Here is a 57,671-nt window from a genome sequence, read left to right on the forward strand (position 1 = left end):
GGAAGCGCCCTCTTTTGTAAATATTATATTAGTCGATAAAATCAACTGTTTCTTCACCAATCATTTTGCGAAGAGTATTTTTTAGCTTCACATATTGGATAAACAAGTCATGTTCTGCAATCTTATTTGGTTCGTGCATTGGGCTCTTGAAGTAGAATGACAACCAATCTTGAATTCCACTCATACCTGCACGCTTAGCCAAGTCTGTAAACAAGACAAGGTCGAGGCATAAAGGAGCAGCAAGGATTGAATCTTTACAAAGGAAGTCTACTTTCAATTGCATTTTATAACCCAACCAGCCGAATAAGTCGATATTATCCCAACCTTCTTTATCGTCGCCACGAGGCGGATAGTAGTTGATACGAACTTTATGATAAACGTTTCCATAAAGTTCCGGATACAATTCGGGTTGAAGGATATTGTCGATAACAGACAATTTAGATTCTTCTTTTGTTTTGAATGATCCCGGATCGTCAAGTACTTCTCCATCGCGGTTTCCAAGAATATTAGTAGAGAACCATCCGCTAAGACCCAACATACGAGTCTTCAACATCGGAGACAATACAGTCTTCAACATTGTCTGGCCAGTTTTGAAGTCTTTTCCACAAATAGGAGTCTGAGTTTTTTCAGCCAGTTCCCACATTGCAGGAATATCTACTGTCAGGTTAGGTGCACCATTGATGTAAGGTATTCCCATAGATACGCAAGCATAAGCATAAATATTAGAAGGTGCAAGATCTTTATGGTTTTCTTTCAATCCTTTTTCCAAAGCAGAAAGAGTTTTGTGTACTTCTCCAAGAGGAGTAAATACCTCTGTACTACCACACCAGATAACAACCACGCGGTCACAATTATTGTCTTTTTGGAATTTTTCGATATCTTGTTTCACTTGTTCCATCAAATCCCATTTTGTAGGAGCTGATTTCACCCATGTACCGTGAAGACGTTTTACAAAATCCTGATCGAAAACAGCTTTCATTGGTTTGATAGCTATCAGTTCATCTTTTACTTTATCAAGATCTTCGTTTGTTAAAACTGCGGCATGTTTTGCAGCTTCGTATGCATTATCTTCAAAGATATCCCATCCCCCAAATACTACATCTTGAAGATCGGCCAAAGGCACTGCATCTTTAATTTTAGGAAAGCGGTTTTCTTCTCTTTTTCCTAAACGCATTGTAGCCAATTGAGTTATTGACCCTACAGGAACACCCTGTCCTTTGCGTGTTAACAACGTTCCTGCCATAAATGTAGTAGCTACAGCACCAACACCGACAGTTAGAATACCAAGTTTTCCTTTGGCTTCTTTCACTTGTACTTTTTCCATTTTTTTAATTTAAATTTTTAAAATACACCGCAACCCGCGGCAATCCTTTAAACACACAGGCTCTACTTGGTAAGGATATTATCTCCTTATTTCCATAAAACCCTATAATAGTACAGATTCGTCGAGATGCTTGTTTCATTTTATTCTCCTAACCCAGGCTTTTCCGCCATACAAACGGCTTCCATTATTAAAACAGGCAATCGGCCAACTCTATATTATTACCAAAATCAATAAGTACAACAGCATGTCTTTCAGATCAGCTGAAAGGCAGTCTTCAACTCCATGAAGTCTGTTATAATAAGATCTGCTGTAGCATCTTCGTCATCGTCTCCCCAACCCGGACCTTTGAGCCAGATAGTCTGACATCCGTTTCTTTCGGCTGGAACAATATCTTTTGTATAAGAATCGCCGATAACGACTACAGAATCTCCGGGCAGTCCTAATTTTTCAACTCCCAACCCAAAAATAGCAGGATCAGGTTTGCGAACCCCTACAACAGCAGATTCTATAATATCATCAAAATATTCAAGTAAACCAAAATCGCTGAGCACAGCTTGTACATTTCCATAGAAATTAGAAACTAAAACCATAGGGAAACGGCTTTTCAATGCACCGAGTAAAGGTTTCTCTTTACTTATTAAATCTTGAACAAAGGTATAACATTGATTTGAAATAGCAAGGCTATAAGCGTCAGTTTTATCTCCTACAAGAAGTAATCCGTTATCTATAAGATAATTAATCTGAAGATCGACTTTCTTTTTCAAGAGAATATAAAAATTATCATGAGGCTCTATCACATAGTTTTTTGCCAAATAACGCTCTCCATATACATACGCTTCGCGAAACTGGTCTTTAGTCACTGGCACTTTGTGCTCTTGGTAGGAATCCCATAAAACTTCGGCCCAATGCTTTCCATTGCTATCTATTGTACCTCCATAATCAAAGATTATCCCCTTTACTCTATTCAGATCGAACATGATTATTTATATTTTCCTTCTTTAAGTTCTACAATAAAACTTTTACATATCTTTTCGTGCCTCATTACCATATAGACAAGTAAAATATTCAACACAGTCAATTCAAACACGAAATAAAGCCATGGCCAGCCAATTAGAATAGAAACAAAGAGAGCAATAGCCCTTGTATTGAAAGATAATATATTCGTATATTTCATCAAAGGAAGACTCTTCTCTCTAAAGTTACTACGAAAAGACTCAGGAGCAACTTCTCCATACTTTTCACGCAATACCTTCATCATTTTTTGTAGTTTGGGTGATCTGTTTTCCTGATCGGTTGTATAGTTACGATAGAAGAATACAACCAGTTTCGACCAGAAATTCTTACCCCACGAAAGCTGATTATATTTCTCGGTAAGTTCCACAGAATTATCGAGTTCACTCCCTGCCTTACCCTTTAGGAAAAGCAGATGTACATTACGATAATAATCGGCCATTTCGGCCTGTTTCGAGTGAAAGTAACCTGTTACACATGCAAGTACCCAAATCCATCCGCCCCATTCGGGGTAGAGACGCAAACATATAGCAACATATATGGAGCCAAACCAGAGATTTCCGGCAAAGCCATCCAACACCCGTCCCAAAGCGGAATATTGCTTAGTCATACGTGCTAGTTGACCATCGGCACTATCGTAAGAGTTAGCCCACACTAAAAGAAAAATACCCAAAAGAGATATCCATATATCATCAAAATAGAAACAGATACCTGCACCAACCCCCAAAAATATGCTAGCAATAGTAACAGCATTCGGCGTTACTCCCAGTTTTTGAAAGAGTAAAGCCCAACGATACCCTATAGGACGATAGAAGTGAATATCTATAAATTCTTCCGTATCGGTAGATTTCAGAGTAGACTCTAGTGAAGGTTGTTGCTTTTCCATCTATAGTACCAACTTAGGTTACTTACTTTTAATTATCTGTTTATGAATACATTCAGCTATTTTAGATGCAGCAGCATCTCTGCATGGAGCAAAACTAGGCCAATCATTGAAATCTATTATCTTGAAAGATCCGTCTTTAGCGACAACGCAATCTCCACCATATACCTTTACGTCCAATACCTCTCCGGCTTTATCACAGGCTTTTTTCAAGGCCTCAACATCGAAAGAGAATTCCTGTGCAGCACCATTTATTTCTTCCAATCCAAATTTACTATGGCTCAAATCGAAAGGATAGAACCAATAAAAAAAGTCAGTATCGGCAACTCCATAAAATTTAACTAAATCGCCGACCAAATGCTCATTTATTACAGCATTAGGAATATCACGCAAAGCAAATTCCTGCAAAATAGACTTTACCTCAGGAATATTGCGGGCATATGTAACATCTTCACGGTGTATAGCATGAGAATCTCCTCTTTTGATCCAAAATGCTTCTGCTCCCATATCTATAAGCCCCTGAGTGGGATCGTCTGTTACATTTACAATTACACTTGCCGGATAAGGAATATCATTTTCCAGCAATAGACGAGTCATGGCTTCACGTTTACAGTTTTCAACTCCTGTTCCAGGATTGATAATCATAGCCCCTGCTTTCTCAAATTGCTTCAAACGGTTGATCGTTGCTTTGTCTCGAGCCATATTGAAAATATAGTTTTCTTTTTCTTCGCTCAGAACAAATTCTGCTTCTGTAAATTCAACAACATCATACCCCATATTTCTGAGATGTTCTGCTGTAAGACTAAAAATCATTCCATCATTTCCTATATGATTTGGGGAATATTTAGTTTTTCTTTTAACTCCTGCTACTCTTATTTTCGACATTGTTCTATTTTAGTTCGGTCCATTTATTCTTATTAACTGTTCAGAAAGAGTTCGGCTTTATTGATGTCTCCGGCATGATCCACATCAACAATCTTTTCAAACGGATAAGCTTTCAGATTCAGTCCATCAGCAACTAATTGTCGCTGAAAGTTGCGCATACGTGACTGCCCCGCATCAAGACAAGCTTCTAAGGTATCTATTGCTTTAGGTGTCAACCCATATATACCACCCGATATATATTTACACCAATCAGACTTATCGAGAAAGCCTGTTATAGTCATATCTGCATCTACATCTACATAAAGAGGTTTCTCATCATCAATAAATTCTGTAACAGCCATCATACCATCACTTTTCTCGTCATTGATAAAACTCTTTATATAATGGGAAAACTCATCTTCTTTAAAAATTGTATCTACCGTTGTCAGACAAAATTTCCCTTCCCTTAGAAAGTTGCGCAACTCGAAAAAGCTATGCATCGAACTCGGAGTAGATTTTACAATCACGTTCAAAGGAATATCAAGCTTAATATCAGCAACATATTCTTGAACCTGTACCATCTCTTCATTCACTATCAAACTAATGGAAGAAGCATCATTTTTCAGAAATATATCTATCAACCGACGGATCATCTCCTTTCCGTTGAGCTTTACCAATGGTTTAGGTAAAGTTACCCCTTCCTGAGCTAATCTAGAACCCTCTCCTGCTGCAATTATAGCGTAATCCATTATTCCTCTTTCGTTAAATCAAGTACTTCATTATCTCCGCCTTTCTCATAATATAATTTCTTAAGCGGATTCACATATGCTTTATCGTATTCTTTCCTGTTTTCGAATGTATCTATTGCCATATAAATGGCCTGACGAAACGACTCCTCAGATGCCAGGTTTTGTCCCGCTATGCCATAAGCTGTACCATGAGCCGGTGATGTACGAACAATCGACAGACCTGCCGTAAAGTTCACTCCGTCTTCCATAGCCATAGTCTTGAATGGAGCAAGCCCCTGATCGTGATACATAGCCAATATGCCATCGAAGCGAGTGAATTCGCTTGAACCAAAAAAGCCATCGGCTGCATAAGGTCCAAAACAGAGTATCTTCTTATCTTGTAATTCTTTTATGGCAGGAGTAATTATATCATTTTCTTCCGTGCCCAACAAGCCATTCTCTCCTGCATGAGGATTTAATGATAAAACCGCAATACGGGGTTTCCCTATTCTGAAGTCACGTTTCAGGCTTCGTTCGAATCGGGTAGCTGCTTCTATAATTTTTTCTTTCGAGATAGCTGTAGGTACATCGGCTAAAGGAATATGTCCGGTAACCAAAGCAACCCGAAGCGAATTTTTAACAAGAATCATCAGACTTTTATCGCCATCTTGTCCAAAACGTTCTTCCAAATACTCAGTATGTCCGGGAAAATGAAAATCTTCACGCTGAATATTATGTTTGTTGATCGGCGCTGTTACAAGTACATCTATCACTCCGTTTTTAAGATCTGCCACTGCCTTTTCTAAAGACAAATATGCAGCCTCTCCCGCTACAGTAGTAGATTGCCCTAACTCAATCTTTATGTCGTCGTTGACACAGTTCACAACGTTTACTTTGTTTTCAACAGCATCTTTAGCATTACCTATCTGATTGAAAGATACAGGTTGTAGTTCCATTGCCTTACGATGAAATGCCGCTACTTTTACTGATCCGTACAATACGGGAATGCACATCTCCGCCATACGTATGTCAGCAAAGGTTTTCAGAATCACTTCATAGCCAATCCCGTTTATATCTCCTTGTGTTATTCCTACTTTTATCATAATCTGTGTAGATATATCATTCTTTTTTACTCTTCATAGTCGACAACATGCCACATGCTGCAAATATATCTTCACCACGTGAAGAGCGTATTGTACATGTCACACCCTTATTAGTCAGATAATCTCTGAATGTTTCCATCTTCTCTTTAGTTGATGTTTTTAAATCAACATTCGGGATAGCATGAAACCGTATCAGATTAACCCGACATTCGACACCTCTCAACATCTGGGCAAGTTCTTTTGCATGTATCAATGTATCGTTGAAGTTATCGAACATTATATATTCGAAAGACAATCGTCTTTGCTTTGTCCAGTCATATTCTTTCAGTAAGTCCATTACTCCTGCAATAGGAAAAGCTTTCTCTGCCGGCATTATAGACAACCGTTGTTCTTTTTGCGGACTATGTATACTTATAGCCAAATGCGCAGAACTTTCGTCCAAAAAGAGTTTCAACTTGGGAGTGACTCCGGTGGTAGAAACTGTTATACGCTTAGGGCTCCAAGCCATACCATAGTCGGCTGTCATAATATCGAGTGTCTTTTTCAGTTCTTTGTAGTTATCCAAAGGCTCACCCATTCCCATAAACACAACATTGGTCAACCCTTCTGCTTCGCGAACAGAATAAAGTTGATTCAATATTTCATTAGCAGTCAGATTTCCATTAAACCCCTGCTTCCCTGTCATGCAAAACAGACAGTTCATCTTACACCCTACCTGCGAAGATACGCAAAGCGTTGCTCTGTCATCTTCAGGGATCATCACAGATTCGATAAGTTTATCATTCTCTGTTCTGAATAAATATTTTACTGTGCCGTCTACAGATTGCTGATATTCTATCGGAGTATATCTGCCGACATCATACATCTCGGACAACAAAGCCCTGTTTGCCACAGAGATATTTGTCATACCATCTATCGACAAAACACGTTTTTTGTACACCCAGTCAGCTATTTGCTTGGCTGTAAATTTAGGCAGATTACTCTCCTGAACAACCTCTTGAAGTTCTTCCAAAGTCATTCCCAGTAAATGCCTTTTATTTTCCATTACTTTTCCTTCTTTATACTCTGAACACAAAACACAAACAAGTAGCAGCAATGCTACTACCTGTCTGTTTGCATTATATTATATGCGTTTTTTTATCGCTTCACTTTCTTTCTCAAATCCCGGTTTATCGAGAAGGGCAAACATATTTTTCTTATATGCCTCTACTCCCGGCTGGTCGAATGGATTAACACCTAAAATGTAACCACTAATTCCACAAGCTTTTTCGAAGAAGTATAGTAACTGCCCGATGCTGTATGCATCCAACTTAGGCATTTCTACTTTTATGTTAGGAACTCCCCCATCTACGTGAGCCATTTGAGTACCCAGTTCGGCCATTTTGTTTACAAAATCGACACGTTTACCAGCAAGAAAGTTCAAACCATCAAGATTTTCTTCATCTGTAGGTACATTCAATGTCTCATTTGGTTGAACGACAGAAATTACAGTTTCGAAAATAGAGCGTTCTCCTTCCTGTATCCATTGCCCCATAGAGTGAAGATCGGCAGTAAAGTCTACTGCAGCATTGAAGATACCTTTATGCTCTTTACCTTCGCTTTCGCCATAAAGCTGTTTCCACCATTCAGCGATATAGTGCAATTTCGGATTGAAATTTGCAAGTATCTCTATTTTTTTCCCTTTTTTGTAAAGTTCGTTACGAGTAACAGCGTATATCTCTGCTATATTCTTCTCGAAAGGTACACTAGGTGCTGTTTCTTTTTCCATAAAAGCTGCTCCAGCCACTAACTGACGGATATCTACACCCGCCAATGCGATAGGAAGCAAACCCACAGGAGTGAGTACGGAGTAGCGTCCGCCTACATTGTCTGGGATCACATATTTCTTAAATCCTTCTTTTGTAGCCAATGTAAACAAAGCTCCACGTGCAGCATCGGTAATGGCTACAATACGATTTTTCGCTTCAGTTTTTCCTACAGTACTTTCTAGTTCCGCTTTGAGAATACGGAAAGCCAAAGCAGGCTCGGTAGTAGTTCCCGATTTAGATATATTGATGATACCAAAAGATTTCCCCTTAAGGTATGCCAATAGTTCGACTAAATAGTCTTCGCCTATATTGTTTCCGGCGTATAGAATAACCGGATTTTTGCGATCTTTCTGCAACCAGTCGAAGGCATTCGATAAAGAATCAATAACTGCTCTCGAACCAAGATAGCTTCCTCCAATACCAACTAAAACAATCACTTCACATTTTGCTTTCAGTGCAGCAGCAGTATCTTCTATATCTTTCAATTCGGCATCGGTGATAGACGAAGGCAGGTTGAGCCAACCTAAGAAGTCGTTTCCTTTGCCCGATCCGTCATGCAATGCCTGATTACATTTTTTAGCTGTAGCAGCCTGATTGTCAATATCAGCCTGATTTATAAAGCCTAGCGTTTTACTGATGTTTAATTTGATAACCTTATCCATAATACCATTGTTTATTTTAATACTTGTTCTCTCAATATTTTCACCTCTTCTCTGGCAGAAGCATTCTCATACAGCACTCGATATACCATATCTGCAATCGGAATATTTACACTGTATTTTTCATTCATTTCGCTGATACACTTTGTTCCATAATAACCTTCGGCAACCATTTCCATTTCTATCTGGGCTGCTTTTACAGAATATCCTTTACCTATCATAGAACCAAAAGTCCGATTGCGGCTAAAACTTGAATAAGCTGTCACCAGCAAATCGCCAAGGTATGCAGAATCCTGAATATTGCGATTGGTAGGAGAAACAATATCTACAAACTTCTCCATCTCCGAAATGGCATTAGAGACTAATACTGCCTGAAAATTATCCCCATATTTCAAACCGTGACAGATACCCGATGCTATAGCATAAACATTCTTAAGCACAGCAGCCAGTTCAATACCTGCCACATCTTGCGAAATGGATGTTTTCACAAACCTATTATTGAATATACCCGACAAGGCCGAAGCTCTCTTAATATCTGCACATGCTATAGTGGGATAGGTAAGGCGCTCCAAAGCTATCTCCTCAGCATGGCAGGGACCTCCAACGATAGCAAGATTTTCGGGAGGAATATTATAATATTGCGTTAAATAATCCGTAACCAATAAATTTTCGGGAGGAATGATTCCTTTTATAGCCGAAACTATAAACTTATCTGTAAGAGTTGTATTCAACTTCTCTAAATGACTTTTAAGAAAAGGTGACGGCACTGCCAAAATCAGAGTATCGGAATCTTCAACAACCTGGGTAATATCCGAATAGAAAGATATTCTATCCAGATTAAATTCCACATTGGAAAGATAAGACGGATTATGTCCTGTTTTCTTAAAATCTTCTATTTGTTCCGGACGGCGCATGTACCAGTTGATATGCTTCTCATGATTCAGCATAATCTTAGCTAATGCAGTAGCCCATGTTCCACCGCCTAGTACCGCTATTTTACCGGGAAAACTCATATTTTACAACTTATAAATCGGAGAGTTAATTAATTTTACTCACCCAAAGTTCAACTTCCTCTACCGAAGGCAGAGATAGTTCCAATTTATATTTTTTATTCACTTCGCCGATATCTTGTCTTATCTTCTGAGAATTGACATCTTTCATGCTTTCTATTGTCACATAACCGGCTTTTTGTATCACAGGAACCAGATCCTCTGCGATTCCCAATTCAACATATTTTGCAACAGCATCTTTCTTGGTTACTTTTTCAGGACGCATCTGAGGGAAGAACATAACTTCCTGTATACTTTCCTGTCCTGTCATAAACATCACCAGACGATCCATTCCGATACCGATACCACTTGTAGGAGGCATACCATATTCGAGAGCACGCAAGAAGTCCTGGTCGATGAACATAGCTTCATCATCTCCCTTTTCAGACAGTTTCAGCTGGTCTTCGAAACGGGCACGCTGATCGATAGGGTCGTTCAACTCCGAATAGGCATTGGCCAACTCTTTTCCGTTCACCATCAGTTCGAAACGCTCGGTAAGTTCAGGATTGTTTCTATGCTTCTTTGTCAGTGGAGACATTTCCACAGGATAGTCTATTATAAATGTAGGTTGTATATAATTTCCTTCACATTTGTCGCCGAAGATAGCATCTATCAGTTTTCCTTTCCCCATAGTAGCATCTTCTTCCACTCCAAGCTGTTTACAAGCCTCACGCAACTGAGATTCATCCATACCACTGATATCAACACCAGTAAAATGCTTTATGGAATCTATCATTGTCACACGTGGATATGGTGCTTTGTAGTCAATAACATTTTCTCCCATCTTCACTTTAGTAGTTCCATGCACATCTGTACAGATTTTTTCAAGCATGCGCTCTGTAAAATCCATCATCCAGTTATAGTCCTTATAGGCTGCATAAAACTCCATTACTGTAAACTCGGGATTGTGGGTACGATCCATTCCTTCGTTGCGGAAGTTACGAGAAAACTCATATACTCCATCGAACCCACCGACAATCAGACGTTTCAGATAAAGTTCGTTTGCAATACGGAGATACAACGGGATATCCAAAGCATTGTGATGTGTAATAAAAGGACGAGCAGTAGCTCCTCCCGGAATACTTTGCAAAACAGGAGTATCAACTTCTATATATCCATGGCCGTTGAGAAAATCACGCATTGAATTGAACACTTTAGTTCGTTTCAGGAAAACGTCTTTCACTCCATCGTTCACGATTAGGTCTACATAGCGTTGACGGTAGCGCTGCTCAGGATCGGTAAAGCCATCATAAGTCACTCCATCCTTCACCTTTACCACAGGTAGAGGACGTAGAGATTTACCTAAAACAGTTAATTCCTCGGCATGAATAGATATTTCGCCCATTTGTGTACGAAATACAAACCCCTTGATACCAATAAAATCTCCGATATCAAGCAGTTTTTTGAAAACAACGTTATACAAATCTTTATTTTCGTCGGGACAAAGATCGTCACGGGATATATATACCTGAATGCGCCCTTCTGTATCTTGCAACTCTACAAAAGAAGCTTTCCCCATAATACGTCGTCCCATTATACGTCCTGCTACAGATACATAACGGCGCTCTTCATCATCCTTAAAGCTTTCCTTTATTTCTTTTGAGTATGCATTTACATCATATAATGCAGCCGGATACGGCTCTATTCCCAACTCTCTTAATTCCTCTAAACTTTGTCTGCGAATTATTTCCTGTTCGCTCAATTCCAATATATTCATTATCAATCTATCTTCAGATTTTATTTTTTACAAACTATAAACTCTTTTCATAAAAGAATAACCTCGCAAAGTTAAAAAATATAATTACAATCCAACATTCTATCCTAGTTTAATAAACAAAAGAGCCTAGATTCCTTCATAATTTAACAATTTGAATTTTAATATATTTTATCCCCTATTTTTATCTTTTTCAATAAAACGTTGTATATAAAATAAATCGACTAAGTATATAACACGAAACAGAAAGAAAAGGAGATAAAACTTTATAGATTTCTTTATAAACAAGATGGAATATTCGTTCTTACCCTATCTAAACATCATCACTATTTACTATTACAGATAAGGCTCAATAGTGTTCATAACACTTTTCTAATGAAAGTAAATTAATAAGAATTTTGTTATTTAAGAATATCATCATACTAAGCATAGAATTTGTACCTTTGCATCCTATTAAAGATGGGAGACTGATCTCCTTAACGATATAAGCTATAATCAGAATGTTGAAAACCGCAAACATTGACGAACTTGAGAACAAAAAAATAAACAAATTACTTTGGCAATATGCTCTGCCAGCCATCGTGGGAACGATGGTTAATGCTCTGTATAATATCATAGACCGTGTATATATAGGACACGGCCCCGATCTGGGAGACCATGCTATAGGTGGGCTTGGCATAGTTTTGCCCGTAATGAATCTTACCGCTGCTGTAGGTATGCTCGTTGGGGCAGGTTCTGCCAGCCGAATTTCCATTTGTTTAGGAAAAGGAGATAAAGAAACTGCTGAAAAAATCATTGGAAATTCTTTCCTTATGACTCTCCTATTTACGGGCACATTGGTTACATTACTCTTTATATTCCTCGATCCTATACTAAGAACAGTAGGAGCAACAGAAGAAACATTCCCTTATGCAAAAGAGTTTTTGCAATATTATCTTCCGGGGAATATTTTTCTCACTATGTGCTTCAACTTCAATAGCATGATGCGGGCATCCGGTTATCCGGCCAAAGCAATGTACACAATGCTGATCGGAGTTATAGCAAACATTATCATTGCTCCTATTTTCATTTTTGTGCTGAAATGGGGAATCAAAGGAGCTGCCATTGCAACCATTATATCCATGTTCATAGGGTTATGTTTTGTTATGTATCACTTCATGAACGCAAACAGCATGCTACGCTTACGCAGAAAGAACATAGGTTTAGATCCGAAGATAGTGTGGGCAGTAACAAGCATCGGTATGTCTCCTTTCTTTATTCAGGTAGCATCATCCATAGTTGTTTTCTTTATCAACTACAAGCTCAGGACATACGGAGGCAACATTGCCATAGAAGCTTTTGCAATTGCAAACACTCTCATTATGATAATAATAATGATAATGGTAGGACTAACACAGGGTATGCAACCTATAGTAGGATATAATTATGGAGCCAAAAGGATAACAAGGGTAAAAGAAACTCTTAACTATACAATCAAGGTAGGTATCATTATAGGATGCGTAGGACTGGCAATAGGATTGCTCTTACCCGAAATAGTAGTAAAACCATTCAACCCCTCTCCTCCATTAGCTGCCGAATCGGCTAAAGCCTTACGCATAGTTACCCTTATGTTGCCGTTGGTAGGGTTTCAGATAGTGGTCACCAACTTTTTTCAATGTATAGGTATGGCAGGAAAATCAATATTCTTAAGCCTTACACGCCAGTTTTTGATATTATTGCCTGCACTATTCATTCTCCCTCAATATTTCGAACTGAATGGAGTATGGGCTTCAATACCGGTAGCTGATTTCCTTGCAACATTATTGACTGCCATGATGTTTATATGGCAGATAAAAACCTTTAAGAAAATAAGTACATCAGAAATATTATAGATTATAGACGATGAATTATAAAGACAGACAATTTATGCTCGAACACTTTTCTGTATCAGAAAGTGATTTATTAAAAGTAATTGCCGAGGCTTTGAGTAAAGGAGGGGACTATGCCGACATCTTTTTCGAACATACCTATAGCAACAGTATAGGCTTGCGAGATGGAGAGGTAAACAGAGCATCGTCTAATATAGACTATGGAGCCGGAGTCAGAGTTGTGTCTGGAGACCAGACAGGCTACGCATATGTGGAAAACACAAACATTTCGGATCTTCTGAAAGCTGCCAGGACAGCTGCCAGCATAGCACTTTCTTCCACTAAGATGGAAAACCCTATCGAGGTAAAAGAAACTCATCACAAGAATTACTATAAGGTATCTCACCCTTGGCTCGATGTATCTGTTGCAGATAAAAAAGGATATGTACAGAAACTGAACGACTATATATTCTCACTCGATTCCAGGGTAGTGAAAGCCACTGTAAATCTGAGTGATTCTACATCATATATCTTGTTCTTCAATTCGGAAGGAACACTAACATGGGACTACCGTCCGATGAGTATCATGTCCGGATCTTGCACAATGGAGCAGAACGGTAAACTTGAGAACGGTTATTCATCACGTGCATATCGTAAAGGCTTTGAGTTTCTGACTGAGGAAATGATAGAAACTATAGCAAAAGAAGCTGTTACCCAAACCTCTCTTATGTTCGAGGCTGTAAAGCCTAAAGGGGGTGAAATGCCTGTGGTTATGGGAGCAGGAAGCTCCGGTATATTGCTACACGAAGCTATCGGACATACTTTCGAAGCTGACTTCAACCGTAAAAAAGTATCCATATTCTCGGAGCAACTAGGAAAACAGATATGTTCACCCAACATAAACGTTGTTGACGATGGTACTATCGAATTTGCACGTGGTGCAATAAATTTCGACGATGAAGGTATAGACAGTCAAAAAACGTATATAGTAAAAGACGGTGTTTTGGAAAGCTATCTGCATGACCGTATCAGTGCTAAATATTACGGAGTATCACCTACCGGAAACGGAAGACGTCAATCATTCAGATTTGCACCTATCCCTCGAATGCGCGTCACGTATATGGAAGAGGGGAATATACCGGAAGCAGATATTATTGCATCTGTAAAACAGGGAGTATATGTAGACAACTTCACAAATGGACAGGTACAGATAGGAGCCGGAGACTTTACATTCTTCGTTAAGACAGGTTACCTGATAGAAAACGGAAAACTTACCCAACCAATAAAGGATATAAACATAATCGGTAACGGCGCAAAGGCACTCTCCGACATAACAATGGTAGGAGATAACCTGAAAATAGACGAAGGAGCTTGGACTTGTGGCAAAGATGGACAAGGTGCCCCTGTAGGGCAAGGACTTCCATCTGTATTGGTAAGCAAATTAACTGTAGGAGGAGAATAAAACATGGACAACATAAGCCAACAACATAAAGAAACAGCCCGATGGGCAATGCAGTTTGCCCTGCAAAACGGATGCCAATCGGTGAGAGTTTCAATTATTACCGCAAATAACAATTCGTTCGAGTACAGAGATACTCAGCTAGATAAGCTGCATCAGAGCTCAGAAAACAAGCTCTACATAGAATTGTTTGTAGACAACAGATATGGATCCTTCTCTACCAATAGAATAGAAAGAAGCGAATTAGAGAAATTTATACAAGACGGAATTACTTCTACACGCTATCTGTCCGAAGACAAATGTCGCCAACTGCCCGATTCGTCGAGATATTACAAAGCAGACAATACAGACCTCGACTTATACGATGCTTCATTCGACTCCATTGACACAGAAGACAAACTAGGACTTGCCAAACAAGCAATAGAAGAAATATACGAAACAGAAAAGCGCATAATCTCCATATCATCTTCTTACGACGATGGCGTAGGAGCAGAATATATGATAGCCAGCAATGGCTTCGAAGCAGAAAGCATAGACTCTGCCTTTAGTGTTTCTGTATCTGTTTCGCTGAAAACCGATGGTGATGCACGTGCCGAATCTTATTGGTACGACAGTGCAATCTATTGGGCTGACTTACAAAAAGGAGGCATTGGTAAAAAAGCATTGGAACGGGCACTAAGAAAAATAGGACAGAAAAAAATAAAATCTGGCAAATATGATATGTTGCTGGACAATACGACATCATCCCGATTGCTTTCGCCACTAATCGGTGCAATGTATGGATCTGCACTACAACAAAAGAACTCGTTTTTGATAGATAAATTAGGACAAAAAATAGTTTCCGAAAAGTTGAGCCTAAAAGATACTCCTCATCTGGAACGTGCATTTGGAGCAAGGCTATTTGATGGAGAAGGTATTGCTACCAAAGAACATACATTCATAGAAAAAGGAGTCTTGAGTTCTTATTTTATAGACACATACAACTCTCTGAAAATGGATATGAGCCCGACAATAGGTTCTCCATCTATAATACAAACAAATTTGGGCAACAAAAACTTCGATCAATTGTTACAATCTGTAGAAAGAGGAATATGGATAACCGGCTTTAATGGAGGGAACAGTAATTCGACTACAGGAGACTTCTCTTTTGGGGTAGAAGGCTTCCTTATAGAAAAAGGGATTGCAACTACCCCTGTTAGTGAGATGAACATAACCGGCAATATTCTCTCTTTATGGTCAACTCTTGAAGAAATAGGAAACGATCCACGTTTAAATTCATCGTGGCGCATACCATCGCTTCTCTTCAGAGATGTAAACTTTAGCGGATTATAGAATGAAGTGTATACAACTTTTAATCATATTATCATTATTTTCAATCTTTGCTTATCCCCAAGCTCCGGCGACAGAAGTCAGGGCAGTCTGGTTAACAACCAATTGGGGACTTGACTGGCCAACTCAGGGTGCAAGTGTATCTGCACAGAAAGAAGAATTGATAAAGATATTAGACAAACTTAAGAACGACAATTTTAATGTAGTACTCTTCCAGACAAGAGCACATGGAAGAGTATTTTACAAATCTAAGATAGAAGGTCTTAGTCCATTCTTTAATCAATCTGAAGATTTTGATCCTTTGGATTTTACCATAACAGAATGCCACAAACGAGGAATGGAATGTCACGCATGGCTGATTACATACCCAATGGAAAAGGCCACAATAAAGTACACCGGAAAAGGTAAACGAAGGAAAGCAACAATAGTAAACGATAAGCCTGACTATTATAAAGCAATAGAGGACAGATGGTATCTCGACCCCGGAAGACCAGAAAGCAGACAAAGGATACGTTCTATTGTAAAAGAAATAGTTTCCAATTATGATGTAGACGGTATCCACTTCGACTATATACGTTATCCCAGCAACACGGGTAAATTTCCGGATGATGACACATATAAAAAATATGGGAACGGGAAAACCTTGCAAGATTGGAGAAGAGAAAATATAAATACACTGGTAACGGAAGTATATGACGAAGTAAAGGATATAAAAAAGTGGGTACAAGTTAGCAGCTCCCCTCTAGGACGTTACAAAGTACTTCCCGAAATATCACGCAACGATGGGTGGACTGCCTACGAAACTGTATTTCAAGATGCAGGCTATTGGATGCGCAGTGGCAAACACGATTTGGTATTTCCTATGATGTATCATCGCGAACGTTATTTTTATCCGTTTCTTGACGATTGGGTAGCTAACAGTAACGGACGTATAGTAGTTCCGGGATTGGGGGTTTATCAGATGGATGAGCAGAATTGGCCACTAAAGGACATTCAAGATCAAATGAAATACATCAGGGAAAACAAAGTGAAGGGACAGGCTTACTTCCGCACAGGCAACGTATTGAGCAACCTCAAAGGGATAAGAGATTCCATACAGGTCTACTACCCTACTCCAGCCAAACTTCCACCTTTAACATGGCTTGACGATGTTTCTCCAAATTCACCTACAAACTTACAAATACAGAAAGACAAAGAAGGTTATCTGAACATAGCATGGGAAGCTCCGGACAGTACGGAAGATTTCACTTACAATATTTATGTATCTGCAACTGAAACATTCGACAAGGAAAACCCTAGTTTTATTCTTACAACAGGTTTACGTGCAAATAACTATTCTTTCCTTCCTAGTATTGGAGAATTTGGATTCTATTATTTTTTAACAGCATCCGACAGATATCACAATGAGAGTGTTGTATGCTTTCCTGCATATTTCGTTCATTCAGAAGAAGAACATTAAAAATATATAAAGAAAGGGACAGGCTTACTTCAACTCTTCCTTCAACTGATTAATCGTTTTATGCAATACAGGGTGTACATAATTGCCGGCAACTTCAGCTAAAGGTAGAAGCACAAAAGCCCGTTCGTGTAAATGAGGATGAGGCAATACTAAACAAGGAGAATCGTATGTTTCGTTATCGAACAGAAGTAAGTCTATATCAATAACTCGATCCGCATGTACTCCATTTACGGTCTTGATCTGTCGCCCCATTTCCTTTTCAATGGTCTGAGTTTCCTTAAGAACCATCAAAGGATCTAGTTTAGTTTTCACTTCGCAGACCGCATTCAAGAACTGATTTTTTGATTCAAACCCAACAGGATCTGTTATATAAAAAGCGGAGGTGGACACGACCTCACCAATCCGCTTTTCTATATTGTTTATAGCATGATCAAGATTTTCGCCTCTGTCTCCCAAATTAGAGCCGAGACCTAAAAACACATCATGCAAATTCTCTTTTTCTAATATCATCAGATTATAAGCATAGCATCGCCATATGTACCAAAACGATATTTCTCTTTAATCGCCTTTTCATAAATATCCATTATGCGATCATATCCGCCAAAAGCGGCTGTCATCATCAACAGTGTAGATTGAGGTAGATGAAAATTAGTAACCATAGAATCTGCTATACCAAAATCGTATGGAGGAAAAATAAACTTGTTAGTCCACCCTCCATTTGTTTTCAGGTGTCCATCGGTACTCACAATTGTTTCTATAGCACGCATCACAGATGTACCCACAGCACAAACACGATGTCCCTTATCTTTGGCATTATTTACCACATCTACGGCATCCTGAGTGATCTGAAGCTGTTCAGAATCCATCTTATGTTTGGTAAGATCTTCTACATCTATATCTCTGTAATTCCCTAAGCCTGAATGTAACGTAACATAAGCAAAATCGACACCTTTTATCTCTAAACGTTTCATTAGTTCGCGACTAAAATGCAATCCTGCCGCAGGAGCTACAACAGCACCTTCATTCTTTGCAAAGATAGTCTGATAGCGTTCCTTATCTTCTTTTTCCTCACCTCTGTTCAAATATTTCGGTATCGGAGTTTCGCCTAATGCATACAAAGCCTGTCTAAACTCTTCAGATGGCCCATCGTACAAAAAGCGTAGTGTACGTCCACGAGATGTTGTATTATCAATAACCTCGGCAACCATGGCATCATTGTCTCCAAAATACAGTTTGTTTCCAATCCGAATCTTACGTGCAGGATCTACTAAAACATCCCACAAGTGAAATTCTTCATTTAGTTCACGAAGTAAAAACACTTCGATCGTAGCACCTGTTTTTTCTTTATTTCCATAAAGGCGTGCAGGAAAAACTTTCGTATCGTTGAAAACAAAAACATCTTTATCATCAAAATAGTTAATAATGTCTTTAAAGAGTTTATGTTCAATTTCTCCAGTTTTACGATTCAAGACCAACAAACGAGATTCATCTCTATTATTAGCCGGATGAGAAGCTATGAGCTCTTCCGGAAGATCAAATTTAAATTGAGAAAGTTTCATTTTTTATTATCGTTATTATTTTTTCTATTTTAGTCAATCAACAAAGCATCTACAAATGCTTCAATATCCTCACCCTTAATACACTGGTCTAATGTGACCTCTCCTATACGGGTACGTTCCAATGCAATGAGATGTCCGCCAGAATTTAAAGCCTTTCCGATATCCCTTGCTAAGGCTCTGATATATGTCCCTTTACTGCAAACTACTCTTACTTTTACAATAGGCAAATCGCACTCAAGAAGCTCTATTTCATCTATAACCAACAGTTTTGGTTTCAAATCCACTTCTTTCCCTTCTCTCGCAAGATCATAGGCTCTCTTTCCTTCAACTTTACAAGCAGAATAGGCAGGAGGGATTTGCTGTATTTCTCCTACAAACTGAACAAGTTTTGTTTCTACCAGTTCTCTGGTTATATGTTCTGTAGGATACGTACCATCAACCTCTGTTTCTAAATCGAAAGAAGGCGTTGTCTCTCCAAGTTTTATTGTTGCAATATATTCCTTTGTCTGATATTGGAAAGTTTCTATCAATTTAGTTTTCTTTCCGGTACATACTATCATTACTCCAGTAGCCAAAGGGTCAAGTGTTCCGGCATGTCCTACTTTCAGCTTTTTAACGTTTAGCTTTCTGCATATTTTATTACGCAATTTTCGTACCAAAGTAAACGATGTCCAGTTAAGAGGCTTATTTATATATAAAATTTCTCCTTCTATAAAATCCATTAGATGATAGTTAATTCATATCCGGAAAAAAGTAGTATCAAAATAATACCACCTACAATGATACGGTACCACCCAAACAACTTAAAACCATATTTAGTTACAAATCCAATAAAGAATTTGATAGCAAGCAAGGCTACCACAAAAGCGACAACATTACCTATTATGAGTACTCCTATATTTTCCTGCAACAAACCAAAACCTGTATCGGAAGTTATAAGCTTCAATAGTTTATACCCTGTTGCAGCAGCCATAGTAGGTACGGCAAGAAAGAATGAAAACTCAGCCGCATTTTTTCGACTCAATCCCCGAGTCATCCCCCCAACGATAGTAGCCATAGAGCGAGACACACCCGGGATCATAGCTATACATTGGAAGAAGCCGATGATAAAAGCATTCTTATAGGTTACTTCCTGTTCTCCCTCTACAGGGTTATTGAACAATTTATCTACAAACAACATAAGAACTCCACCTAGCACAAGCATTACAGCAACTACGGTTACATTCTCCAACAGCTCATCTATTTTGTCGCTGAAAATGAGTCCTAAAACAGCAGCAGGAATAAATGCAACCAGCAATTTCCAATAGAATTCGAATTTTATCAAGAAATATTTGATAAATCCTAATTTATCTTTAGACGGGGTTTCTTTTAATTGAAAAAAACGTTTCCAGTATAATACTATAACCGACAAAATAGCTCCAAACTGGATAATAACCGTAAAAGCTTTCACAAACTCATTACTCTCTATACCCAACAGGCTTTGTGCGATAATCATATGACCAGTAGAAGATACTGGAAGGAATTCGGTTAGTCCTTCTACAATAGCAATAATAATTGCCTCTATAATACTCATTTATTGTAAGCTTGAATTTAGTTTAGTTCTTTATTCTCTTCTGAAGACTCTTTCGGACGAGGATATAGTACCCCGACAATCATTAATAAGAATCCTACAAAACAAACCATCGGAGCAACCTCTATGCGGCGGGTACTGAATATATCGGGCTCAAAGCCTCCTTCTATACTCGATGAAGGCCCTGTCATAAGCACAAACCCCACTATGATAAGCAGTATTGCAACTATACAAATGATATAGTTCAGCTTAGCAAATGCAAAATCTTTTTTATCCATATCTTTTAAACGTGATAAAGTTTATTCGTTTTCATCTTCAAATATCTATTTACAGCGGATATCGTTGCCAAAACCGTAATTAACACACCGCAAATCAAAACCGCCACATATACCATAGCTAACTCTGTCATAGTTACAATAGACAACAAATCAGGATATTCGCGGGTAAAATAATATACGACACCTGTAATGGCCACATTGGCTAATATAGCCGCAATTATTCCCGAAATTACTGTGCTAAAAATAAAAGGCCGCCGAATGAAGCCATTCGTCGCACCAACAAGTTGCATTGTATTGATAATAAAACGCTTGGAGTAGATATTTAATTGTATTGTATTGCGAATCAGTGTAAATGATATAACAATCAGTATAACAGCCAAAACAAGGAGAATAGAGCCTATTTTAGATAAATTTTGATTTGCCTGCGCAATATCTTCTTCTTTAAAAGATAACCCCTTAGTCAATTTAAAATCTTTAAAGGCTGCTTCTACTTTCTTTATGCTATCAGTATTTACGTATTGTGATTTGATGAATACATCAAAATAGCTTTTCGACGGATCGTACCCCAAAACTTCCTCTGGATCGCCGCCCAAATTTTCTAACAATTCGGCTTTCACCTCTTCTTTACTAATATAGGCTGTAGATTTAACATAAGGAATAGCCTCTATTTTAGCTTTAGTCTTCGCAATGGCAGCTTCGGACATATCTCCGGCAAGCTCAATAGAAATCCCCATCCGCTCTTTTATATAAGAAGATAATCCCTTACCTGTAAATCCTATTAAAACAGTGAGTCCCAACAGAAAAAGTACAAGAGTAATACTAATGGTAGTAATCACCCCTGATGTAAATAACGATACTGTTTTAACCTGACGTTTATCCGACATATTGTACTGAGACAATTAAAGAAGCAAAATAGCATGGGTACAACACACCCAAATTCGCTGCAAAGAAACAAAATAAATAGCTGTCTTAGTATTATTTTCATATTTTTTAATAAATAACTTAGTATATAGATAAATCAACATCTTTCTATGGCAAATTATTATTGTATATTTGCCCATTACAGAAAACACTCTATGTTGATTGTCACTAAAAAAGTTAAGTAAAAGGAAGATAGTATATCTTGCTTTTTACTATTGAACACATAAAACATATTAATATAATATCATGCAAACAAACCAAACCAAATCGGGGCTCGCTCTTGACGGGTTTTCAGAAAAAGTAGACGGAAAAGAAGTAAAAATGTACATCCTCTCAAATAGTAAAGGAGCGGAAGCAACCATAATAAATTATGGAGCAAAAATAGTCTCTCTTTCCATACCCGACAAAACAGGAAAACTTACCGATGTAGTTTTAGGACATAACAATCTCGCAGAATATCTCAATTCGGAAGAACCATATTTCGGTGCTGTGTGTGGCCGAACAGGGAACCGCATAGCAAAAGGACAGTTTTCTCTCGATGGAATAACATACAAATTAGCAATCAACAATGGGCCAAACAATCTACATGGTGGACTAAAAGGCTTCAATGCTGTAGTATGGGATGCTGTGCAGACGGACAACCAGACAATAGAGTTAACATACCTATCGAAAGATGGAGAAGAAGGCTTCCCCGGCAACCTGAGCGTAAAAATCACATATAAGCTGACAGATGACAACAGTCTGGATATTACATACGAAGCCACTACAGACAAGGCAACAATACTCAACCTAACAAATCACTCCTATTTCAACCTCTCGGGAGAAGGGGACTCTAGTGTAAACGATCATATACTAACCATACAAGCATCACATTATCTGCCAACAGACGACACAGCAATTCCTTATGGTAAACCAGAGCCGGTGAAAGGAACACCGTTCGATTTCACTACATCTCACACTATAGGGGAACGTATAGATAACGACTTCGAGCAATTGCACTTTGGCAAAGGATATGACCATACATTTGTTCTCGACAAGAAGGATGGAGAGATGGCTTTGGCTGTCGAATGTTACTCTCCGAAGAGTGGCATAGAAATGAAAATATACACCACAGAACCGGGAGTACAAGTATATACAGGAAATTGGATGTCAGGCAACTTCGAAGGAAAACACGGGCATCGTTATCCGGCACGAGCTGCCGTTTGCTTCGAAACTCAACATTTTCCGGACAGTATCAACAAGCCGGAATATCCGAGTGTCATCCTCAGACCGGGAGAAGTATTCAAAAGTAAGACCTCTCACCAGTTCTCAGTAAAATAACAAGCTAATATAGCCTCTTTGCTTTTTTTACCACAAAAAAGAGCAGAGAGGTTTCACAAACTCTTTAATACAGAATCACAATTATTTACGAAGGCTGACATAATCCACAGCATGCTTCTCTCCCTTATGTAATATAAGGCTGGCTCGCTCGCGAGTGGGTAGAATATTGTTGCGCAGGTTTTTGCGATTTATTTCTCGCCAGATGGTTTTAGCTGTACTTATAGCTTTCTTCTCTGTAAGCTGCGCAAAGCTATGGAAATAAGAGTCGGGATTGGTAAAAGCCCCTTTTCGGAACTTCATAAAACGGGAAATATACCATTCTTCCAATTTTGTCTCTTCGGCATCTACATAAATGGAGAAATCCACATAATCGGAAACAAACCTACGAGGCCTTTCGTGAGGATAATCCATGCCGCTCTGCAAAACGTTCAATCCTTCTATAATGAGGATATCGGGTTGGTCTATAATCTGAAACTCATTAGGTATTACATCATAAATAAGATGAGAGTATTTGGGTACTCGAAGATTTTTCTGTCCCGATTTTATATCAGTTACAAATTTTAGCAGATGTTTTATATCGTACGACTGAGGAAAACCCTTTTTCAGCATAATGCCTTTTTCTTCCAAAACTGCATTAGGATATAAAAAACCATCGGTTGTCACCAATGCTACCCTTGTATTCTCTTTCCATCGGCTAAGCAACGCCTGCAACACGCGTGCTGTGGTGCTTTTACCAACAGATACACTACCTGCAATACCTATAATAAAAGGAATCTTAACGAATTCTTGTTTCAAAAACTTCATTAAAACCGTCTGACGGCTAGTACGGGCATTTACATAATAACTCAATAAACGGGAAAGAGGCAAATAAACATCCTCGACCTCATCAATAGACAACTCGTGATCGATACCTTGCAAAGTCAACAATTCTTCGTAAGTAAGCGTCATTGGCTCCGAATCGCGCAGGGCAGCCCACTGTTTGCGCGAAAACTGCATATAAGGACTTGTTGGGAGGATTTCCATTTATTCTTATTTAAAGACTATGCAAAGGTAGAGAAAACTTATAAGTTACGAGTCAACCTTCATTGTTTTTAGAACAGTCGAGACAAAAAACATAACTTTAGCTATACCGGAAGAAGATCCATTGTTAGGATAACAAAAGTTTATCTATAAATCGACAGTAAGCTGGAGCCTAATAAAAGAAAGAAAAAAAATGACAACAGAAAAAACGAATAAAAAGTGTACAAGTTTGTCAGGTTTTAGTTAAAATCACTCTTAACTCGAATCGAAGATACATACGTTTAAAATAAGTCCACTAGCAAACTCTCAATAGTTATAAAAAGCAAATCTATAAACAATAGCTGTATTATAGCTGTTCTATGAGTGATGTAAAATATTTATATATGTTTATAAGTAATCAGAATATCTTATCTTTGCAATTCGGTAATTAACCAGCCTGATTATTCATTATGAAGGATAAAATTCTGATAAAGAAAAAACAAAGGCTTAAATAAAAAAATTCATGCAAGAAACTCAAGATAAAATTTTAGAAGAAGTTACCTCGGGTGATTATAAATATGGCTTTGTAACAGACATAGAAACAGAGATAATTCCAGTAGGGCTCAACGAAGATGTAGTTCGTCTTATTTCGGCTAAGAAAAACGAGCCGGAATGGCTATTGGAATATCGGCTGAAAGCATATCGCCATTGGCTTACAATGGATATGCCGGTGTGGGCTCATCTTAATATCCCCGAAATAGATTATCAGAGCATCAGTTATTTTGCTGCACCCAAAAAGAAAGATGGTCCAAAAAGCCTCGAAGAAGTAGACCCTGAGCTTTTAAAGACTTTCGACAAACTGGGAGTTCCTCTCCACGAGCGCGAAATACTTGCCGGAGTACAAGGTATGGCAGTAGACGCAGTAGTAGACAGCGTGTCGGTGAAGACAACATTTAAAGAAGTGCTTGCCGAAAAAGGCATTATTTTCTGCTCTTTCAGCGATGCTGTACAAGATCATCCCGAACTGGTAAAAAAATATTTAGGCTCGGTGGTTCCTTACCGTGACAATTTCTTCGCCACGCTCAATTCTGCTGTGTTCAGCGATGGATCGTTCGTTTATATACCAAAAGGTGTGCGTTGCCCTATGGAACTATCAACATATTTCCGTATCAATGCAGCTAATACAGGACAATTTGAACGTACATTGATCGTAGCCGACGATGATTCTTACGTAAGCTATCTGGAAGGCTGTACCGCACCTATGCGCGACGAGAATCAACTACATGCTGCTATTGTAGAGATTGTAGCTCTCGATCACGCAGAAGTAAAATATTCTACAGTACAGAACTGGTATCCGGGCGACAAAGAGGGCAAAGGTGGTATCTATAACTTTGTAACTAAAAGAGGCATTTGCAAAGGCAGAGGCTCTAAAATATCGTGGACACAGGTAGAAACAGGTTCTGCTGTAACATGGAAATATCCTTCTTGCATACTTGCCGGAGACGATTCCATCGGTGAATTCTACTCTGTGGCCGTAACAAACAATTATCAACAGGCCGACACGGGAACAAAAATGATCCACATTGGCAAAAATACCAGAAGCCGTATTGTATCGAAAGGTATCTCGGCAGGATTTAGCCAAAATTCATACAGAGGTCTAGTAAAAGTATCTTCTAAGGCAGAAGGGGCACGCAACCATTCACAGTGCGACAGCTTACTATTAGGAGATAAATGCGGTGCGCACACTTTCCCATATTCTGACATTGCAAATCCGAGTGCTATTATAGAACATGAGGCTACGACTTCTAAGATAAGCGAAGATCAGATACTATATTGCAATCAACGGGGAATAGGCACAGAAGAGGCTGTAGGACTGATCGTAAACGGATATGCAAAAGAAGTGATGCAAAACCTACCAATGGAATTTGCTGTAGAAGCACAAAAGCTATTACAAATAAGCCTTGAAGGTAGTGTAGGATAATACTCAAGTAAGGAGCATAAAAAAGAGCTATTCCCATTTTTGAATAGCTCTTTTTATCATTAATATCCTATAAAGGAAGTAGTTTATTTATTGTGCAGCACCATATACTTCCTCATATGGCTGAACGATTACCCAACCATCTCCTTCAAATTGCATTTGGAAGCTTTCTCCACTACCTCTTCCGATCAATGTTTTCAATGAAATATCTGTTTTCATCTTAGGCGACAAGCTTCCAGACCATGCTACAGTTGCATTAGGATCGGTAAATACTGGTTGTCCCGGTTTCACCAACAAAGTAAGAGGTTGTCCGTGAGTAGTTATTGCTACATGTCCTGTTCCGCTAAGCTGAGCCTGAAAAAGGCCACCGCCTACCATTCCGGCAACACTCTTCATCATCTTTACATCCGATTTTATAGAATCTTCATGAGCAAGAATATCATTCCCATTCACTATTATTGTTTCATTCTCAAGATATAGTATGCGGATTTTCTTACCGAAGTCTGCGGCATATACTCTACCTGTTCCGCTAGTTTTCATCATAGTAGTGCCCTCACCTGACATTGTTTTTTTCAACAAGTTGCCTATACCTTTACTGAGCATACCTTCTCTTTCAAACTTGATATTGCCGGTATAAGCCACCATAGCTCCTTTTTTCAGCATTGTAGTTTGATTGTTGATATTGAGTTCCAACATATATGGACCTTCCAACTGGAAAAAATCGTTTTTAGACTCGTCTTGAGCAGTTTCCTCAATAAGTGCCTTAATAGAATACTTATTCATAGTGTTAAGTTTAATAAAATAGTTATTAAAATAAATAGAATATTTTGTGTCTTTGTTTGTCTAAATCAATAATTGGAAATACTAAAGTAATATATTTTTCCCGATAAGCAAATTAATTAAATACGAAGTCGAAATATATACTTTGTGGAGACTATCAAACTACAAAAAGAAGAAAGGCTCCCCTGTTAGGGAAGCCTTTTTCTTTAATCCTCAACTAAAGCAAAGTCTAACTGCTTTCTTTCCAGATTTGCCCTTGCCACTTTTATTTTCAACGAATCTCCAAGGCTGTACGTACGTTTATTACGGCGTCCACGAAGACAATAATTTTTTTCATCAAATTCATAGAAATCATCATCAAGATCTCTAATAGGAATCATACCCTCACATTTATTTTCATTAATTTCGGCATACAATCCCCATTCTGTAATCCCTGATATAACTGCATCAAACACCTGTCCAAGTTTGTCTGACATATATTCCACTTGTTTATATTTTATCGAAGCTCGCTCTGCACTAGCTGCCAACTGCTCCATATTAGAACTATGTTCGCATTTGTCTTCGTACAATTGCTTACTTACACTTCTGCCTCCATCGAGATATCTCGTCAACAAACGGTGTACCATCATATCCGGATAGCGCCTGATAGGTGACGTAAAATGAGTATAATACTCAAAAGCCAAACCATAGTGCCCAATATTCACTGTAGAATATATAGCCTTAGCCATAGCACGAATGGCTATCGTAGAAATCAGGTTTTCTTCGGGTTTTCCACTCACTTCATCCAACAGGTGATTTATAGACTTGGAAATAGCAGTTTTAGTCCCGTCAACTTTTATCTTATACCCAAACCGATATATAAATTCTGACAAGTTCTCCATCTTTTCACTGTTCGGCACATCATGCACACGATAGACAAAAGTTTTTGCAGTCTTATCTTTAGGCACATTACCTACAAATTCGGCGACAGTACGATTGGCAAGCAACATAAACTCTTCAATCAACTTATTAGATTCTTTCGCATACTTAAAGTAGACGCTTATAGGCTTCCCTTTTTCGTCTATCTCAAATCTCACCTCATGCCTGTCGAAAGCTATAGCTCCATTATCAAATCGTTTCGCCCTTAGCTTCTTGGCAAGATCATTTAATCTTAAGACTTCTTCCTTAAAATCGCCTTCACCTGTTTCAATTATATCTTGAGCCTCTTCGTATGTAAATCGTCTATCAGAGTGAATTACAGTACGAACAATACGGTGTTTCTTTATATTGGCATCTTCATCCAGTTCGAATACAACAGAATAGCACAATTTATCTTCATGGGGGCGTAGTGAACACAAATTATTGCTCAATCGTTCGGGCAACATCGGTATTGTTCTGTCCACAAGATATATTGAAGTAGCTCTGCTTTCTCCTTCCTTGTCTATTACATCTCCTTCCTGCACATAATGAGTTACGTCAGCAATATGTACACCAACTTCCCAACGGCCATTTTTAAGTTGCTTGATAGAAAGGGCATCATCAAAGTCTTTTGCATCACGGGGATCTATAGTAAAGGTTGTAGTAGTCCTCATATCCTCACGCTTTGCTATCTCTTCTTTTGTTATTTCATCAGAAATTTTATTAGCAGCATCTTCTACCTTTTCCGGATACTTATATGGAAGACCAAATTCGGCCAAAATAGCATTCATCTCTGTATTGTTCTCTCCGGCCTGCCCTAATATATCTACAACTTTCCCTATCGGATTTTTTGCTTTTTTAGGCCATTCAACGACTTCGACAAGAGCCTTATCTCCGTCTTTGCCTCCTTTTAAATTATCTTTCGGAATAAAAATATCATTAGCCAATATTTTACTATCCATCACCAAAAATGCAAATTGCTTTTGCACATCGAGAGTACCAACGAACGTACTCTGTTTTCTTTCCAGAATCTCTATCACCTCTGCTTCAGGATCACGTCCTTTGCGTTTAGCCAGCATTTGTACTTTCACCCGATCTCCATTCATTGCATGAGCAGAGTTTCGCTCTGCTACAAAAATATGTCCGTTTTCATCATCTCCATCTACAATAAAGAAATTCTTTCCATTACTCCTTCTTTCGAAAGAGCCTTCTAAAAATATTCCTCTATTATTTGATTTGAATTTACCACGTGCACTTTCTATAATAAATGCGTCTTCCAACAGATCGTATAGTATATTATTTATAAGTTGTTTTTCTGCGGGCTTCTTCAGCCCCAGTTTCTCCGCAACTTGTTTGTAACTAAATGATTCTTCCGAATGTTTATTGAAAAAATTTACAACAGTATGTATTATATCTGTTTTTGTTTTTCTTTTTTCGGTTTTGTGAGTTACCTTCTTTTTACTCATAGTATATCTCGTAATTGTTATTTCTTAAAAACATTTTTTTGACGAGTATTGTTTACCTACATACTCAAAATACTAAGACCAAATGTACAAAAAAGAATTAATGTTGTCATCTGAATTTATGTGTATAGAGTATTTTTATAAGAAATTGTCTAATTTTGTTTTTTTATAATATAGATATTATGCCTTGTATTTTAAATATAGAAACAGCAACAGAGGTTTGCTCTGTAGTAGTGTCCGACAACGACAATGTAATATTTCAGAAAGAGGAGCTGAAAGGCCCTTCACATGCAGTGTTATTAGGCAGTTTTGTCGATGAAGCTGTACGCCACCTCCGATCAAAGAAAATAAAACTCGATGCGGTTGCCGTTAGTTGTGGCCCGGGATCATATACAGGACTACGCATCGGTGTATCGGAAGCAAAAGGTCTTTGTTTTGGCATGGGGATTCCTCTTATAGCAATTAACACTCTTCACATAATGACTTCAGGTGTACTGAACAATAATAACACTAATGAAGCCTCTGTTTTTTGCCCAATGATAGATGCCCGCAGAATGGAAGTTTACGATGTACTATTAGATAGTAACCTGAAAGAACTTTGCCCGGTATCTGCCGATATTATAAATGAAGATTCGTTTACCGATATTTTGGATAAAAACAAAGTTTTATTTTTCGGCAATGGAGCTGGTAAATGTAGAGATATATTAAAACATTCGAATGCTATATTTTTAGAAAATATTTACCCTCATGCAAAAGACATGATAAAGCTAGCAAACAAAGATTATAGCGAAAAAAGATTTGTCGACACAGCTTATTTCGAACCTTTTTATCTGAAAGAATTCGTTGCTACTATTCCTAAGAATAAAGTATTGCATTCTCAGAATAAATAATACCTACTTTATCATTAATCACCTATACAATTTCTCTATAATATTATAACAAAAAAGAGCGAATCGCCAAGACTCACTCTTTCCCATGTTGTTCTTTGCAAATAGCAGTTGCAAAAGACTTCTCTAAAATAATTGTAAATAAGCTAAGTCTAAATAATATCAATCCAGTAATTGATAAGTATAAAGATATATTATGTTTTCCCAAACTAAATTCTAACTCTTGAATACTTCAACAAAGCTAGTCCTTAGAAAACAAGAAAACAATAGTTTTTTTCTCAGTATAGATTTTTAGGCATCAACACAAGCATAACTCACTGTTTCATTGAACTTAACAAGACAAATACAGATAACAAATATAGATTTTAATATATCGAGAATATTGCATATAGCTCCGTTTTAGACATAAAAAAGAGCGAATCTCCAAGATTCACTCTTTTCTAATTGCTATTTGCAAAAATCTGTTGCAAAAGACTTCCCTAAAATAATTGTAAATAAGCTAAGTTTAAGGGAATTTTATCATTAATATTCTTCTAGTTTATTTCCACTGTTGCTTTAGCAATAACCACACCTGAAGTATTAGTAAATGTGATATTATATTTTCCACTTTCCCATCCAGCAATATTTACTAAAATATCGTTAGATTTTCCAGGAACAAACTTAGTAGAGTAAACGCGAGAGTTATCTGTATCGGTTATCTTTATTGCTACTGTTTCACTAATTGACAAGTTTAATTTTAGGAAAAATGCGTTTTTAAATATCCTTACAGGGCGAATACTGGTTGATACAGAGGATGTTGCAGCAGACGCAGTTCTTGCAGAAGCCGCTCTTGGCCTACCTGTACCTGTCATTATTTCTGCTAATATTTCATCCCACTCTTCGTCATCCTTTAAAATATAAAGTTGATCTTTAAGATTATTAAAAGAATGAACTTGTGTACATAAGATACAAGAAAGGGAAAATGCCAGAATAAGCAATAGATGAATTTTTCTCATAATTGTGAAAATTTAGATTTAGAATGGGCAATTATATTGTCGTTTGTAACAAAGCTAACTCTAAGAGAATGGAAAAGCAATGTTTTTTTTATTAATATAGATTTTTATTTAAAACAAAAAATATAATTATATATATATCAAACATTTAAAACAATATGAATTAGACCAAATATAGATTATTTGAACAGCTATATAGATCTTCCACAATCTCTATTTTCGTATTTTTTTCATAAATTACATCTACTAATCGATTCTTTTTGTACTTTCATATCGAAATAAAATTTGCCAATGTTTTATACCAAGATTCGCCTTTTAATTATCTCTGTTTTCCTATTAGGTTTTACCTTTTGCAGCATACAAGAAAACAAGAGTGAAGTTGTCTTAGACCGTGCTGAACAGCTAATGACACAAAGCCCCGATAGTGCATTGCATTTATTGGAAATAGAGGTGCACCCTAAAGAGCTAAGTGAGGAGGCATTTAATAAATACATATTACTTAGTGTTCAGGCAAAAGATAAGACTCACAGGAGCATTGCAGATGACACCCTAGTATTTAAAGCAAAAGAATATTTCGAAAAAACAGGAAAAATAGACAAAGCTGCCCTAGCTTCTTTCTATAGTGGACTCATTTTAGCTGAAAAGAATGAAAAAGAAGCAGCAATGTCAGCTTATTTGGAAGCTGAATCTTATGCAAAAGAGTATGGAGACAATACCCTAAAAGGCCTCATAGAACACTGTGTAGGAGATTTATACTTAGCTCAGTTAATGAACGAAGAAGCTATCTCCAGATATAAAAAAGCAGCTTTATATTTCAAAGAATCGGGTAACTACAAGAATGAGATAATATCTTTCGATAAGTTAGGGATGTCTTATTTTGTGAATAACCAACTTGACAGCAGTTTCTTCTACTATGACAAAAGCCTCCATCTGGCCACAGTACACAAAGACTCATCCGAGTTTGTATTTATCCTACAAAACATTGGCTCAGCTTTTAGCACATCTGGCAATACTATACAGGCAAGGGATTATTTCAAGAAATCTATAGGTTATGCAACCACAAATGGACAAAAGGCAAAATTATATTTCAATATTGCATACTCTTTCAATAAAGAAAACAACAGAGATTCTACTCTGTCTTATCTGAATAAATCATTGAGTCTCATACAAGCCGAAGATGAATTCTCTCTAAAATATGGCATTTACCAATTACTAAGCAACATAGAGGAAAACACTGGTAATTACAAAGAGGCACTTATTTATCATAAAGAATACACCAAGGAACTAAACAAAGTAATAAAAAAGAAGAATAATCAAGCAATACTTGATGTTCAGAAAAAATACAATTTCGAGTTAGTTCAGAACGAAAACAACCGTTTATTGATCGAAAAACAGTCGGCTTTCCTGATAATACTCATTCTTCTGGTTTTCATATTAGCAATGGTCATTGTCTTCTATTGGAAAAATGTAAAAAACAAAGAGGCGCTATCGGATGCCGAACACAAAATATCCAATATGAAAGATTTGGCAGATAGCTTCAATGAAAAAGAGAATTCTTTCAGAAAGGTATTATTACAACATTTCGACATATTGAAAAAAGTTGCTTTGATAGAAACGCATTTGAGAGAAGACGAGAAAAAACAAGGTCAACGACTTCTTCGGAAAGTAAATGAAATAGTATACAATGAGAAGTCAATAGATTGGGACCTTATCTATCTGACAATGGAACAACTTTATAAAGGATTCCCTTCAGCCCTGCGCTCCAAATACACACAGCTGGACGAATCTGAATTTAGAATATGCTGTTTGGCATATGCCGGATTGAGCAATACAGAGATCTCTGTCATAATGAATTTTAGTGTGAATACTATTCAAATGAAAAAATCATCAGTTCGAAAGAAACTGGGAATAGACGGTTATGGAAATATCATAGATTTCTTATCAAAATCTTTAAAATGACGAGTCGGAGGATATATTTATCCTTTAGTTATTCTTATAGATATAAACTTTGTCGTAACTTTGCTTTTCATGACCTGTTTTTGATAAAATGTTATCAAACGCTAATTATTTAAGACATATATTCTAAACAACAAGCTTAATGAACAAAATTGTAGCTAAAGAGTATTTCTCTGAAAATGTAGTTAAATTCGAGGTAGAAGCTCCTCTTATCGCTAAGAGCCGTAAAGCCGGACACTTTGTTATCATCAGAGTGGGTGACAAAGGAGAGCGCATCCCCCTCACTATTGCCGCCTCAAATACAGAGAAAGGAACAATCACCATTGTAATTCAGGCTGTAGGAGAATCTTCGAAAAAGATCTGTGCACTGAACGAAGGTGATTACATAACCGATGTTGTAGGTCCTTTGGGACAAGCCACGCACATAGAAAACTATGGAACAGTAATATGTGCCGGAGGAGGTGTTGGTATTGCACCTATGCTGCCCATAATAGAAGCAATGAAAAAAGCCGGGAATAAAGTGATATCAGTCCTTGCAGCGCGAAGTAAAGATTTAGTTATACTGGAAAAACAGGTTGCTGAATATTCAGATGAAGTTATTGTTATGACAGACGATGGCTCTTATGGGAACAAAGGTCTTGTCACTAATGGCGTTGAAATGGTTATAAATCGCGAAAAAGTTGATCTATGTGTAACCATAGGACCTGCCATTATGATGAAATTCGTTTCATTACTCACACAGAAATACAATGTGCCTACAATGGCCTCTCTCAATACAATAATGGTAGATGGTACAGGTATGTGCGGTGCATGTCGTATAACTGTTGGAGGAAAGACCAAATTTGTATGTGTAGATGGACCTGAATTTAATGCTCACGAAGTAGATTTCGATGAAATGCTCATGAGGCTAAGAGCCTACAACTAATACTATATTCACTACTAACTACTATCACCGGAAAATTATGACAGAACAAGAATATATTCAATCCAGAAGGAATGAACCGTGGAGAGACGAACTTCGTAGAAGTATGAAAGCAAAAGAACGTGGTGACAGAGCCCGCGTTCACATGCCAGAATTAGATCCTGAATATAGAAGCCACTCATTAAAAGAAGAAGTAAACCTAGGATTATCAGAAGAGCAGGCTGTATTTGAAGCTGCCCGCTGCCTCGATTGTGCCAATCCAACTTGTATGGAAGGATGCCCTGTAGGTATCCATATTCCTACATTCATAAAAAACATAGAGAGAGGCGAATTTCTTGAAGCGGCAAAAGTTCTGAAAGAAACTAGTGCTCTCCCTGCTGTCTGCGGACGTGTTTGTCCTCAGGAAAAGCAATGTGAGGCAAAATGTATATATATACAGAAAATGAAAAAAGAACCTGTTGCGATAGGCTATCTGGAAAGATTTGCTGCCGATTATGAGCAAAAAAGCGGAAAGATGTCTTTACCGGAATTAGCTCCGGCCAATGGGATAAAAATAGCAGTAGTAGGCTCTGGGCCTGCAGGCTTGTCATTTGCCGGAGATATGGCGAAGAAAGGCTATGATATAACTGTATTTGAGGCCCTTCACGAAATAGGAGGAGTACTAAAATATGGCATCCCCGAATTCCGTTTACCAAACAGTGTTGTAGAAGTAGAAATAGAGGTACTTCGTAAGATGGGAGTTAAGTTCATAAACAACTGCATTGTCGGAAAAACTATCACTCGTGAAGATTTACTGGAAGATGGCTATAAGGGTATTTTCGTAGCCAGTGGAGCAGGACTACCAAACTTTATGAATATACCGGGAGAAAACCTTATTGGGGTCATGTCTTCAAACGAATTTTTGACACGTGTAAACCTAATGGATGCATCGAACCCGGAGAGTGACACACCGGTACAGAAAGGCAAGAAAGTTGCAATTATAGGAGCTGGCAATACTGCGATGGACGCTGTGCGCACAGCAAGACGCTTAGGTGCAGAACGAGCAATGGTTGTTTATCGTCGTTCGGAAGAAGAAATGCCTGCACGCCTTGAAGAAGTGAAGCATGCCAAAGAAGAAGGTATTGAATTCCATACATTACACAATCCGATACGCTACGAAGGAGATGAGAAAGGGCATGTGCAACGAATGCTTTTACAAAAGATGGAACTTGGAGAACCGGATGCTTCCGGACGCCGAAGCCCCAGACCTATCGAAGGAGCTACTGAATGGATTGATGTAGATGAGGTAATTGTTAGTGTCGGGGTATCTCCAAATCCACTTATACCTTCCACCTTCAAAGGCTTGGAAATGTCGAAATGGGGTACTATAATTGTAAATCAAGAAACAATGCAATCTGCTTTGCCGGAAGTATATGCCGGAGGCGATATCGTTAGAGGCGGCGCAACCGTTATCTTGGCGATGGGCGATGGGCGCAAGGCCGCCGCTGCTATGGACAAAGCATTTAACAGTTAAAACGACTTAGTATAAAATAAAACAGGCTGATCTGCAATGTGCGATCAGCCTGTTTTTATTTTGGCAACAGAATTTTAATATCTGTAATGTTCCGGTTTGAAAGGCCCTTCTACAGGCACTCCCAGATAATCAGCTTGTTCTTGGCTCAGTTTTGATAGTTTTACACCTATTTGCTCAAGATGTAAACGAGCAACTTCCTCATCAAGATGCTTAGGTAAACGGTATACATTTACTTCGTAATCGTTCAGCCATAATTCTATTTGCGCTAATGTCTGATTAGTAAAAGAGTTACTCATTACGAAAGACGGGTGTCCTGTTGCACAACCTAAGTTCACCAAACGCCCCTCAGCAAGAAGGAATATAGAATGTCCATCAGGGAAAGTATATTTATCTACCTGTGGTTTTATATTGACATGTTTAATGCTTGGATAGTTCACAAGTTTTTCTACCTGTATTTCGTTATCGAAATGCCCTATATTACATACAATAGCCTGATCTTTCATGCGAGCGATATGTTCTATTGTGATTATATCTTTATTGCCTGTAGTAGTTACATAGATATTGCCTTCTTTTACGGCCTCTTCCATTGTTGTTACCTCGAACCCTTCCATTGCCGCCTGAAGAGCACAAATAGGATCTATCTCAGTAACTATAACACGAGCACCATATGAGCGCATAGAGTGAGCACAACCTTTACCCACATCTCCGTATCCGGCTATTACGGCCACCTTGCCTGCTATCATCACGTCTGTTGCACGCTTGATACCATCAGCAAGAGATTCACGACAACCATACAAATTGTCAAACTTCGATTTTGTAACAGAGTCATTGACATTGATGGCAGGAATCAAAAGTTCGCCTCGTTCCATCATCTGATACAAACGATGTACTCCGGTAGTTGTTTCTTCCGAAACTCCTTTCCAGTCGGCTACAGTGCGATGCCAACGATTACTATCTTCTTTGAGTATACGCGACAGGGTATCTATTACGACTTGTTCTTCGTGGTTAGAACCTTTGCGATTGAGGAATTCAGGTTTTTCTTCGGCTTTATATCCCCAGTGAATAAGAAGAGTAGCATCCCCTCCATCGTCTACAATAAGATTGGGCCCTTTACCGCCGGGAAAACTCAAAGCTTGTTCGGTACACCACCAATATTCTTCAAGAGTTTCACCCTTCCATGCAAATACAGGTATTCCGGCAGCAGCTATAGCAGCGGCGGCATGATCTTGAGTAGAGAATATATTGCAACTACACCAACGTATGTCAGCACCTAATTCTTTAAGGGTTTCTATCAACACAGCTGTTTGTACAGTCATGTGCAACGATCCCATGATACGGGCTCCTTTCAGAGGTTTCGACTCTCCATATTTTTTGCGAAGAGCCATTAGCCCCGGCATTTCGTGTTCGCCAATTTCTATTTCTTTTCTGCCAAAATCGGCTAGTGTAATATCTGCTACCAAATATGGCAGGTTGGGAATTAATTCTTTTGACATTTTAATGCTTTTAAATATATTTCTCTCCGTATTTTAGCTTTACGTCTGTAACGAACTGCTTAATTCGTTGTTCTTCTTCTTTCTTGCAAATCAACAAAACATTATCAGCCTCTGCAACGATATAGCCATCCATACCCTGTATAACAGCTAGTTTTCCAGCAGGAAGAGTTACGACATTCTCTGAGCTATCAAAAAATAATGTATTGGCAATCAATGCTGCATTTGCATTTTCATCTTTGTCTGATATTTCGTACAACGAACCCCATGTACCTAAATCGGACCAACCAAAGTCAGCTGCCTGTACATACACGTTTGTTGCCTTTTCCATTATACCATAATCGATAGATATATTAGGGCAAAATGGGAAATTCTCATCTATAAACTCTTTTTCTCTATCTGTACCAAAATAATCTAATCCTTGATCGAAATGATTTGTAATCTCTGGCAAATATTGATGAAATGCATCAAGAATTGTTTTATTATTCCAGATAAATATGCCTGAATTCCATAGAAACTCTCCACTTTCATAAAAGACTTTTGCGAGTTCTAAATTTGGCTTTTCTGTAAAAACCTTTACTTTGGTAACCCCATCCAGACTCTCCTCACTCATTTGAATATAACCATATCCAGTCTCCGGACGGCTTGGACGTATTCCTAAAGTCAATAGAGTATTATGCTTTTCTACGAATGACAAGGCATTTTGTATTATTGTCAAAAACTCCTCCTCTTTCAAAATCAAATGATCAGACGGAGCTACTACAATATTTGCATTCGGAGCAAAAGAATTGATATGATATGTTGCAAAGGCAATACATGGAGCGGTATTTCTACGCATTGGCTCAAGCAGGATCTGATTAGAATTCAGTTCAGGCAACTCATCCATAACCATTTGCGAATATTCTTTATTAGTAACAATATAAATATTCTCAACAGGGAGTATCTTCTTGAATCTATCAACGGTCATTTGCAATAGGGAACGCCCTGTGCCAAAGAAATCGAGGAACTGTTTTGGACGAGCCTCACGGCTAAAAGGCCAAAAGCGACTTCCTATGCCGCCGCTCATGATCACACAGAAATTATTCTTATTGTTCATGTTTTTTTAGAATTTATGCAAAGTTACATCTTACTAAAATACAAACAAAACAAAAGAACAACAATAGGTGTAAAAAATATGTAACTCTTTTATCAAAAAAGTTTCTCTAATAGCTTTGAAATATCAAAAATATGTGTACTTTTGCACCTCACAAGCCCAGATGGCGGAATTGGTAGACGCGCTGGTCTCAAACACCAGTGGATTCACTTCCATGCCGGTTCGATCCCGGCTCTGGGTACGATCTGAAAACGCTAAATCATTTTAAAATAACGATTTAGCGTTTTTGTTTTATTATCCATGTCCGCAATGTGTCCGTATTTTTAATAAAGAACTATATACTTACGTCCAAATACTCAAAGAAGATATATACAACATTGGCCTTGTGATAGGTATGCTTAGGAGATTATGAACCTAGGCAGCAACAAAATACCCCCCGCTTCTCATTGAAGTGGGGGTCGGTATTGATAAATTTTAATCTTTCAAATTATCCTATTCAGAAGCGTCTATCCATAAATCGGAGAATTCATTAAATGTAAAAAAATCTATTTTCGTTTTTTTACCAATAATTATCCGAGTAGCGTATATGTCATTAGGCGATATAGGTTTAGAACCTCTTTTTTCTTCTTTTCTAATAGCATCAATATCCCATGCCGATACTAGTGCTCTCATATATCGAGCAAAAAAATCATCAGCCTTAAATTCTAGTACCCCTCCATGATAATATGTATAATTCAATCTTTTACATTTATTCCATATACTCCCATAAGATATACCAGTTTCCATATCATACGTTTCTAATAAATAAACAGTATCCATCTTCTGATTAATAAAAGATAAACTATCTAGTTTATTTAATTCTTGTCGTGCAAAATCAAATCGATTGGCAACACCTAAAATATCATTTTTGTTTTTCTGTTGTTTGTAAATAACTTTAAGTGTTGGCTTATCTAATTGAGCATTGGCCTTTCCTGTTAAAAGAAAGAAAAATCCTATAAGTATAATTAATCTGTAAATCATATTAGTAACCTCTATATACAAATGGAACATTAACTATTGTATTTGTAACAACCGGAGAACCGTTTACTATTCGTGTTGCCGAATGAGTTTGTTGTTGGGTATAGAATAAACTGGCAGACGTTGTTGCATTTATAACTCGGGTAGAGTTAATACCATTGCCATTAGTATCATAGACATAATGAGTTCTTAATGAAATTCCATGTTCTGCTCTTATCTGATTTTCTATATGAGTCGTATATATCTCAGAATCATCTATTTTTATTCCGTTCACGGTAGGCATTGTTCCGGGAAATGTCGTGTTATTCCATGCTGCTTGTATATGTCCCATCTCATGCCCTAATCCAACAAATCCAGGGCGAGGTGAGTATGGATTTGCATTTGCATCATTCCATCGGATTTCATTAGAGTTAGTATAAGCTCCATTTCCATTTCCATTACTATTGCCAATCGTTACAGTATTTGTAGAATTAGCTAAATCATCTACAAGAGCTCTGCCTGCTCCTTTTTCTCTTAATTTGCCTAAAGCGGTTGTGAGAGAACCTGCAAAAGCATCATTTCCTGAATACAATGCACCATTAGCTCCAATGAATCCATAATCTCCATTTGCATCTGCTCCATAATAATAAGAATTTATTGTTTGAGCAGTAGCATCATAAATACTAATTCTAATCGTATCTCCATTTGGGTCTGTGTATTTCAACGGATTGTTGGCGCAATAAACGTACGGAGATATAGAGTAGTATTTCTCTGCTCGTGGATCGATAGTAGTAAACCTAAAATCATCCTTCCACCTCGCAGAGTAATCATACATATTCAGTCCGTTACGTGCATCCAATTCCTTGCCGTTGTACTTATACGGCTGGGTGTTTGCTGCTGTTGCGTCTGCAAACGATGTCCCGAAAGGGTAATACTGCGTACTCTGCACCACCGATGCCGCTGCATTGGTTACTATCCGGTTGTTACCCAGATGGTCTTGAATATAAAAATAGTAATTTCCTGCTTCATAATAGCCTCCGTCTACCAATATTCTTTTCAACGTGTTGTTTTCGTAGATAATGTTTCCTACATAATCCGTTGTCTGGCTTTGTGTCAGTGCTGCCATGTTGATGGTAGAGCCGATAACCGGAGTAGTCGAATAGTTCGGGTTCCATTTTTGAACGGCTTTCAACTTTTGTCCTGATGCCAAGTAAGTATATTCATTACGTCCTTCGGTGGTCTTGTTTTTGATATCCACCATCAGGGGCAGGTTCAGACTATTGTAGCTTATCGATGATATACCTTTATTTAAGTCCTGGGTCATAGCTCCGTTCCTATTGTATGTATACTCTGTGGCTGCATTGCTGTAATCCTTAAAGTCCATCGAGGTATTCAGGGCTATATCGGCTACAGCGTCATTGACGGTCTTCATCTGATTGCCTGTGTAGGTCATCGTCAGGTTGTCTATTACCCCGTAAGTGGCGGCGGCAGTCAGCCCGTAACGCTGCATAGTCATCATATTGCCATGCTTGTCGTAGCTATAGGCTGTATTAAAATTGCCATCGCCTGTATAGGTGGAGGCTTTCAGGCGGGAGAGGTCGTCATAGGTGAAGCTGTATTTCCGATTTTTGCCGGCCTGTCCCCACTGCATGGATGAAATATTGCCGCTATAGCTATAGGTTAATGCTTCATTGAAATGCGTATTGGTTATGTTGCTTGTCCATGAACGCACATTATAGGCATAAGTGGTATTCAGGTTTGTCTGATTATTTTTCTTGTTGGCCTTCAGCCTTCCCTGTTCGTCATAGCTGTTTTCAGCAAGAGTAACCTGATCTTTAACTGTTGTGCCATCTGTCAACTGGTGGGTAGTCTTGGTTAAGCGTCTGGCATGGTCATAGGTATAAGCATAGACCTCTGTCTGGGTATTCTTGCCCGTTGCCAGATGCACATATTTTCTCTGAGTCGGCTGTCCTGTGAAGTTGTAAGCGATGTACTCCTTTTCGATACCTCCGATCAGGTGGTTGTTGCTCTTGGTTTGGATAACTCTGCCTCGGTTATCGTAGTACATCACCGAATAAAGGTAGACAGGGTCAACCGACCCGTCAGATTTCATCTGGGCCGTTAGCGCTCCTGTCAGCAGACCTTTGTTCTTGTATTTGTTAGCTGCCTGATGATCGCCGTAGCAGACTCCGTAACCTGCCTCGGTAGTATATTGCGTGTCAGCGGTATTGGGTACTCCCGTAATACCTAAAAATTCATAACCATCGTAAAAATTAACAGATAACATCGTTGGCGTAGATAGAGTGACCCCTGTAACCGTATAGCTGTTTGACGGATTTGTACGGCCAGTATTATAGCTTGCCTTTACAACGATGTTTGCAAAGGGATTAGCCGAATAGTCAAGGTTGTTGGTGCAGGTGCCTGTCAATACAACACGCCCAAAGACATCGGGAATAGAGAATGTCCATTCCTTCGGGCTTTTATTATATTGCTCCCCGTCTTGGGTAAAGATCAGACGGTCGGCTTTGTCATAAACATAGTATATCCAATCACAACCGGGAAGTTTCTTGGCAATACAGCGGTTGCGGTTATCGTATTGGTAGATATAGGCCAAATTAACACGAACATAACTATCGGCATTTAGCTGTGCAGCATCTGTGTTGACCATATCAGAGGCTATAGGAGGCAATACCATTTTCAAGTTCCTTAAATTATCATATATATAATAAGTATCGTGACTAAGATTGTTATTTATTTGACGTGTAAGTACTACCTGACCCAATTTATCTTTAAATTCATAGGAAGTATTTCCGTCCTCGTCCTTTGCTTCTGTGACATAAAGTTCTCCTGGTGCATATTTTCCGCTTTTAGTTATAACTGTATTTATACCACAAGAACTGGTGTATTGGACACAAGATAAGACCTCTGTCGTACCACTGTTTGTAAGGTAGCTTGTCGTTACAGCCTTACTATTGTTCTGCCAATCCTGTCCGGGACCAAATTGTTTCAAGACGCGATTCAACGAAGAGGCCTCGTAGACTGGCATCGAATAAGGCTTCAGGTCTCCGCCATTGGAGGATTTGGCATAGCTTTTGGCTGTTTCTATTGAAACAAATGCTCCGTTAGAAGCAGTAGCCTTACCCGGTAACCAAGCATTGGATTCCCGGCCGAAAGCTTCATATTCCTGAATGCTTACCAAATCCAAAGTGTCGGGAGTGATACCCCGTTGAACGGACTGTACAGGACGGCCCAAACCATCGAAATACTGAATATTCATCAATATGTCATTATTATCTAAATAATTGCCTACAGTTCCATTGCTATAGTTTATCGAAGAAACTTCTTTCTGGGGAATTAATGTAAGAATATAATTCATCGTACTATTCTCCGTATTGGTATCACTTCCAATATATTGCCCTCCCCTAATTTTAATTTTAGCAATTTGTTCAGCACTCATTCCATATACCAAGTATTTATAAGTCGAATTAGGGTAACACGTATATTCGCACTCTTTATAATTAGGTTCTGTTGATCCACCTATATAATTAGGATCATCCGCACCTCTGACATAGGTGGCCGGAGTTCCGGACAGTGTACTTATAGACGCTCCCCCTAAATAACCAACTTTATCAATTCTAAAGAATACATTCGTTGTTGTTGCAAGCTTAAAAGTAAATTCTAATGACCCTGGACTACCCGTTATATATCTTAGCTCATAATCACTATAAATATCTTTTTCAACAGTACCTAAATCAATAATTTGAGGCGGATTTGTCAGTATAATCTGACTTTGCCCCCGAATTACTATACTAAGAAATAAGATCAATATGTATATATATTTTTTTTTCATAGAAGTATTATTTTGAATAGAAATAATCATACGCTTGTATTATCTTTTTTCCAGCATCGTCAATATAAGATTCTTTTAAGCGGTCAAATTTATCATAGCTATAATAAATGGTTTTTCCTGAAGAATCTGTAGCTGAGATTATACCCACCTGAGGTTTATATGTATAGGTTGTAATTAGAATATCTTTTAGCGTAGTTGTATTCTTGCGTAAAGAATTCACAACCAACATATCTGCATCTGATGGAACAGAAGAACTTGTGACACGGTCTATTAAACTTTGCCCTAAAACACTGACTACATCTGCATAAGTTGTATTCTTAATCTCAGCTATTGGATACTGTCCATTGTAAGACCACAGATAAACGACATTCATTCCCCCATACATACTTACTTGTATAGGATTTCCGTAGACATCATACTGATGGTATCTAATTCGAGCTTCAATGGCTCTATCTGCACCAGTATTTGTTTCAACAATAGATAATTGAGGTATATTGTTAAATAGTGCATATTCATTTATTGTCTGAAAAATCTGTCCATTTATGGTTTGCTTTATTTCTACAGGGACGTTGATACGGTTAGCCTCCGTCAATTTATTGACAATCGAATTAGAGCTTATATCAGGAGGATATTTGTAATCAATAGATCTGAGTTCTTTAGAATTTGATTTTAAAGTTTCTTTTATAAGCTGATCTTTTAAATTATAATCATAATTTGTAATAGTTTCAACAACACCATTTTCTTCATATAGCTTATGAATCTTTTCTTTTAGTTTGTATTGCATTGGTCTTATAGCTGGGTAAAGGTATGCCCAAGCTTCTGTGGAATGGGCATAACTATTGTAGGAATCAACATCTAAAACATTACGCAAAAAATCTAGATTATGATCGTTGATACAGGGTACCATACCATTGGAAATTAGCCTCCATGCATCTGGTTGATTTTTCCGAACACCCCATACAATATAAGGTCCCCCTCCTAATCCTAGATATTTGTATTCTATCACCTCCTGTTCTTGGTATCTATTGTTTTTTAAAAGCATTTTGGATTCTTTCAGCAAAGTCCCATTCTCAGAGTGTTTATAACCATCAAGACCAGAAGGATTTTCGTCTTTTGATTTTAGAGCTGAATCATAGCTAACGTACTTATTTATCCATGAATAGTTTATAACCTTATCTGGTATATTTATGTATTCATAAACTGTTCTGCCTATCTGAGACCCTAATTTATTATAGTCTATAATATGAACAGTAGAATAACCAACAGAGTAGCCACCACCTCTTAATCCATTAGTTCCTATTGTTTTATAATCTTTTCTATATCTGGGGTAAAACATCAACTTCCCTGATGTCTCTCCAAATGGGACACCGCTACTAGTTGGATTCCCTAAAACATACCAATATTCCTTTCCTGAAATATAGCGATTATCAACATCTAATAAATCTATTTTATTTATTCTTATCCCCCCACCTATTCCAACAGGATTCTTTTCGAGAAATTCATCTGGATATTCCAGGCTATTAACGTTTATATCTATTGATCTTAACTGCTTAAATAATGTGCCCTCCGCCATTATCACATAGGTTCCAGGGGATAATAATATATTGTCAAAATATTTAGAAACTTCTGTATCTTTTGTTATTGGAGGGTTGGGAAGAATAAGCGAATTGAAATTGTATTCCCAAAATTTTTCGGAACTATTCTGTGTTTTTTTAATACTCAATTTCAGACTTGGATCCCCAGAATACAAATTCTTATCCAGTAAAAATAGCACATTTAGATTACACATCCTTGCAGAAGTGCCTGAAACTGTAAAAGATTCAACCATTAAAGGTATATTATTCAGTCCTCGGTTTTGATTGCCTGAAAGTTCAGCAGTACTCAGTCTATACATGTAATCCTTTTTGTATGGGTCATTCTCAAAATTATTGTTTTTATATTGATTAGATTCATAGGTGAATTTTGTTTTCCCTCCTGTTGGATAAACTATTTCTTTTAGAATCAATGCCTGATTATAAGAGCTATTCGGCTCTCTATTAGCATCTCTACCTTGATGACGAACGTCTATTACACCGTCTTTCTGAGATACATCATGGAAATAACCAGGAACAAGAGTTTTATTCAACGCTCCATTATAATACCCCCAATGATCAATAGATGCAGATAGTTTTGTCGGTATATTAGTCTCATTGTAATACAAACTATAGACTTCAGGAGAAATATTCCCTGCACTATTAGTATGGGTTATCTTTTTTAATTTAAGTCTCTTCTTATTCCATGATTCAGTATAAAAAGTGTTATTCCAAGAGTCATTGTAATAGATACTATTTGTTATATGCCAATTCAACTTAGACAAAGTAGGGTAATCTATTTCAGTTTTATTTGCTACAAAATATTCATGGTCAAGTATCCACTCGGACTTATTAATATCTCTTTCATCATCTATGTAAATCGCGGATAATCTCGGTTCCGGTTGATAGTCCTCTCTATCATATTTATGATCGAATCTAATTTTACCTCCAGGATAACTGATGTTGTCGAGGAATACAACCTCGTAATAGGCGTATCCATAGGACATGATTTCGGAATCATCGGTTTTTTGAAAACGTCCTAAGTAAGATCTAGACTTTTTGTAGTTTAAATTAATAACAGAACCATTTACTGTTTCTATTTTTGATAAATAATAACAGCTATTATAATTCTCAGATTTAGGACGGTCTGTGTAGGTCGTCTTCTCTGTTACTTCAAAATGATATATTGTACCATCGGGCGTAATACATTTCCATGATTTTAGAATATCATATCCACTTTGGTCTTTAACTTTCTCTGGAATTATCAAAACGTTATCTTCTTTTTCTTTTATTATTTTACCAGAATGTGAAAAAATAAACTTACCAGAATAACTTCCAAAGTTATAGTTATAAACATCTGGAGCTAATTCAGTCCCACGATCACATGGAGAACCGAAATCATCCGAAATAATAGCACTATATAGAATATCCATAGACATGCCAGAAAGTGCATAGGAAATAGGAAGATCATTTTTGGGACCTGTGAACATAAAATTAGAAAGATATGTAGCTCCGGTTAAATCATTTAGTAAATTATCTCGTCCATCATTAAAATAAGCCCATTCATTAAAATCATGATGTTTTCCCATTACTGTAACAGAAATCATACCTCCAGCATTGAGCACCCAGCCTAAGCCAACTCTACTGGCTTCTTCTTCTACCTTAATTCCTGAAGCATTGTATGATAAAACTATAGGCAATGCTATATCTTTTAGTTGTATAGTATGGATAGGAATATTTATATTAGGAACACCAGTATAATTCGAAACTGGAATTTCTCCATACTTCAGAAAATTGCGAACATGTGGAGACGGAGGAATTATCTCTGGTGCTTTTATTTTATCTTCTTGAGAAAAACAATTGAATGTAGATAAGACTAAAAGAATTATGCTTGTGATTTTTTTCATCTTCTTTTACTTTTTAATAATTATTTCATTTACAAACAGATTGTTTGCAGTAATCCTCAGAATATAACTGTTTGGCCTGAGACTTGAGCAATCGATTGTTTCGGTGTATTGTCCTGCGGTCTTCTGTTGAGCCTTGACCTTCCGGATTGGTAAACCTTCAATTGAATATAGCTCGAAACTTACTTTGGCATCTTGTTTCAGGTCATATTCCAGACTCATCTGCGATTCTACCGGATTCGGATAAATCTTACAATTCATCAGACTTTCCAAAGTAACGGTCTTGGCTGTCGGATCGCTTGTCTGATTATCTTTTTCCGGCTCTTTCCATAATTCGTCCAATAAAGCTAGATTCTCCGGATCGGCATCCAAGTACAGGTGGTCCTGCGGAGGAAAGTAGAAAGCGGTAGCAAATATCCTTATACTGTCATTCAGGTTGGTACTGCTTACCGTCTCAAAGACAGGGTAACGGTAACCCTTGCTGTACCAGCGATAGGTTTCCAGTTGAATACCTTTGTCCTGTGATTGGATAGTCTGGTCGATATTCTCAGGGTTCTGTGTATAAGCCGACTTATCTAAAATAGTCTGTATGGTTTTTACTCTGAGTACGGGGCTTATGGTATCTCCCGAAGGAAAGATCATCTTGCCGTAGGCATCGGCAGAAGTAACCATCACTCCCTGTGATTGCATATCTACTGTTGCCGAATAGATGCCTTTGGACTTGTAATCCGAAACAACTGTTTGCCCGTAATTTAACGGATATTGCATCAGTAGCATCGCAGAGGTATATGCCAGCTTGATGGTCGGGTTCTCGTGCCCTAACTGCAAAAGGGAGTCGTTTGTTAGGCGATAGTAGTACATCGTGTTGTGTTCTGTACCTACTATAAGTTCATCATCCCGAATATCCTTCTTTAAGAAATACATGTCTCCCATGATATAGACAGAGTCATTCAGTAAAGGAGGAAGACTGTAAGTCAGGGTATATTCATCATTGATGGTCTTTACTTTGCTGAAGTCCCAGAGTTTGTTGACTCCTGAATCTCCTGCATCGATAAACTCGACCTGTTGCTTGATCAGTATATCGCCGGGGCGGAAATGGTTGTGAACACTGTTCAGCTGGCCGAAGACGGGAAATGTCATTCCCATCACCAGAAGTATGGTCAATATAGTTTTTTTCATTAGGCACAATATTTAGTTTATATTGATAATATTTCCTGTAAGGATAAAGCAACTTGTATTTATTGATTTTATAGTCTGTATAATAATAGATAATTGGCTTTAATCTTTGATTCCTTCGATATTCAGATTTATATTAAAAACTGCGATTTAATCAAATTACCTATTAGGCAGTAGGATTTTGCTAGATAAAAAGTGTTCTGATGTTTTGGTTTCCGAGTTAAAATTAACTTAATCTACCGAACTTATGTTAATAAAAAGTTATGTTATAGAGCATGTTTCCTTTTTGAGAAAACTGCTCTCTCAATTATTGGCATATTAATTCGGATAATAAAAAATAGTCCCCGTATATTTTTTATCGGGGACTATTCCGGTTTTCTATTCTCAGGTAAAGTTATTCTTTCAGTTTATCAATTTTCTGATTCAGATTTTTCATTTCTTCATCATTCAGGTTTTTCCGTTTGATAGCCTTTGACTGCTTCTGAACAGCATCTTCGTATTCCAGAACTTTAGCCTTGATGCTATCCTTGTTATTAGGAAAAGAGCCTTCGAGCCAGTCTATTTTATCGGTAGTTATCTCACCTTTCATTGACACATAGCGGTATTTCAGATCATTGTCTTTGAGCTTCTCGTTTTGCTCCCACTGCTTATAGAAGAGGGACAGGACAATAATCAGCAGCATAACCAAACCCGTAATAGCCAAAGCTCCCGGCGTTGACTTCGGATCAAGACTGATGATAAGCTCCGTCTTACGTTTCTCGTTCCTGAAACACGTTTTCAGACCTTCTATTGCGGATATGATTTTATCCTCGGAATGGCTGATTACTTCTTTTAATTCTGTTATGTCTACTTTATCCAAGCCATTCGCACTTGTGGGCTGTGTGTTTTTTTGTTCCGATGTTTTGGCATCAAGCTTTTTTAAGTACTGTTTGATCTCTTCAAACATGGCACTTACTGTCGATATATCACTCATTTTATTTCATTTTAAGTTAATACTCTTATCTTCTTATCCCCTTCTTTTTCCGCTGGCGTTTCTTTTCTTCATATTCTATCCTGTTACGGAAAGCTTCTTCTTCGGTATCATCTCCATGTAGCGGTATACATCCGCTTCCTGATTGTGACATGCTATCCAGAATATCTCCTACTGCTCCAAGAAGCCCTACGTCTGTACCGGCCTTTTGTTGTTGGGCTTGCTGGGTATCTTTACTTCTGTATTGTACATCGGCATGGCTTTGGATTATATTCTGGTTTAGCTGACAATCAATCTTTGAGTAGCTGAACATCCGGTCGATTTTAGATCCGGTGAAAGAATAACCGTTCTTGGTAAAGGTCACGCCCTGAATCTCATCGGTCTTGCCCTTATGCTTGAATTTAGTCTCAATCCCCTGCTTTTTCAACTCAGATAGCAACGTGCTCCAATCTTTGCACTTCGGTACAAGGTTATTCAGCACATGGTATATCTCATATTTGGTATTGTCAGGCTCTTTGAGCCTGTCCATTTTGACATTATCTTTCCCCGGAGAGAAATACAAGCTGTGTTTGCGGGTCAGTATCTTGCACATATCGGCACTCCTTAGCCTATCATTCCTGTCGGATATGGTTTTGCCCATATTGTCCACCCGGTTGAAGCATAGGTGTACGTGTGGATGCTCCTTGTCGAAATGACGAGCGAGAATATACTGGGTATCTTTTATCCCCATTCGCTGCATATACTCCCTGGCAATCCTGATGATTATTTCATTGCTAAGTTTATCTCTATCCTGAGCGGAGAAATTCAGGGAGACATGCCCGACGGTTACGGCCAGATCGGGATTCAGCTTTGCCTGTACGACAAAGCTTCTAATAATTGATTCTTTGCTCTTAAGCCTTACGCCCTGTGCATCCAGCAGAATCGTTTCCTTCTGCTTATCCAAGATATAATTGATACAGCCTTTAAAACCTTTGCCTTTTACAATTTTTGCCATCATGGAGCTATCATTTTTATAATATCATCTATCTGTGCGGCAAGATCAAGGTATTCTGTCCTGACCGATGTATAGCCTTGTATATTTGCCTGTCGGGCTATCTGGTTCAGGTTGTTTGCCATGCCTGAAAGCTGGCGGATATATCCGGTTTGTTCCACAGAAAGCCGTTCTTTTACATAACCTTTTTGGAGGCAGCTGCGGATAAAACTACTGATAGTTGTATTGGATTTCCTAACCTTGGCGATCAACGAATAATACTCTTCGGTCATAAGTTTGAGGTTGACACGGTAACTCTTTTTCTGCCCAAAAGCTTTCGGAGGGCGACCTCCTTTTTTTGTATTTGGATTATAATCTTTCATCATTTTCTATTCCTTTTTGTTTTAAATCATTATACCCCTCAGACCAGCGGGATGTTTACCTTTCTGCGACCAACGGAAGCGGAAAGCAAGTGGTTTCGGTATGACCGGAACATAAACTTGCTACGCTAAATTCCTGTAGTCGCATAGGGACATCTGCCACAGGTGTTTTTATCGTTTCATCCTCAGATTTGATTGTTTTCTCACGGGCTTTTGAACCTGTTTTACTGCGGACAAATAGTCATTCAGATCTTTATATTTAGCATAGTGTGTCGACTGATCCGAGACGGTATTCTCCCAGCAGTTTGCTTTTATCGCTTCGGTTGTTTTACGTCCGGCATCATCATTATCCAGATAGGTATATACCTGTTTATGAGATTTGATAAAATCTATTGCTTTGGATAGGTTATGCACCGAGTTTAGAATAACGGCATCCTGTTTGGGCCGATCCTGATTTTTCAGGGTCAAATAAGACAGGTAGTCAGTAAAACTTTCGAATACAAGACAAGCTTCTTTATTACCCATGTCGATACTGGTATGGGTTGTTATATCGGAGGAAGTACAGCCTTTGAAGTATTTATTGCGTAGTACATATCCTCCGGAGTCGTTCTGAAAGCCAATGGCGTAATATTCCTTTGAATCTACAGCATAATGTATTTCTTCACATTGCTTTTTGGCTATGTTTATATCTATCTGTCGCTCTTTCAGGTATTGTAGTAATAATGGGTGTGACAATGGTACAATGTTTTGTATAGCTATATTCGACTTTGTCGTATTATTCTCATTGACCTTTATATCAGGAATGGTATTCCGATGAAAAGAAAAAGGATTGGATTGTTTATCTCCGGTTTGATTTTCCAGCTTGGATATAGCTTCTCCGATAGAACAATTCTCTATCCGTGCTACCAGATCGATAATACTTCCTCCTTCGCCAAGCCCATGATCGAACCATACATTGCGAATGTAGTCTACACTAAAGCTGGCATTCTTATCCTCTCTGAGCGGAGAATGATACATACCTTTATATTCACTTTCTCTGGCGGGTTTTACTCCGATTCTATCCAAGTATTCTCTGATACTTATTTGTTTTATCTTATCAAATGACATAATTTTAGTTGTTTTGTCGTGCAATAACCTTATTGCACAGTTAATAAATGAGTTGTACGGTCAACAGGCTCCCAACACAGGTAACCGCAGTAGTTTATCTATTTTACTACAAGTTCATTTTTGTTGTGTGCTTGTTGTGGACTTGTTGCTTGATTGTTTTCATTGATTTATAGTTGATTATAAATCATAAAGAACATTACAACAGAACTTTGTCTACTAGGCTTTTTTCTATCACTAAAAATCTCCCTTTCTTTTTCATTGGGATAAGTTCTCCGTCTATGCCAATCCAATAGAAGGTATAGTCGCTGTTACGATCGGAACGAAGCCCCCAATTGTCTTTCAGTATATTCCGAATCTGGGTGACATCGGCTTTTAGCCCTGCATTGCGGATCACATCGAGAAAATCTTTAGGGCAACCCTGAAATGTGTTTAGCCCGGACAGTTCCATGACATCACTACAGTAGGAGGCCATTTCAATCTCTATCTTGCTGGAGTTATACTTCTTAATCTTATTTAGGGCAGGAGTTTCCAATAATATAGGGTTAAACCACATTCGGGATTCGTGTTGGGATGATAACTCACGATGAAGTAAAAAGTATAGAAAATAAGGTATCTCTTTAGCCATCAAATTTCTTAGAGAAGTAATGTCCTTCTTTACAGGCCTAACCTTACGAACCCAAAAGCGGACTTCTTCCTTCGGAATAATGATCGGATTCTTTTCGTTATTCGAACACAGTACAAACTTGGCAAAGAACTCGATCTCTCTCCGGTCTTTTCCTTTTGCCTCCACTTTGTAATCGCTTGCGGTAGACAGGTTCTTGATCTTTTCGGTATCTTCCATCTTATTTAATAAAAGCTCATCGACCAAAATCAACAGTCGGTTTGCCCAGTCTGCATTAAACTGGCTCTTAAAATCCTCGTTTGTATTAAATGTGGCATTTTTAGCGAATACCATTTTCAGGAAGCGTAAGAAAGTAGTCTTTCCTGTTTGTCTTTCATTGGAAACCAGTAAAAGAATAGGCAACATTTGAGTAGGGTGGGTATAAAGTAGTTGAATATAATCCAGCCCCAACTCTAGCTGCTCTTCAAAAATATGCTCTAGGAACATTCGGATATAAGGGAACTCGCCTTTAGCGATAGTGTGATTAATTGGCTCATATTGATTCAGGTATGTTCCATAGACCTGCTTGTAATCGGTATGGTTTGGGATAATACAAAAACCATCATATTTTTCAATATCGGGCAGATTGTTCTTTCCATAATCCTGACGAAGGACTTCATAGCTCCAGGGAATCTTCTCTTCAATATAGTCTCCACTGATAAGGGGACGATGCACCAGCTTATATAAGGTGGTGCCAACACGGAGGTATTTCTCTTTATTTGCCATGCTCCCCTCCTTTCCGGCCTGTACGTATTGCTTCTACATCTGCCCGCTTGTAACGTTTTCTACCACCAAAGGGAAAAGACCTGATATAGCCTGTCTTCTCCCAGTTCCATAGTGTAGAGGAGTCGATTTTGAGTATATTCAAGACCTCTTTACGGCTTAGAAATTCTTCGGTAGGGACATTACTCTTCGGATAGAGTTTTAAACCACCAAGTATTTCTTTAAACACTTCGCGTAAATCTTCCAGTTTAACTGTAACGCTGACATTCTCCCCGGAATTCAATAAATCACGGTAATTCATAATCGGAAATTTTTTAATTAGACTTTATTTATCTCTGGATTCGATCGAATCCGAGGCAAATAAAAAGAGAGACTCTTCAGAGCACAAAGTCTCTTGGAATCTCTCAAAAATCTCTTTATTATCTCCGATTAGACGGATTTATTGGCTCTGTTTCTCTAAAAATTTAGGGATATTATCAATATTTGGAATGGTATGTTCCTGGGTCTTTGAGTCATGAAGCTTACCTCTAATATATGAATCTTCCAATTCTTGTAAGTTTATAAAAACAGCCTGTAACCAAGGAACTACTTCGTATTTCTTGCCTATCTCAAAATAATGAGCCATATTCCAACCGAAATGGAATATATCGGGGTTCTTTAATTTTCTAGGTTTGATAGGTGTTATATCTTTGGGTAAAGACTCTTCTCGGGCGTAATATTCAATATATTCATCAAGCCGTAATAATTCATCATCCGCTATATATGGAGCCATCGTCAGATGTGTATATTCTTGGAAGGTCCGGATTTGTGCGGACAATTTCTCAATATAACGTTTTTCAGAATTTTGCCTTATTGTCTCTATCACTTGGGTTTGCGTTAATTCGGGCAGTGCTTGTGCTTCTTCTTGCCGTTCCTTTCCTTCCGGTTTTTCTTTTTCATTAGTAATTTCTGTAGCCTGTTGTTCTTCTGAAGGGATAATATATTTGCGTTCGGGGAGTTTCTGCATAATCCACGGAACTATGACATGAGCCAAAGTTGCTATAATTACCAGATAGGCTATAATACATACACCTAGAATTATTACAAAAATAATATTTGCCGTACCGGTATCCACACCTTTATCAAGGATAATTAATCTGCTTAACATGGCAATAGCCACACCGACAATAAAAACGACCAGTAGTAAAATGACATGACTGTTTATCTTCCGGTAATCCATAGGTAACTGACTACAAGTTATTATATAAAGTAAAAATACGATTATTTTACAAAAAATTAATCGTCCAACAAGTTTATTAATTCTTTTTTCATATCATCATCTATTGTACGGTACCTTCCGAAAGCTTTACTGCCTTCTTTATGTCCGCTTAATGCCCCGACTAAATTGGGATCCTTGACTTTCTTGTAGATATTACCTATGAATGTACGACGAGCCATGTGGGAAGATGCAACCTCATAAAGAGGCTTTTGCTCTTCTTCCCTTGTCTTTTGATTTATGGTAGTGACCATACGGTCAAGCCCGGCTCGTTTAAAAGCTTCTTTTATTTTTACATTGTATTTCTGTTCTGTATAAAAAGGGAACAAAGCTACTCTTGCCGGATCATTATATCTTTCAATAATTTCCAATGCTGTTTGATTGAGTGGAACACGTACTGTAATGGGCCTTTCTTCTTTGGTTTTACGCGGTATATATTCTATTGAATTATCAATTATATTTTTATGAGTCATTTTTATTAAATCACTGACCCGACAACCAATAAGGCATTGGAAAATAAAGATATCTCTTTGTGTTGCTAATACCGGATTATCACTCATATCGGTTTCATATAGCCTTTTTCTCTCTTCGTTGCTTATGTATATAGGTGTCCCGTACACTATATCACCTATTGCGAACTTCTTGAACGGGTTATTAGCCGTGTAACCGTTATCATTAGTCCATATAATGAAGGAACGAAAGCGGTTTAACATATCGGCAACGGAGTTTTGCCCTCTCGATTTAGGCATACCTTTTGGTACTTCGTTTCCTTCCTCGTCTAAGATCGGTGGGCGTTTACGTGTTGGAGTTTTATTGGTTTCCTTTATTGAATATGGGATTTGATCATATATATCCGGGTATTTCAAGAAAGCTTCTTTTTCGTTTCTAAGATAATATTCTATTTCTCTAAGGGTCTCGGGGGTTAGATTTGTAAATGTTATCTTATATCCTCTCGTACTTTTACGCTTGTATAATTCAAAACGGCGTATACTTCGGATAATGACCTTGAAATTTTTACGGCGTGATTCTGACAACTTGTGTGTAGCAAGGTACTTTTCCATAATCCCGAAAAACGAATCGTCTGCTTGTTCGGCAGCTTTGCGCGTCGGTTTATGGAATTTCTTGATTTGTTTTTCAATAAAGCTTCTGTCAATGGCACTTTTATTCTCGTTGGTATTAATAATATTTTCAAGGAAATCTGTCAATACTTTAAGTTTGGAACGCTTATCAAGGAGCACTTCTCGTTCAACACCTTGTATTAGGGGGATATTAATATCGTTCTTCTTCCCCCAACGTTTACGGTCAATCCAAATGCCGGAACCTACACGAATACGAATGTCACGGGAAACATATAATCGTAGACTTATTTCTGATTCTCCGGCACTGTTAGTTGTCTTTCCCAGATAGTAGTTTGTTTGAGCCATAGCTGTGGATTTTTGTTTCTTCAAATGTAGAAGAAAAGATTCGGAAAAACAATATTCTGTGTCCGCAATGTGTCCGCATTTTATAAAAACAACAAAAATTACATCCAAACACATTCAATCAAAATCAAATCCTAATAGCAGTAAATCAAATGTTTATATGTTATTTTCGATTTAATCTAATTCGTTATATTTTGACTATGTAAAACCGGATCTGGGTACAATAAACACCTGTTAATTATTTGATTAACAGGTGTTTTGATTTTGCCAGGGCGCAAATAGGGTGCAAATTTTAACCAAGTATCAGAATCCAACTTTTCCAAATACAATCATTTTTTGTTCTTGTCCTGCTTTTTGCGGCTTTTTCCAACGCCATAAAATTTTCACTACCTGACTTTATACAATCAAAACAGTAAATAGAACATAGCAAGAACGGTCTTTAGCATCAATTTCTGACCAATAACAATGTAGAATGCTCACCCGCAGGAGATTAGGCGTAATTACCTAGATGTCAATTCACTACAACTAAACATTGTGTTTCTTTGCCCCTTTTTGCCCTAATAACCGTTAAAGGTTGGACTCCCAGCCGCAGAAATATATGCTCACAAAGGCTATTTATTAAAGTTTCGGCGGCAAGTTGCGAATATTGAAATCCAAACAGGCGGCAGGGGGTCGGCGGCTGACCAACCTCCAAGCCACAGGAACATCGTAAAAAATTTTCAAAGGGATTTTCGGAAACCTAATCAATTTATTCAATAGCCTTCTTTGCGTCGAGTTTTTTTCTCGCTTCGGCACACATACGTTTAGCATTACCAATTTCAATCCCCTCCTTGCTGCCCTGTTTTTCAATTATACCTACCGAAATACCACTTCTGTCATTTGGGTGCATTTGAAACAGTGGTTCAACTATATGGGCAGCACCTTTATAATGATTTATAAATGATGTTATGTACCTTTCAATTTGAGATATGGAATTTTGCACAGTCAGTAGTGTTTCTTCATCCGTGAATACTTTGTCGAGGTCATCAAGATTTAGCGTGAAAAGAAACGAAAATACGCCGAACTTTTTAGTACGTGCGCCCCGAGATATTTCTGTCGTCGCTTTCGCGATCTCTACACTATGAAATAAGTCATCTGACAATAATTTCCAATCGGATTCGTATATTACTTTCAATACATCTAACTCGCCTCGCACTCTTGTATTTCCCTCATAAGTTATGAGAATCCGATTAAAATCATCCATCCTAATTGTATACTCTCTCCAAGTCTTGTCTTTACTTAATAAAAGACCATGACCTGTAACCTTGATTTTATGGAGAGAAATACCTTCCTCCAGAGACGGCATTGCATTTATCCTATTCTCTTGTGCCTGTCGAATACTATCCGTTCGCCTCTTTTTGACCATCATAATACTATCTGCGAGCCTTTTTTGCTCGCGTTGTACCATTAGAATACTATCCTGCCGAGCTTGTTCTCTTTCTTGTATTATCTCTTGCTCTCTCTTATCTTGTAATATTTTTTGATTAATAATAGAGTCAGCTTTAGCTAATTGTCTATATACATCATCATACAATCCTTTTACCTTGCGCTTCATTACTGTTTTAAGAGCTTCATCATATCGCTTATTCATATGGAAATGTGGGACAGAACTTCTGTATTTAATAATAGGATTTCCGTTAAGGTCAATAAACATAGACGAATAATCATAAATAGACTCGGCATTTTTTCCCTTTTCAATGATAACAATTGCAATCTCATTATTGTCAAATTCATTTGCGAAATAGAATTGTGGCTGGATTACCCAATTACCAAGTGCATCTTGATAGCCCCATTTTTCACCCGATGAAGACTTAATTGGCTTAATATTTGCGTCCGATTGTGAGTAAGTGCATAAAGGCGCAATGACCAATAGCAACAATAAGAGTGGAATAGAACTAATTGTTTTCATATTCATTATTATTAAAGTTATTAAATGAAAAAGGTAAGCCGTTACCAATATCGCCATACTATTAAGTATACCCACAAAAAGAACGTGGACTAAACCGCTATTTGCTCCCGGGGTCTTCGACAACCTTTGCAGACAAATAACAAGTAAAGCCCACGTATAGTGGACATTTGCTTACTCTTGTCTGCATCAGAAAGTGTCGAAGTTTCGGGACGCAAGAAGATAGCTAATGCTTATCCAATATGTTAATGTTTTATATATATATCTGTTTCTTAATAAATTGATTTTCTATTGACGATAAAGGTACAAATATTTTTTTTGAAAAAACAAGGTCAGTTAGTTCTAATTGTTGAGGTGAAAATCGTATAAGATAATCGGCAATATCAAAGCCCGCTTCCTGTTCCTGTTCAGTGGCTTGCTTTTCAATCAGTGAAGAAGCGGAGACGGTACATATTCTTGATAACCCTTTTGCCTTTGCGCTCCATTTATCATATTGCCCACTATCGGGAAAGAGTACTACATTTCGCCCTTTCAATACAGAGCATCTATCGAAGTTCAATCCCTCGCTTCCACCACAAGCAAGCCATATCATATCAGGTAAATAAATACTTGCTATTATCGCCGTTTTTTCGCTTTCAACAATCGCAACCTTTTTCGTAGCATCATGTAAAAGATGTTCGCCAAACAAGCATTGAGAAAGGATGAAGTTTGCTCCCAAAACTTTATGTGCCCATTGTACCGGCGGCAGAATATCTTTACGTCGGTGTCCATCCTCGCCATACACAATAATTTTCCCCGTTCGTATTTTCCTTTGCAGGTCGATTTGCCAAAAGCAAGTGCCGCCGTTTCGCGAAGTCCCAACAAAATAACGCTCGATTGCTTCACGT

General features: G+C 37.9%; 46 protein-coding genes and 1 tRNA gene (1 of these 47 running past the window's edge). 11 read left to right on the plus strand and 36 right to left on the minus strand.

Annotated elements, in window-relative coordinates:
• Positions 1–28: 28 nt before the first annotated feature.
• From BGC7_RS12215 to lysS, 10 genes are all read right to left on the minus strand, one after another.
• Positions 29–1,324 carry an inositol-3-phosphate synthase gene (locus tag BGC7_RS12215; RefSeq protein WP_050701887.1) on the minus strand — a complete coding sequence of 432 codons (1,296 nt, stop codon included), beginning with the start codon at positions 1,322–1,324 and terminating at the stop codon, positions 29–31.
• A 251-nt stretch (positions 1,325–1,575) separates the two neighbouring features.
• The gene (locus BGC7_RS12220) at positions 1,576–2,301 is read right to left on the minus strand and encodes an HAD family hydrolase (protein WP_050701888.1); all 726 of its coding nucleotides are present in this window, start codon (positions 2,299–2,301) and stop codon (positions 1,576–1,578) included.
• 2 nt (positions 2,302–2,303) lie between these two features.
• Positions 2,304–3,221, minus strand: coding sequence for a CDP-alcohol phosphatidyltransferase family protein (locus BGC7_RS12225; RefSeq protein ID WP_050701889.1), 918 nt, complete (start codon positions 3,219–3,221; stop codon positions 2,304–2,306).
• 18 nt (positions 3,222–3,239) lie between these two features.
• The gene (locus BGC7_RS12230) at positions 3,240–4,103 is read right to left on the minus strand and encodes a hypothetical protein (protein WP_050701890.1); all 864 of its coding nucleotides are present in this window, start codon (positions 4,101–4,103) and stop codon (positions 3,240–3,242) included.
• Between the two features lie 32 nt (positions 4,104–4,135).
• Positions 4,136–4,831 carry a sugar phosphate nucleotidyltransferase gene (locus tag BGC7_RS12235; RefSeq protein WP_050701891.1) on the minus strand — a complete coding sequence of 232 codons (696 nt, stop codon included), beginning with the start codon at positions 4,829–4,831 and terminating at the stop codon, positions 4,136–4,138.
• Entirely contained in the window at positions 4,831–5,913 is a 1,083-nt protein-coding gene (gene pdxA / locus BGC7_RS12240) for a 4-hydroxythreonine-4-phosphate dehydrogenase PdxA (RefSeq protein ID WP_050701892.1), read from the minus strand. Before pdxA ends, BGC7_RS12235 begins: the two co-directional genes overlap by 1 nt.
• A 16-nt stretch (positions 5,914–5,929) precedes the next feature.
• A complete protein-coding gene (rlmN, locus tag BGC7_RS12245; protein WP_050701893.1) occupies positions 5,930–6,958 on the minus strand; it encodes a dual-specificity RNA methyltransferase RlmN in 1,029 nt (342 codons plus the stop codon).
• Between the two features lie 78 nt (positions 6,959–7,036).
• The gene (locus BGC7_RS12250) at positions 7,037–8,383 is read right to left on the minus strand and encodes a glucose-6-phosphate isomerase (RefSeq protein WP_050701894.1); all 1,347 of its coding nucleotides are present in this window, start codon (positions 8,381–8,383) and stop codon (positions 7,037–7,039) included.
• 11 nt (positions 8,384–8,394) lie between these two features.
• Positions 8,395–9,393: an NAD(P)H-dependent glycerol-3-phosphate dehydrogenase gene (locus tag BGC7_RS12255; RefSeq protein ID WP_050701895.1), complete on the minus strand. Its 999-nt coding sequence runs from the start codon at positions 9,391–9,393 to the stop codon at positions 8,395–8,397.
• A 25-nt stretch (positions 9,394–9,418) separates the two neighbouring features.
• Positions 9,419–11,146 (minus strand): lysine--tRNA ligase, encoded by a 1,728-nt coding sequence (lysS, locus tag BGC7_RS12260; RefSeq protein ID WP_050701896.1) that lies wholly within the window; start codon positions 11,144–11,146, stop codon positions 9,419–9,421.
• 497 nt (positions 11,147–11,643) lie between these two features.
• Here lysS and BGC7_RS12265 point away from each other — a divergent pair, with 497 nt between their 5' ends.
• Genes BGC7_RS12265 through BGC7_RS12280 form a run of 4 tightly spaced genes read left to right on the plus strand, consistent with a single transcriptional unit; the run spans position 11,644 to position 17,237 of the window.
• Entirely contained in the window at positions 11,644–13,014 is a 1,371-nt protein-coding gene (locus BGC7_RS12265) for an MATE family efflux transporter (RefSeq protein WP_050701897.1), read from the plus strand.
• Positions 13,015–13,024: 10 nt separating this feature from the next.
• Complete coding sequence (locus BGC7_RS12270) at positions 13,025–14,452, plus strand: TldD/PmbA family protein (protein ID WP_050701898.1); 1,428 nt, start codon at positions 13,025–13,027, stop codon at positions 14,450–14,452.
• A 3-nt stretch (positions 14,453–14,455) separates the two neighbouring features.
• Positions 14,456–15,781, plus strand: coding sequence for a TldD/PmbA family protein (locus BGC7_RS12275; RefSeq protein ID WP_087880073.1), 1,326 nt, complete (start codon positions 14,456–14,458; stop codon positions 15,779–15,781).
• Position 15,782: 1 nt separating this feature from the next.
• Entirely contained in the window at positions 15,783–17,237 is a 1,455-nt protein-coding gene (locus tag BGC7_RS12280) for a glycoside hydrolase family 10-like protein (protein ID WP_050701899.1), read from the plus strand.
• A 24-nt stretch (positions 17,238–17,261) separates the two neighbouring features.
• Here BGC7_RS12280 and folK read toward each other — a convergent pair whose 3' ends face one another.
• The 6 genes from folK to BGC7_RS12310 are packed head-to-tail and all read right to left on the minus strand — an operon-like array spanning position 17,262 to position 21,528.
• Entirely contained in the window at positions 17,262–17,747 is a 486-nt protein-coding gene (gene folK / locus BGC7_RS12285) for a 2-amino-4-hydroxy-6-hydroxymethyldihydropteridine diphosphokinase (RefSeq protein ID WP_050701900.1), read from the minus strand.
• Positions 17,747–18,796, minus strand: coding sequence for a tRNA preQ1(34) S-adenosylmethionine ribosyltransferase-isomerase QueA (gene queA, locus BGC7_RS12290; protein WP_050701901.1), 1,050 nt, complete (start codon positions 18,794–18,796; stop codon positions 17,747–17,749). The genes folK and queA overlap by 1 nt, the downstream gene beginning before the upstream one ends.
• A gap of 29 nt (positions 18,797–18,825) precedes the next feature.
• Positions 18,826–19,518 carry a tRNA pseudouridine(55) synthase TruB gene (gene truB / locus BGC7_RS12295; RefSeq protein WP_050701902.1) on the minus strand — a complete coding sequence of 231 codons (693 nt, stop codon included), beginning with the start codon at positions 19,516–19,518 and terminating at the stop codon, positions 18,826–18,828.
• Positions 19,518–20,369, minus strand: coding sequence for an undecaprenyl-diphosphate phosphatase (locus tag BGC7_RS12300; protein ID WP_050701903.1), 852 nt, complete (start codon positions 20,367–20,369; stop codon positions 19,518–19,520). The genes truB and BGC7_RS12300 overlap by 1 nt, the downstream gene beginning before the upstream one ends.
• Before the next feature lie 17 nt (positions 20,370–20,386).
• On the minus strand, positions 20,387–20,644 hold the full coding sequence (locus BGC7_RS12305; RefSeq protein WP_050701904.1) for a DUF3098 domain-containing protein: 258 nt from the start codon (positions 20,642–20,644) through the stop codon (positions 20,387–20,389).
• Between the two features lie 5 nt (positions 20,645–20,649).
• Positions 20,650–21,528 (minus strand): cell division protein FtsX, encoded by an 879-nt coding sequence (locus BGC7_RS12310; protein ID WP_050701905.1) that lies wholly within the window; start codon positions 21,526–21,528, stop codon positions 20,650–20,652.
• 283 nt (positions 21,529–21,811) lie between these two features.
• On the opposite strand from BGC7_RS12310, the gene BGC7_RS12315 reads away from it, so the two are divergent.
• Entirely contained in the window at positions 21,812–22,885 is a 1,074-nt protein-coding gene (locus BGC7_RS12315) for an aldose epimerase family protein (RefSeq protein WP_050701906.1), read from the plus strand.
• A gap of 81 nt (positions 22,886–22,966) precedes the next feature.
• Here BGC7_RS12315 and coaA read toward each other — a convergent pair whose 3' ends face one another.
• A complete protein-coding gene (gene coaA, locus BGC7_RS12320; protein ID WP_050701907.1) occupies positions 22,967–23,908 on the minus strand; it encodes a type I pantothenate kinase in 942 nt (313 codons plus the stop codon).
• A 499-nt stretch (positions 23,909–24,407) separates the two neighbouring features.
• Between coaA and sufB the strand changes: the two genes are divergently transcribed.
• On the plus strand, positions 24,408–25,865 hold the full coding sequence (gene sufB, locus BGC7_RS12325) for a Fe-S cluster assembly protein SufB (protein WP_050701908.1): 1,458 nt from the start codon (positions 24,408–24,410) through the stop codon (positions 25,863–25,865).
• An 87-nt stretch (positions 25,866–25,952) separates the two neighbouring features.
• Here sufB and BGC7_RS12330 read toward each other — a convergent pair whose 3' ends face one another.
• A complete protein-coding gene (locus BGC7_RS12330) occupies positions 25,953–26,645 on the minus strand; it encodes an AIM24 family protein (RefSeq protein WP_050701909.1) in 693 nt (230 codons plus the stop codon).
• Positions 26,646–26,848: 203 nt separating this feature from the next.
• Complete coding sequence (gene rnr, locus BGC7_RS12335) at positions 26,849–29,005, minus strand: ribonuclease R (protein ID WP_050701910.1); 2,157 nt, start codon at positions 29,003–29,005, stop codon at positions 26,849–26,851.
• Between the two features lie 179 nt (positions 29,006–29,184).
• Here rnr and tsaB point away from each other — a divergent pair, with 179 nt between their 5' ends.
• Positions 29,185–29,892, plus strand: a complete 708-nt coding sequence (gene tsaB, locus BGC7_RS12340) for a tRNA (adenosine(37)-N6)-threonylcarbamoyltransferase complex dimerization subunit type 1 TsaB (RefSeq protein ID WP_050701911.1) — start codon at positions 29,185–29,187, stop codon at positions 29,890–29,892.
• Positions 29,893–30,422: 530 nt separating this feature from the next.
• Here tsaB and BGC7_RS12345 read toward each other — a convergent pair.
• Entirely contained in the window at positions 30,423–30,884 is a 462-nt protein-coding gene (locus BGC7_RS12345) for a DUF3244 domain-containing protein (protein WP_050701912.1), read from the minus strand.
• A 288-nt stretch (positions 30,885–31,172) separates the two neighbouring features.
• On the opposite strand from BGC7_RS12345, the gene BGC7_RS12350 reads away from it, so the two are divergent.
• From BGC7_RS12350 to gltA, 3 genes are all read left to right on the plus strand, one after another.
• Entirely contained in the window at positions 31,173–32,840 is a 1,668-nt protein-coding gene (locus BGC7_RS12350) for a tetratricopeptide repeat protein (protein WP_050701913.1), read from the plus strand.
• 139 nt (positions 32,841–32,979) lie between these two features.
• Entirely contained in the window at positions 32,980–33,762 is a 783-nt protein-coding gene (locus BGC7_RS12355) for a sulfide/dihydroorotate dehydrogenase-like FAD/NAD-binding protein (protein ID WP_050701914.1), read from the plus strand.
• Between the two features lie 37 nt (positions 33,763–33,799).
• Entirely contained in the window at positions 33,800–35,272 is a 1,473-nt protein-coding gene (gene gltA / locus BGC7_RS12360) for an NADPH-dependent glutamate synthase (protein WP_050701915.1), read from the plus strand.
• 74 nt (positions 35,273–35,346) lie between these two features.
• Here gltA and ahcY read toward each other — a convergent pair whose 3' ends face one another.
• Together ahcY and BGC7_RS12370 are read right to left on the minus strand one after the other, a co-directional pair.
• Positions 35,347–36,765, minus strand: a complete 1,419-nt coding sequence (gene ahcY / locus BGC7_RS12365; protein WP_050701916.1) for an adenosylhomocysteinase — start codon at positions 36,763–36,765, stop codon at positions 35,347–35,349.
• A 10-nt stretch (positions 36,766–36,775) separates the two neighbouring features.
• The gene (locus BGC7_RS12370) at positions 36,776–37,858 is read right to left on the minus strand and encodes a mannose-1-phosphate guanylyltransferase (protein WP_050701917.1); all 1,083 of its coding nucleotides are present in this window, start codon (positions 37,856–37,858) and stop codon (positions 36,776–36,778) included.
• A 154-nt stretch (positions 37,859–38,012) separates the two neighbouring features.
• Between BGC7_RS12370 and BGC7_RS12375 the strand changes: the two genes are divergently transcribed.
• Positions 38,013–38,096, plus strand: a tRNA-Leu gene (locus BGC7_RS12375).
• Between the two features lie 251 nt (positions 38,097–38,347).
• Here the strand turns inward: BGC7_RS12375 and BGC7_RS12380 are convergent.
• The 14 genes from BGC7_RS12380 to BGC7_RS12445 all read right to left on the minus strand — a co-directional run.
• The gene (locus tag BGC7_RS12380; RefSeq protein ID WP_050701918.1) at positions 38,348–38,875 is read right to left on the minus strand and encodes a hypothetical protein; all 528 of its coding nucleotides are present in this window, start codon (positions 38,873–38,875) and stop codon (positions 38,348–38,350) included.
• A 1-nt stretch (position 38,876) separates the two neighbouring features.
• Positions 38,877–42,701, minus strand: coding sequence for a DUF6443 domain-containing protein (locus BGC7_RS12385; RefSeq protein ID WP_157258717.1), 3,825 nt, complete (start codon positions 42,699–42,701; stop codon positions 38,877–38,879).
• Between the two features lie 7 nt (positions 42,702–42,708).
• On the minus strand, positions 42,709–46,179 hold the full coding sequence (locus BGC7_RS12390) for a hypothetical protein (protein WP_050701920.1): 3,471 nt from the start codon (positions 46,177–46,179) through the stop codon (positions 42,709–42,711).
• A gap of 6 nt (positions 46,180–46,185) precedes the next feature.
• On the minus strand, positions 46,186–47,355 hold the full coding sequence (locus BGC7_RS12395; protein ID WP_050701921.1) for a T9SS type A sorting domain-containing protein: 1,170 nt from the start codon (positions 47,353–47,355) through the stop codon (positions 46,186–46,188).
• Positions 47,356–47,746: 391 nt separating this feature from the next.
• Positions 47,747–48,325 carry a hypothetical protein gene (locus BGC7_RS12400; RefSeq protein WP_050701922.1) on the minus strand — a complete coding sequence of 193 codons (579 nt, stop codon included), beginning with the start codon at positions 48,323–48,325 and terminating at the stop codon, positions 47,747–47,749.
• A 25-nt stretch (positions 48,326–48,350) separates the two neighbouring features.
• Positions 48,351–49,319, minus strand: a complete 969-nt coding sequence (locus BGC7_RS12405; protein WP_050701923.1) for a relaxase/mobilization nuclease domain-containing protein — start codon at positions 49,317–49,319, stop codon at positions 48,351–48,353.
• Positions 49,316–49,678, minus strand: coding sequence for a plasmid mobilization protein (gene mobC, locus BGC7_RS12410; protein WP_242034355.1), 363 nt, complete (start codon positions 49,676–49,678; stop codon positions 49,316–49,318). Before mobC ends, BGC7_RS12405 begins: the two co-directional genes overlap by 4 nt.
• Before the next feature lie 165 nt (positions 49,679–49,843).
• Positions 49,844–50,779: a toprim domain-containing protein gene (locus BGC7_RS12415; RefSeq protein ID WP_050701924.1), complete on the minus strand. Its 936-nt coding sequence runs from the start codon at positions 50,777–50,779 to the stop codon at positions 49,844–49,846.
• 196 nt (positions 50,780–50,975) lie between these two features.
• Positions 50,976–52,166 (minus strand): primase-helicase family protein, encoded by a 1,191-nt coding sequence (locus BGC7_RS12420; RefSeq protein ID WP_050701925.1) that lies wholly within the window; start codon positions 52,164–52,166, stop codon positions 50,976–50,978.
• On the minus strand, positions 52,156–52,464 hold the full coding sequence (locus tag BGC7_RS12425) for a helix-turn-helix transcriptional regulator (RefSeq protein WP_050701926.1): 309 nt from the start codon (positions 52,462–52,464) through the stop codon (positions 52,156–52,158). Before BGC7_RS12425 ends, BGC7_RS12420 begins: the two co-directional genes overlap by 11 nt.
• Before the next feature lie 138 nt (positions 52,465–52,602).
• Entirely contained in the window at positions 52,603–53,382 is a 780-nt protein-coding gene (locus tag BGC7_RS12430; protein ID WP_050701927.1) for a hypothetical protein, read from the minus strand.
• Positions 53,383–53,438: 56 nt separating this feature from the next.
• Positions 53,439–54,842, minus strand: a complete 1,404-nt coding sequence (locus BGC7_RS12435) for a site-specific integrase (protein ID WP_050702074.1) — start codon at positions 54,840–54,842, stop codon at positions 53,439–53,441.
• Positions 54,843–55,587: 745 nt separating this feature from the next.
• Positions 55,588–56,787 (minus strand): WG repeat-containing protein, encoded by a 1,200-nt coding sequence (locus tag BGC7_RS12440; protein ID WP_157258718.1) that lies wholly within the window; start codon positions 56,785–56,787, stop codon positions 55,588–55,590.
• A 250-nt stretch (positions 56,788–57,037) separates the two neighbouring features.
• On the minus strand, positions 57,038–57,671 hold the 3' portion of the coding sequence (locus BGC7_RS12445) for a DUF6371 domain-containing protein (RefSeq protein WP_050701929.1). 353 nt of this gene lie beyond the right edge of the window; only the last 634 of its 987 coding nucleotides appear in the window; its start codon lies beyond the right edge, outside the window; it ends in the stop codon at positions 57,038–57,040.

Origin of the sequence: Dysgonomonas sp. BGC7, from assembly GCF_001261735.1 — a bacterium.
Taxonomy (GTDB): Bacteria; Bacteroidota; Bacteroidia; order Bacteroidales; family Dysgonomonadaceae; genus Dysgonomonas.

Coding starts and splice junctions, on each gene's coding strand:
- BGC7_RS12405 (WP_050701923.1), bottom strand. CDS start 49,319: ATGATGGCAAAAATTGTAAAAGGCAAAGGTTTTAAAGGCTGTATCAAT.
- mobC (WP_242034355.1), bottom strand. CDS start 49,678: ATGATGAAAGATTATAATCCAAATACAAAAAAAGGAGGTCGCCCTCCG.
- BGC7_RS12280 (WP_050701899.1), top strand. CDS start 15,783: ATGAAGTGTATACAACTTTTAATCATATTATCATTATTTTCAATCTTT.
- tsaB (WP_050701911.1), top strand. CDS start 29,185: ATGCCTTGTATTTTAAATATAGAAACAGCAACAGAGGTTTGCTCTGTA.
- coaA (WP_050701907.1), bottom strand. CDS start 23,908: ATGGAAATCCTCCCAACAAGTCCTTATATGCAGTTTTCGCGCAAACAG.
- BGC7_RS12250 (WP_050701894.1), bottom strand. CDS start 8,383: ATGGATAAGGTTATCAAATTAAACATCAGTAAAACGCTAGGCTTTATA.
- rnr (WP_050701910.1), bottom strand. CDS start 29,005: ATGAGTAAAAAGAAGGTAACTCACAAAACCGAAAAAAGAAAAACAAAA.
- BGC7_RS12310 (WP_050701905.1), bottom strand. CDS start 21,528: ATGTCGGATAAACGTCAGGTTAAAACAGTATCGTTATTTACATCAGGG.
- BGC7_RS12390 (WP_050701920.1), bottom strand. CDS start 46,179: ATGAAAAAAATCACAAGCATAATTCTTTTAGTCTTATCTACATTCAAT.
- rlmN (WP_050701893.1), bottom strand. CDS start 6,958: ATGGAAAATAAAAGGCATTTACTGGGAATGACTTTGGAAGAACTTCAA.
- BGC7_RS12385 (WP_157258717.1), bottom strand. CDS start 42,701: ATGAAAAAAAAATATATATACATATTGATCTTATTTCTTAGTATAGTA.
- lysS (WP_050701896.1), bottom strand. CDS start 11,146: ATGAATATATTGGAATTGAGCGAACAGGAAATAATTCGCAGACAAAGT.
- BGC7_RS12395 (WP_050701921.1), bottom strand. CDS start 47,355: ATGAAAAAAACTATATTGACCATACTTCTGGTGATGGGAATGACATTT.
- BGC7_RS12255 (WP_050701895.1), bottom strand. CDS start 9,393: ATGAGTTTTCCCGGTAAAATAGCGGTACTAGGCGGTGGAACATGGGCT.
- BGC7_RS12215 (WP_050701887.1), bottom strand. CDS start 1,324: ATGGAAAAAGTACAAGTGAAAGAAGCCAAAGGAAAACTTGGTATTCTA.
- ahcY (WP_050701916.1), bottom strand. CDS start 36,765: ATGTCAAAAGAATTAATTCCCAACCTGCCATATTTGGTAGCAGATATT.
- BGC7_RS12380 (WP_050701918.1), bottom strand. CDS start 38,875: ATGATTTACAGATTAATTATACTTATAGGATTTTTCTTTCTTTTAACA.
- BGC7_RS12305 (WP_050701904.1), bottom strand. CDS start 20,644: ATGGATAAAAAAGATTTTGCATTTGCTAAGCTGAACTATATCATTTGT.
- BGC7_RS12275 (WP_087880073.1), top strand. CDS start 14,456: ATGGACAACATAAGCCAACAACATAAAGAAACAGCCCGATGGGCAATG.
- BGC7_RS12370 (WP_050701917.1), bottom strand. CDS start 37,858: ATGAACAATAAGAATAATTTCTGTGTGATCATGAGCGGCGGCATAGGA.
- truB (WP_050701902.1), bottom strand. CDS start 19,518: ATGGATTTTATAGAAGGAGAAATTTTATATATAAATAAGCCTCTTAAC.
- sufB (WP_050701908.1), top strand. CDS start 24,408: ATGCAAGAAACTCAAGATAAAATTTTAGAAGAAGTTACCTCGGGTGAT.
- BGC7_RS12345 (WP_050701912.1), bottom strand. CDS start 30,884: ATGAGAAAAATTCATCTATTGCTTATTCTGGCATTTTCCCTTTCTTGT.
- BGC7_RS12430 (WP_050701927.1), bottom strand. CDS start 53,382: ATGGATTACCGGAAGATAAACAGTCATGTCATTTTACTACTGGTCGTT.
- BGC7_RS12235 (WP_050701891.1), bottom strand. CDS start 4,831: ATGGATTACGCTATAATTGCAGCAGGAGAGGGTTCTAGATTAGCTCAG.
- BGC7_RS12350 (WP_050701913.1), top strand. CDS start 31,173: ATGTTTTATACCAAGATTCGCCTTTTAATTATCTCTGTTTTCCTATTA.
- folK (WP_050701900.1), bottom strand. CDS start 17,747: ATGATATTAGAAAAAGAGAATTTGCATGATGTGTTTTTAGGTCTCGGC.
- BGC7_RS12265 (WP_050701897.1), top strand. CDS start 11,644: ATGTTGAAAACCGCAAACATTGACGAACTTGAGAACAAAAAAATAAAC.
- BGC7_RS12300 (WP_050701903.1), bottom strand. CDS start 20,369: ATGAGTATTATAGAGGCAATTATTATTGCTATTGTAGAAGGACTAACC.
- BGC7_RS12230 (WP_050701890.1), bottom strand. CDS start 4,103: ATGTCGAAAATAAGAGTAGCAGGAGTTAAAAGAAAAACTAAATATTCC.
- BGC7_RS12330 (WP_050701909.1), bottom strand. CDS start 26,645: ATGAATAAGTATTCTATTAAGGCACTTATTGAGGAAACTGCTCAAGAC.
- BGC7_RS12415 (WP_050701924.1), bottom strand. CDS start 50,779: ATGTCATTTGATAAGATAAAACAAATAAGTATCAGAGAATACTTGGAT.
- BGC7_RS12220 (WP_050701888.1), bottom strand. CDS start 2,301: ATGTTCGATCTGAATAGAGTAAAGGGGATAATCTTTGATTATGGAGGT.
- BGC7_RS12440 (WP_157258718.1), bottom strand. CDS start 56,787: ATGAAAACAATTAGTTCTATTCCACTCTTATTGTTGCTATTGGTCATT.
- BGC7_RS12315 (WP_050701906.1), top strand. CDS start 21,812: ATGCAAACAAACCAAACCAAATCGGGGCTCGCTCTTGACGGGTTTTCA.
- BGC7_RS12225 (WP_050701889.1), bottom strand. CDS start 3,221: ATGGAAAAGCAACAACCTTCACTAGAGTCTACTCTGAAATCTACCGAT.
- BGC7_RS12425 (WP_050701926.1), bottom strand. CDS start 52,464: ATGAATTACCGTGATTTATTGAATTCCGGGGAGAATGTCAGCGTTACA.
- queA (WP_050701901.1), bottom strand. CDS start 18,796: ATGAAACTTTCTCAATTTAAATTTGATCTTCCGGAAGAGCTCATAGCT.
- pdxA (WP_050701892.1), bottom strand. CDS start 5,913: ATGATAAAAGTAGGAATAACACAAGGAGATATAAACGGGATTGGCTAT.
- BGC7_RS12420 (WP_050701925.1), bottom strand. CDS start 52,166: ATGGCAAATAAAGAGAAATACCTCCGTGTTGGCACCACCTTATATAAG.
- BGC7_RS12400 (WP_050701922.1), bottom strand. CDS start 48,325: ATGAGTGATATATCGACAGTAAGTGCCATGTTTGAAGAGATCAAACAG.
- BGC7_RS12435 (WP_050702074.1), bottom strand. CDS start 54,842: ATGGCTCAAACAAACTACTATCTGGGAAAGACAACTAACAGTGCCGGA.
- BGC7_RS12270 (WP_050701898.1), top strand. CDS start 13,025: ATGAATTATAAAGACAGACAATTTATGCTCGAACACTTTTCTGTATCA.
- BGC7_RS12355 (WP_050701914.1), top strand. CDS start 32,980: ATGAACAAAATTGTAGCTAAAGAGTATTTCTCTGAAAATGTAGTTAAA.
- gltA (WP_050701915.1), top strand. CDS start 33,800: ATGACAGAACAAGAATATATTCAATCCAGAAGGAATGAACCGTGGAGA.